60 protein-coding genes and 1 tRNA gene (2 of these 61 only partly in view) are annotated in these 53426 nt (G+C 68.7%); 40 read left to right on the top strand and 21 right to left on the bottom strand.

Going from position 1 to position 53426, the window contains the following annotated elements:
* On the top strand, positions 1–191 hold the 3' portion of the coding sequence (locus AC3WOH_RS25445) for a hypothetical protein (protein ID WP_492232120.1). The gene continues 514 nt to the left of window position 1, outside the view; 191 of the gene's 705 nt are visible here — the last part of the coding sequence; its start codon lies beyond the left edge, outside the window; it ends in the stop codon at positions 189–191.
* Positions 192–443: 252 nt separating this feature from the next.
* Here AC3WOH_RS25445 and AC3WOH_RS25450 read toward each other — a convergent pair whose 3' ends face one another.
* Entirely contained in the window at positions 444–2246 is a 1803-nt protein-coding gene (locus tag AC3WOH_RS25450) for an RCC1 domain-containing protein (RefSeq protein ID WP_492232121.1), read from the bottom strand.
* A 130-nt stretch (positions 2247–2376) separates the two neighbouring features.
* Here AC3WOH_RS25450 and AC3WOH_RS25455 point away from each other — a divergent pair, with 130 nt between their 5' ends.
* The 6 genes from AC3WOH_RS25455 (at position 2377) to AC3WOH_RS25480 (ending at position 7494) form a co-directional block, all read left to right on the top strand.
* The gene (locus AC3WOH_RS25455; RefSeq protein WP_492232122.1) at positions 2377–2709 is read left to right on the top strand and encodes a hypothetical protein; all 333 of its coding nucleotides are present in this window, start codon (positions 2377–2379) and stop codon (positions 2707–2709) included.
* A gap of 157 nt (positions 2710–2866) precedes the next feature.
* On the top strand, positions 2867–3853 hold the full coding sequence (locus tag AC3WOH_RS25460; RefSeq protein ID WP_492232123.1) for a quinone oxidoreductase family protein: 987 nt from the start codon (positions 2867–2869) through the stop codon (positions 3851–3853).
* Between the two features lie 54 nt (positions 3854–3907).
* On the top strand, positions 3908–4828 hold the full coding sequence (locus AC3WOH_RS25465; RefSeq protein WP_492232124.1) for a LysR family transcriptional regulator: 921 nt from the start codon (positions 3908–3910) through the stop codon (positions 4826–4828).
* 65 nt (positions 4829–4893) lie between these two features.
* Entirely contained in the window at positions 4894–5886 is a 993-nt protein-coding gene (locus tag AC3WOH_RS25470; protein ID WP_492232125.1) for an alpha/beta hydrolase, read from the top strand.
* 25 nt (positions 5887–5911) lie between these two features.
* The gene (locus AC3WOH_RS25475; protein WP_492232126.1) at positions 5912–6337 is read left to right on the top strand and encodes a DMP19 family protein; all 426 of its coding nucleotides are present in this window, start codon (positions 5912–5914) and stop codon (positions 6335–6337) included.
* A gap of 251 nt (positions 6338–6588) precedes the next feature.
* Complete coding sequence (locus AC3WOH_RS25480) at positions 6589–7494, top strand: alpha/beta fold hydrolase (RefSeq protein WP_492232127.1); 906 nt, start codon at positions 6589–6591, stop codon at positions 7492–7494.
* A 23-nt stretch (positions 7495–7517) separates the two neighbouring features.
* Here AC3WOH_RS25480 and AC3WOH_RS25485 read toward each other — a convergent pair whose 3' ends face one another.
* The 4 genes from AC3WOH_RS25485 to AC3WOH_RS25500 form a co-directional block, all read right to left on the bottom strand.
* Positions 7518–7886, bottom strand: a complete 369-nt coding sequence (locus tag AC3WOH_RS25485; RefSeq protein WP_492232128.1) for a DUF1428 domain-containing protein — start codon at positions 7884–7886, stop codon at positions 7518–7520.
* Positions 7887–7990: 104 nt separating this feature from the next.
* Positions 7991–8557 carry a hypothetical protein gene (locus tag AC3WOH_RS25490; protein ID WP_492232129.1) on the bottom strand — a complete coding sequence of 189 codons (567 nt, stop codon included), beginning with the start codon at positions 8555–8557 and terminating at the stop codon, positions 7991–7993.
* A 153-nt stretch (positions 8558–8710) separates the two neighbouring features.
* Positions 8711–9700 carry a hypothetical protein gene (locus AC3WOH_RS25495; RefSeq protein ID WP_492232130.1) on the bottom strand — a complete coding sequence of 330 codons (990 nt, stop codon included), beginning with the start codon at positions 9698–9700 and terminating at the stop codon, positions 8711–8713.
* Positions 9701–9989: 289 nt separating this feature from the next.
* Positions 9990–10127 (bottom strand): hypothetical protein, encoded by a 138-nt coding sequence (locus tag AC3WOH_RS25500; RefSeq protein ID WP_492232131.1) that lies wholly within the window; start codon positions 10125–10127, stop codon positions 9990–9992.
* A 196-nt stretch (positions 10128–10323) separates the two neighbouring features.
* Between AC3WOH_RS25500 and AC3WOH_RS25505 the strand changes: the two genes are divergently transcribed.
* On the top strand, positions 10324–10692 hold the full coding sequence (locus AC3WOH_RS25505; protein WP_492232132.1) for a DUF1428 domain-containing protein: 369 nt from the start codon (positions 10324–10326) through the stop codon (positions 10690–10692).
* A gap of 13 nt (positions 10693–10705) precedes the next feature.
* Here the strand turns inward: AC3WOH_RS25505 and AC3WOH_RS25510 are convergent, their stop codons facing one another.
* A complete protein-coding gene (locus AC3WOH_RS25510; RefSeq protein ID WP_492232133.1) occupies positions 10706–11860 on the bottom strand; it encodes a trans-sulfuration enzyme family protein in 1155 nt (384 codons plus the stop codon).
* A gap of 14 nt (positions 11861–11874) precedes the next feature.
* Positions 11875–12876: a tripartite tricarboxylate transporter substrate-binding protein gene (locus AC3WOH_RS25515; protein ID WP_492232134.1), complete on the bottom strand. Its 1002-nt coding sequence runs from the start codon at positions 12874–12876 to the stop codon at positions 11875–11877.
* 149 nt (positions 12877–13025) lie between these two features.
* On the opposite strand from AC3WOH_RS25515, the gene AC3WOH_RS25520 reads away from it, so the two are divergent.
* A complete protein-coding gene (locus tag AC3WOH_RS25520) occupies positions 13026–13928 on the top strand; it encodes a LysR substrate-binding domain-containing protein (RefSeq protein ID WP_492232135.1) in 903 nt (300 codons plus the stop codon).
* 311 nt (positions 13929–14239) lie between these two features.
* Positions 14240–15385: an NAD(P)/FAD-dependent oxidoreductase gene (locus AC3WOH_RS25525; protein WP_492232136.1), complete on the top strand. Its 1146-nt coding sequence runs from the start codon at positions 14240–14242 to the stop codon at positions 15383–15385.
* A gap of 124 nt (positions 15386–15509) precedes the next feature.
* Here the strand turns inward: AC3WOH_RS25525 and AC3WOH_RS25530 are convergent, their stop codons facing one another.
* Together AC3WOH_RS25530 and AC3WOH_RS25535 are read right to left on the bottom strand one after the other, a co-directional pair.
* The gene (locus tag AC3WOH_RS25530) at positions 15510–16619 is read right to left on the bottom strand and encodes an FUSC family protein (protein ID WP_492232137.1); all 1110 of its coding nucleotides are present in this window, start codon (positions 16617–16619) and stop codon (positions 15510–15512) included.
* 2 nt (positions 16620–16621) lie between these two features.
* Entirely contained in the window at positions 16622–17074 is a 453-nt protein-coding gene (locus AC3WOH_RS25535) for a MarR family winged helix-turn-helix transcriptional regulator (RefSeq protein WP_492232138.1), read from the bottom strand.
* 219 nt (positions 17075–17293) lie between these two features.
* Between AC3WOH_RS25535 and AC3WOH_RS25540 the strand changes: the two genes are divergently transcribed.
* Genes AC3WOH_RS25540 through AC3WOH_RS25550 form a run of 3 tightly spaced genes read left to right on the top strand, consistent with a single transcriptional unit; the run spans position 17294 to position 18732 of the window.
* The gene (locus tag AC3WOH_RS25540; protein WP_492232139.1) at positions 17294–18016 is read left to right on the top strand and encodes a class I SAM-dependent methyltransferase; all 723 of its coding nucleotides are present in this window, start codon (positions 17294–17296) and stop codon (positions 18014–18016) included.
* Between the two features lie 13 nt (positions 18017–18029).
* Positions 18030–18419 (top strand): VOC family protein, encoded by a 390-nt coding sequence (locus AC3WOH_RS25545; RefSeq protein WP_492232140.1) that lies wholly within the window; start codon positions 18030–18032, stop codon positions 18417–18419.
* The gene (locus tag AC3WOH_RS25550; RefSeq protein WP_492232141.1) at positions 18412–18732 is read left to right on the top strand and encodes a hypothetical protein; all 321 of its coding nucleotides are present in this window, start codon (positions 18412–18414) and stop codon (positions 18730–18732) included. The genes AC3WOH_RS25545 and AC3WOH_RS25550 overlap by 8 nt, the downstream gene beginning before the upstream one ends.
* A gap of 17 nt (positions 18733–18749) precedes the next feature.
* Here AC3WOH_RS25550 and AC3WOH_RS25555 read toward each other — a convergent pair whose 3' ends face one another.
* The 10 genes from AC3WOH_RS25555 to AC3WOH_RS25600 all read right to left on the bottom strand — a co-directional run bounded on the left by AC3WOH_RS25555 (position 18750) and on the right by AC3WOH_RS25600 (position 30025).
* Entirely contained in the window at positions 18750–19136 is a 387-nt protein-coding gene (locus AC3WOH_RS25555) for a hypothetical protein (protein WP_492232142.1), read from the bottom strand.
* A 90-nt stretch (positions 19137–19226) separates the two neighbouring features.
* The gene (locus tag AC3WOH_RS25560) at positions 19227–20243 is read right to left on the bottom strand and encodes a diguanylate cyclase domain-containing protein (RefSeq protein ID WP_492232143.1); all 1017 of its coding nucleotides are present in this window, start codon (positions 20241–20243) and stop codon (positions 19227–19229) included.
* Complete coding sequence (gene cheB / locus AC3WOH_RS25565; RefSeq protein WP_492232144.1) at positions 20240–21250, bottom strand: chemotaxis-specific protein-glutamate methyltransferase CheB; 1011 nt, start codon at positions 21248–21250, stop codon at positions 20240–20242. The genes AC3WOH_RS25560 and cheB overlap by 4 nt, the downstream gene beginning before the upstream one ends.
* Positions 21247–23475 (bottom strand): hybrid sensor histidine kinase/response regulator, encoded by a 2229-nt coding sequence (locus AC3WOH_RS25570; RefSeq protein WP_492232145.1) that lies wholly within the window; start codon positions 23473–23475, stop codon positions 21247–21249. Before AC3WOH_RS25570 ends, cheB begins: the two co-directional genes overlap by 4 nt.
* Entirely contained in the window at positions 23472–24146 is a 675-nt protein-coding gene (locus AC3WOH_RS25575; RefSeq protein WP_492232146.1) for a chemotaxis protein CheW, read from the bottom strand. The genes AC3WOH_RS25570 and AC3WOH_RS25575 overlap by 4 nt, the downstream gene beginning before the upstream one ends.
* On the bottom strand, positions 24130–25383 hold the full coding sequence (locus AC3WOH_RS25580) for a CheR family methyltransferase (RefSeq protein WP_492232147.1): 1254 nt from the start codon (positions 25381–25383) through the stop codon (positions 24130–24132). The genes AC3WOH_RS25575 and AC3WOH_RS25580 overlap by 17 nt, the downstream gene beginning before the upstream one ends.
* Complete coding sequence (locus AC3WOH_RS25585; protein WP_492232148.1) at positions 25380–25865, bottom strand: chemotaxis protein CheW; 486 nt, start codon at positions 25863–25865, stop codon at positions 25380–25382. Before AC3WOH_RS25585 ends, AC3WOH_RS25580 begins: the two co-directional genes overlap by 4 nt.
* A gap of 23 nt (positions 25866–25888) precedes the next feature.
* Complete coding sequence (locus tag AC3WOH_RS25590) at positions 25889–27529, bottom strand: methyl-accepting chemotaxis protein (RefSeq protein ID WP_492232149.1); 1641 nt, start codon at positions 27527–27529, stop codon at positions 25889–25891.
* A 159-nt stretch (positions 27530–27688) separates the two neighbouring features.
* Positions 27689–28726 (bottom strand): Bug family tripartite tricarboxylate transporter substrate binding protein, encoded by a 1038-nt coding sequence (locus AC3WOH_RS25595; RefSeq protein ID WP_492232150.1) that lies wholly within the window; start codon positions 28724–28726, stop codon positions 27689–27691.
* A gap of 60 nt (positions 28727–28786) precedes the next feature.
* Positions 28787–30025, bottom strand: coding sequence for a M20 aminoacylase family protein (locus tag AC3WOH_RS25600; protein WP_492232151.1), 1239 nt, complete (start codon positions 30023–30025; stop codon positions 28787–28789).
* Positions 30026–30233: 208 nt separating this feature from the next.
* Here AC3WOH_RS25600 and AC3WOH_RS25605 point away from each other — a divergent pair, with 208 nt between their 5' ends.
* From AC3WOH_RS25605 to AC3WOH_RS25725, 25 genes are all read left to right on the top strand, one after another.
* A complete protein-coding gene (locus AC3WOH_RS25605) occupies positions 30234–31211 on the top strand; it encodes a LysR family transcriptional regulator (protein WP_492232152.1) in 978 nt (325 codons plus the stop codon).
* Positions 31212–31335: 124 nt separating this feature from the next.
* A complete protein-coding gene (locus AC3WOH_RS25610) occupies positions 31336–32133 on the top strand; it encodes an SHOCT domain-containing protein (RefSeq protein WP_492232153.1) in 798 nt (265 codons plus the stop codon).
* 200 nt (positions 32134–32333) lie between these two features.
* The gene (locus AC3WOH_RS25615) at positions 32334–32822 is read left to right on the top strand and encodes a hypothetical protein (protein ID WP_492232154.1); all 489 of its coding nucleotides are present in this window, start codon (positions 32334–32336) and stop codon (positions 32820–32822) included.
* Between the two features lie 211 nt (positions 32823–33033).
* Positions 33034–33795 carry a beta-ketoacyl synthase chain length factor gene (locus AC3WOH_RS25620; RefSeq protein WP_492232155.1) on the top strand — a complete coding sequence of 254 codons (762 nt, stop codon included), beginning with the start codon at positions 33034–33036 and terminating at the stop codon, positions 33793–33795.
* The gene (locus AC3WOH_RS25625; protein ID WP_492232156.1) at positions 33788–34564 is read left to right on the top strand and encodes a lysophospholipid acyltransferase family protein; all 777 of its coding nucleotides are present in this window, start codon (positions 33788–33790) and stop codon (positions 34562–34564) included. The genes AC3WOH_RS25620 and AC3WOH_RS25625 overlap by 8 nt, the downstream gene beginning before the upstream one ends.
* Positions 34551–34811, top strand: a complete 261-nt coding sequence (locus AC3WOH_RS25630; RefSeq protein ID WP_492232157.1) for a phosphopantetheine-binding protein — start codon at positions 34551–34553, stop codon at positions 34809–34811. The genes AC3WOH_RS25625 and AC3WOH_RS25630 overlap by 14 nt, the downstream gene beginning before the upstream one ends.
* Before the next feature lie 35 nt (positions 34812–34846).
* Entirely contained in the window at positions 34847–35107 is a 261-nt protein-coding gene (locus AC3WOH_RS25635) for an acyl carrier protein (RefSeq protein ID WP_492232158.1), read from the top strand.
* A gap of 28 nt (positions 35108–35135) precedes the next feature.
* The gene (locus AC3WOH_RS25640) at positions 35136–35699 is read left to right on the top strand and encodes a COG4648 family protein (protein WP_492232159.1); all 564 of its coding nucleotides are present in this window, start codon (positions 35136–35138) and stop codon (positions 35697–35699) included.
* Positions 35700–35766: 67 nt separating this feature from the next.
* On the top strand, positions 35767–37482 hold the full coding sequence (locus tag AC3WOH_RS25645; RefSeq protein ID WP_492232160.1) for an ApeI family dehydratase: 1716 nt from the start codon (positions 35767–35769) through the stop codon (positions 37480–37482).
* Positions 37479–38258 (top strand): glycosyltransferase family 2 protein, encoded by a 780-nt coding sequence (locus AC3WOH_RS25650; protein ID WP_492232161.1) that lies wholly within the window; start codon positions 37479–37481, stop codon positions 38256–38258. The genes AC3WOH_RS25645 and AC3WOH_RS25650 overlap by 4 nt, the downstream gene beginning before the upstream one ends.
* On the top strand, positions 38255–39265 hold the full coding sequence (locus AC3WOH_RS25655; protein WP_492232162.1) for a lysophospholipid acyltransferase family protein: 1011 nt from the start codon (positions 38255–38257) through the stop codon (positions 39263–39265). Before AC3WOH_RS25650 ends, AC3WOH_RS25655 begins: the two co-directional genes overlap by 4 nt.
* Before the next feature lie 39 nt (positions 39266–39304).
* Complete coding sequence (locus AC3WOH_RS25660) at positions 39305–39745, top strand: acyl-CoA thioesterase (RefSeq protein ID WP_492232163.1); 441 nt, start codon at positions 39305–39307, stop codon at positions 39743–39745.
* Positions 39742–40377, top strand: a complete 636-nt coding sequence (locus AC3WOH_RS25665; protein WP_492232164.1) for an outer membrane lipoprotein carrier protein LolA — start codon at positions 39742–39744, stop codon at positions 40375–40377. Before AC3WOH_RS25660 ends, AC3WOH_RS25665 begins: the two co-directional genes overlap by 4 nt.
* Positions 40374–42725, top strand: a complete 2352-nt coding sequence (locus tag AC3WOH_RS25670) for an MMPL family transporter (protein ID WP_492232165.1) — start codon at positions 40374–40376, stop codon at positions 42723–42725. Before AC3WOH_RS25665 ends, AC3WOH_RS25670 begins: the two co-directional genes overlap by 4 nt.
* Positions 42725–43996, top strand: a complete 1272-nt coding sequence (locus tag AC3WOH_RS25675; RefSeq protein ID WP_492232166.1) for an NAD(P)/FAD-dependent oxidoreductase — start codon at positions 42725–42727, stop codon at positions 43994–43996. The genes AC3WOH_RS25670 and AC3WOH_RS25675 overlap by 1 nt, the downstream gene beginning before the upstream one ends.
* Before the next feature lie 8 nt (positions 43997–44004).
* Positions 44005–44577 carry a DUF3261 domain-containing protein gene (locus tag AC3WOH_RS25680; RefSeq protein WP_492232167.1) on the top strand — a complete coding sequence of 191 codons (573 nt, stop codon included), beginning with the start codon at positions 44005–44007 and terminating at the stop codon, positions 44575–44577.
* Positions 44577–45773: a beta-ketoacyl-ACP synthase gene (locus tag AC3WOH_RS25685; RefSeq protein WP_492232168.1), complete on the top strand. Its 1197-nt coding sequence runs from the start codon at positions 44577–44579 to the stop codon at positions 45771–45773. The genes AC3WOH_RS25680 and AC3WOH_RS25685 overlap by 1 nt, the downstream gene beginning before the upstream one ends.
* Before the next feature lie 21 nt (positions 45774–45794).
* Entirely contained in the window at positions 45795–46274 is a 480-nt protein-coding gene (locus tag AC3WOH_RS25690; RefSeq protein WP_492232169.1) for a hotdog family protein, read from the top strand.
* Positions 46275–46323: 49 nt separating this feature from the next.
* Positions 46324–47112 (top strand): 3-oxoacyl-ACP reductase FabG, encoded by a 789-nt coding sequence (fabG, locus tag AC3WOH_RS25695; RefSeq protein ID WP_492232170.1) that lies wholly within the window; start codon positions 46324–46326, stop codon positions 47110–47112.
* Entirely contained in the window at positions 47109–48374 is a 1266-nt protein-coding gene (locus AC3WOH_RS25700; protein ID WP_492232171.1) for a beta-ketoacyl-ACP synthase, read from the top strand. Before fabG ends, AC3WOH_RS25700 begins: the two co-directional genes overlap by 4 nt.
* A 5-nt stretch (positions 48375–48379) precedes the next feature.
* Positions 48380–48802 (top strand): hypothetical protein, encoded by a 423-nt coding sequence (locus tag AC3WOH_RS25705; protein ID WP_492232172.1) that lies wholly within the window; start codon positions 48380–48382, stop codon positions 48800–48802.
* Between the two features lie 102 nt (positions 48803–48904).
* A complete protein-coding gene (locus AC3WOH_RS25710; RefSeq protein WP_492232173.1) occupies positions 48905–49333 on the top strand; it encodes an excinuclease ATPase subunit in 429 nt (142 codons plus the stop codon).
* A gap of 143 nt (positions 49334–49476) precedes the next feature.
* The gene (locus AC3WOH_RS25715) at positions 49477–49929 is read left to right on the top strand and encodes an excinuclease ATPase subunit (RefSeq protein ID WP_492232174.1); all 453 of its coding nucleotides are present in this window, start codon (positions 49477–49479) and stop codon (positions 49927–49929) included.
* 89 nt (positions 49930–50018) lie between these two features.
* Entirely contained in the window at positions 50019–50468 is a 450-nt protein-coding gene (locus tag AC3WOH_RS25720; protein ID WP_492232175.1) for an excinuclease ATPase subunit, read from the top strand.
* Positions 50465–51259, top strand: a complete 795-nt coding sequence (locus AC3WOH_RS25725) for a 4'-phosphopantetheinyl transferase family protein (RefSeq protein ID WP_492232176.1) — start codon at positions 50465–50467, stop codon at positions 51257–51259. The genes AC3WOH_RS25720 and AC3WOH_RS25725 overlap by 4 nt, the downstream gene beginning before the upstream one ends.
* 51 nt (positions 51260–51310) lie before the next feature.
* Here the strand turns inward: AC3WOH_RS25725 and AC3WOH_RS25730 are convergent.
* Positions 51311–51387, bottom strand: a tRNA-Arg gene (locus AC3WOH_RS25730).
* A gap of 183 nt (positions 51388–51570) precedes the next feature.
* On the opposite strand from AC3WOH_RS25730, the gene AC3WOH_RS25735 reads away from it, so the two are divergent.
* Entirely contained in the window at positions 51571–52050 is a 480-nt protein-coding gene (locus tag AC3WOH_RS25735; RefSeq protein WP_492232177.1) for a hypothetical protein, read from the top strand.
* 13 nt (positions 52051–52063) lie between these two features.
* Here AC3WOH_RS25735 and AC3WOH_RS25740 read toward each other — a convergent pair whose 3' ends face one another.
* Positions 52064–52669, bottom strand: a complete 606-nt coding sequence (locus AC3WOH_RS25740) for a hypothetical protein (RefSeq protein ID WP_492232178.1) — start codon at positions 52667–52669, stop codon at positions 52064–52066.
* A 162-nt stretch (positions 52670–52831) separates the two neighbouring features.
* Between AC3WOH_RS25740 and AC3WOH_RS25745 the strand changes: the two genes are divergently transcribed.
* On the top strand, positions 52832–53426 hold the 5' end (the start) of the coding sequence (locus AC3WOH_RS25745; protein WP_492232179.1) for a cation:proton antiporter domain-containing protein. The gene runs 1145 nt beyond the window's last position; the window shows 595 of its 1740 coding nt (coding positions 1–595); its start codon is at positions 52832–52834; its stop codon lies beyond the right edge, outside the window.

Genomic DNA, 53426 nt, shown 5'->3' on the forward strand with positions numbered 1-53426 from the left:
CCGTCGAGCAGCGTTACTCACGCCGGGGGTGCAGCCATATTGCGGCATTCGAGCTGCGGGGTGCGACTTCTTCCGGGATCTGCCTGCACCGGCGCCTGGAGGGCACCATGCCGCCGGCTGGTGGCACGGTTGAAGTGTCTGGGAAGTTGTCCTGGCTGGGGTTGTATGTGGAGCAGGTGCATGGACGGTGAGTTCACTGCGGGTGGCTGAGCGCTCGCGCCTTTCAGCGCTCGACGGCGCTGCCAGGGCCTTGCACCATGGTTGGTGTCATCCACCCCCGTGGGCGCGCCGTCGGTGTGGCGGTGTCCTGCAAAGGCCCTGCTGGTTGCGCTCGATACTCCGTGTGTTGTGCATCCACGCCGAGCGGGCCGGCGGGGCCGCATTCGCGGATCCGCCGGACGCGGGGCCTGATCGATCCGGCGTGGCGTTGTGAGGGCAGGCCCTCAGGACGATTCCGTCACTTTCACTTTTACGTTGGCCCGCACCTGTCCTGCCTCGCCGCCGATGGTGAAGTACAGCACCACCTCCACCTCCTCGCCGCCGCGGATCAGCGTGGCGGGGCAACCCCAGGCCCTGCCCACGTAGGTGCCAGGTGCCACAGGGGATCTGCTCTCCTCGCGGAGGTTCGGTACATCGACGTAGGTGTCGCCCTTGAGCAGCCGGACCGAGGTCGGCATGAATCCCGCGGGCAGGGTGTTGCCCGCGGTGGCCTTCAACTCGTACCCGACGGACAGGTTGTTGCAGCCGGTGCGATGGGCCCCGGGAAAGAAATCCACGTTGACCTGCGTCTGCAGCAGTTGCAGCGTGGTGTTGATGGGGGGCGTCACGGGCTGCGAGGCGCGCACTTGCTGCGCCCACTGGGCCAGGCGGCCCAGGTCGCGCAACTGGCCGCCACTGTCGGGGCCCAGGTACATCAGGTGCGGCGTGCCGTGGCCATTGACCGCGAGATAAGTGTTGCCAGGGTAGGCGCGGACCAGGTAGTTGCGGATGCCGTTGAAGATGAACGGAATGTTGAACTGGGGTGGGAAGGTCCGTGGCAGGCTGGCCTCTGCCCAGTCCAGCACCTGGTTTGCATCGGCCAGCGGGCCAAGTCCCAACACAGCATAGGGCGTGGCGGACGCCCCATTGAAGCAGGCCGCGAGATTGGTGCTGGGGTAGCTGTACTGCACACCCGGGTAGTAGGCCCCCACGGTATCGCAAAGGCCATCGCCACGGCCGATGCCGATGCCCCAGCAGTTGATGTAGCCGCCATCGAGCACTGCGCAGGCATGCGTTGCGCCTGCACTGACGGAGATGGCATCGGCGACGCCCAGCACCTTGCCGGTTTCCGGTGTGGCGGATTCCCGGTGGTAGCCTATGCCCAGCTGCATGCTGGCATTGCTACCCCAGCACTTCACGGTTCCATCGGCGAGCCCGGCGCAGGTATAGCCCGGCCCCACGGCAACGGCCTTGGCCGCGCCGCCCAGGCCCGGCACATCCACCGGCGTGCTCACCGGCGTGGCACTGGCCGGCGTGCCCAGCTCTCCCTTGGCATTGCTGCCCCAGCAGGCGATGGCGCCGGTCTTGCGCAGCACGCAGGCGTGGCCGTCGAAAAGGGCCACGTCCACCGCGTCGCCGATGCCCGGCACCCGGGTGCCCGTGCCAGGGGCCGGGGCCATGCCACCCGGCGCTGTGAGCTGCGGGGTGCCGCTGCCGTAGCACCACACGCTGCCATCGCGCTTGACCCCGCAGGTGCTGCCGTTGCCGGCGGCCACGCGGGCCACTTCGTACAAGCCCTCCACGTAGGTGGCCTGCGCTGATGGCGTAGCGTTCACCGGTGCGGCGCGCTGGCCTCGGCTGCCGTCGCCCCAGCAGTACACCACTGCCTGGCTGAGCGCGCACCCATGGGTGGCGCCCACGGCCAGTTGGTTGGCCTGCCGCACCCCGGCGATGGCCTGGCCTGGTGTGTCTGCCGTGGCGGGGCCGAACGAGAGGCTGCCCATGTCGCCCCAGCAGCTCACGGTTTCGTCCTTGCGCAGTGCGCAGTTGAAGCCCTTGCCCGCGCGCAGGTCGGCAATGCCCGCGGTGCTGGTCTTGGCCAGTGGCACGGCGCCCCAGCACTGGGCCACCCAGTCGTTGGAGACGGAGCACGAAGTGTCGTACCCCGTGCTGAGCGTAGTGGCCCGGGCAGGCGCAGCGGCCAGAAGCAGCAGGCCGGCGAGCAGGACCCCAAGCCAGAGGAGGGGAGCTGGAACAGTGTTGCGCATGCGGCCGTTCTATCAGTTTCGCTGCCGTATGCACACACAAAAAACACCTGGTCACGAATGGCCTGGCGCCCGCGCGCGGCACAATGCCGACCGGAATTTCCGTCTGCAACCCCTTCAATCCAGACTGTCCATGACGACCGAGCCTGTGCGCTGCCAACTGGTCATCCAGTTCCCCGATAGCTACTTCACCTCGCTGGACGAGGTACATGCCTTTGAAGACCGCCTGATCGCCTGCATGCCCAAGACCTGCGACGTGGATGGGCACGATGTGGGTTCGGGCACCGTCAACTTCTTCATCTACACCGGCTATCCCAATGCGGCCTTTCTGACTTTCCGGAAGTATCTGGGCACGAACAAGGTGGAGAAGAAAGTGCGGGTGGCGTTCCGCGAAGCCACGGGCGAGGACTTCACCAACCTCTGGCCCAAAAGGGATCCGCGGCCCTTCCACTACTCCTACGACTGAGCTTGCACCGGCCCTTGCGCGCAGCGGATCGAGGGCGCACCCGCATCCCATTGCTGCACCCCATGCACGGTTGAACTGCAGCCAGCCTGATTGCTGGCGCGGGCGCGCATGCCTACGCTTGGCCGGGTCTCCAACCCAAAGAAGCAGGAAAGCCCGCATGGCACAGCCGCAGCAACAACAAGTCGTCCTTCACGCAATCGGTGCCCCCGAGGTGATGCACCTTGAATCAGCCGAGAGAGAGGCCCCCGGCCCCGGCGAGGTCTGGCTCGTCCAGGCTGCCATTGGCGTGAACCCGCTCGATGTGAGCCAGCGCAAGGGCGCGGTGCGCATTGCCTTGCCCTCGGGCCTGGGGCTCGAAGGGGCGGGCACGGTGGCGGCCGTTGGCGCCGGTGTGACCAACGTCGCCGTGGGCGACCGCGTGGCCTATGCCACGGGGCCGCTGGGGGCGTACGCCAGCGCGCGGCGCTTTCCGGCCGACCGGCTGGTGAAGCTGCCGCATGCGTTGTCGTTCGACGATGCGGCGGCCGTGCTGTTCAAGGGCATCACGGTGCAGTATCTGCTCAAGACGACATACGCGGTCGGGCCGGGCACGCGCATCGTGCTCTACGGGGCTGCGGGCGGGCTGGGCCAGATCATGGCCGCCTGGGCGCGGCACCTGGGGGCTGTGGTCATCGGCGTGGTGTCCAGGGCCGAGAGCGTGGAGCGCGCGCGGGCCGCAGGCTGCCACGAGGTCTTCGTGTTCGACCCGGCCACACTGGCAGCGCAGGTGAGGCAGGCCACAGAGGGGCAGGGCGCCGACGTGGTGTACGACCCCATCGGCCGCGTGTCGCTCGAGGCCTCGCTCGACAGCCTGCGCCCGCGCGGCTTGTTCGTGTCCTTCGGCGCGCTGTCGGGCGCGCCCGCGCCCATCGACATGGGCACGCTCAATGCCAAGGGCTCGCTGTTCGCCACGCGGCCCTCGCTGGCGGCCCACACCGCCACGGCGGCCGAGTACCAGGAGCGGGCGCGCGATGTGCTCGATGCGGTCGCGGCCGGCGTCATCCGGCCGCAGGTCTGGCGCCGCTACCCGCTGGCCGAGGTGGCGGCGGCGCATGCGGACCTGGAGCAAGGGCGATCCCAAGGCGCGATTGTCCTGGTGCCCTGAAAAAATGGGCAGGGCCATGGCGTACAGTCCCCCTGACTGCTTTGCGATTGCCCCATGGACCTGCTCGACAGCCAACACGCCGATGAACTTGCCACGCTGCTCGCGCTGCACGCCGAGGGCTCGTTCGCGGCCGCGGGCCGGGCGCTGAACAAGCACCCCTCGGTGCTGTCCAAGCGCCTGGCTGCACTGGAGGCGCGCCTGGGCGTGCGCCTGGTGGAGCGCACCACGCGCCAGCTGCGCTTTACCGACGATGGCCTGCGCCTGGTCGAGAAGGTGCGCCATGCCGCATTGCTCATCGCCGAGGCCGAGAAAGAGGCGGCTCAGGGCGCACGCGAGGTGCGCGGGCGGCTGCGCCTGTCCATGCCCGCCGCCATGGGCCGGCGCTGGCTCAGCCCCATGGTGGCGGGCTTTGCCATGGCCCACCCCGAGGTGGTGGTGGAGGTGGAGTACGCCGAGCGGTTCGTCGACATCGTGGCCGAGCATTTCGACGCGGCCGTGCGCATCGGCGAGCTCGAAGACAGCCGCCTGGTCGCCACACGGCTGTGCGAGCACCGGCGCATTCTGTGCGCGGCGCCGGCCTACCTGCAGCGCCATGGCACGCCGCAGGTGCCGGCCGACCTGGCGCAGCACAACTGCCTGGGCTTCACGGGGTTGCGCTCGTACCCCGAATGGCGCCTGACGCGCGATGGCGTGACCGAATCGGTGCAGATCCAGGGCACCCTCATCAGCAACGACAACGAGGCCCTGCTGGCCGCCGCGCGCCTGGGCCTGGGCATCATGGCTGCGGGCGACTGGCTGGTCAGCCCCGACATTGCCGCAGGCCACCTGCTGCCGGTGCTTGCACCCTGGGGGCTCAATGCGCATGCCGGCATCTACCTGGTGCGGCCCTCGGGGCGCTTCAGCACAGCGGCCATGGCGGCGTTCAAGGCTTGGATGGTGGGGCAGTTCGCGCAGGGCGCGCCGTGGCGGTTGTGATGAATACCCCACGGAGCAACGACTTCTCACACCCCTGCTCCGGGCCGTGGGCAATACTCGGCGGCATGAAAGCAATTCTGTTCGGCCTGGCGGTGTCGACCGCGGCGCTGGCTGCGGTGGCGCAGCCGGCGGCTGGCCCGCGCGACCAGCCCATCGAGGCGCGCGGCCCGCTGGGCCCGCTCAAGGGCAGCCTGCTGGCCCCTGCCAAGGCGGGCGCGCCTGTGGTGCTCATCGTGCCCGGCTCGGGCCCCACGGACCGCAATGGCAACAACCCCCTGGGCGTGAACGCCGCCACCTACCGGTTGCTGGCGCAGGACCTGGCGGCCAAAGGCATTGCCACCGCGCGCATCGACAAGCGCGGCATGTTCGAGAGCAGCAAGGCCGTGGCCGATGCCAACGCCGTCACCGTCCCCGACTACGTGGCCGACGTGCACAACTGGGTGGGCGCCATCCGCCGCAGCACCGGCGTGCCCTGCGTCTGGGTGCTGGGCCACAGCGAAGGCGGCCTGGTGGCGCTGGCGGCGGCGCAGGGTGGCGATGCCGCCAGTGGCCTGTGTGGCCTGGTCCTGGCGGCCGCGCCTGGCCGGCCCCTGGGCCAGGTGCTGCGCGACCAACTGCGTGCCAACCCCGCCAACGCCCCCATCCTGGACCAGGCGCTGGCCGCCATCACCCGGCTCGAAGGCGGCGCCCGCGTGGACCCGGCCAGCCTGCACCCCGCCTTGCATCCGCTGTTCAACGAGGCGGTGCAGGGCTTTCTGATCAGCGCCTTTGCGCAAGACCCTGCCAAGCTCATCGCCGCCGCCAAAGTGCCCGTGCTGGTGCTCCAGGGCGAACGGGACCTGCAGGTGCCTGCGCAGGACGCGCGCCTGCTCGCCAAAGCCCAGCCCGCCGCCCAGCTGGTGCTGCTGCCCGACACCAACCACGTGCTCAAGGCCGTGCCCACCGACGATGCGGCCGCCAACCTGGCCACCTATGCCAACCCCGGCCAGCCGCTGGCGCCGGGCGTGGTGGATGCGGTCGTGCGCTTCGTCACTGCGCCGGGCAAGGCCCGGCCTTGACGGGCCGCACCAAGGAGACCATCCCATGGGTGTAAGCAACAGCCCCACCTGGAAGCAACTCGAAGACCGCTGGGACCAGGGCTTCGACACGCTGATGCGCGAAGAACAGGAAGCGATCGCGTTGTGGTGGCTGGAGGCCGAAACCATGAACGGCACCCTCAACCAGTTCTACTGGAACAACGCCGGCGACATGGCCCTGCTGGCACGCGATGGCCTGCGCAGCCTGGGCATGCTCATCACGCTGGCGGCGCTGGAATCCACGCTGGCCCACTTCGGCGATACCTACCCGCTCGACCGTGACGCACGCATGGCCATGCTGGAGGTAATCGAGGCGCAGCATGGCACGGACGTGTTCACGCCCGCGTCGCGCGTCATCCAGGATCTGCCCGAGGATTTCGTACAGGCTGCGGTGGACCGGTTGGCTGTGCTGTATGCGAGGGGCGTGTTGTAACGATCAGGCGGGCTTGCCACGTCCTTGCGCCAAACATGATGTGCCCGGTCTGGCCAACCGGCCGCGTCCCGCGTGACGACGACGGGAGTCGTCCGCGCTCGGCATGCTGTCCGACACCGCTCGGAGCAAGGCTTTCCTAGCATGCCCTGACCGGATTGCGCCCATGACCTGCATGGGCTGCCAAGGAGCATGCCCGAAATGAACCACGCTGCAGACAACAAGCACCGCCTCCAGGGCGACGGCGGGGGGCCGTGTACACCCCCGTGCGCCACCGGCGGCTGGATCTCGATGGCCTGGAGGTCTTCTACCGCGAGTGCGGGCCGCCCGATGCGCCGCTGGTGCTGCTGCCGCATGGGTATCCGTGCTCGTCGTTCGAGTTCCGCAACCTGATGCCGCTGCTGGGAGACCGGTGGCGCCTGCTGGCGCCGGATTTTCCGGCCAGCGGATTCAGCGCCACGCCTGCGGATTTCGACTACAGCTTCGGCGGGTTCGCGAGCTTTCTGGAGCAGTTCCTGGACGGGGTGGGGGTGGCCCGGGACCAGCGCTTTGCGCTGTACCTGCACGATTTCGGCACCTGGATCGGGCTGCAGACGGCCATGCGCCGGCCCGGGCAACTGGCCGCCCTGATCGTGCAGAACGGCGACATCTACGAGGATGCGCTGGGGGACAAGTACGAGGCCCTGCTCAAGGTGCTGGCCCTGCCCGAGGCACGGGCACTGCAGTCACTGCGCAGCGGCATGACCCGAGAGGAATGGGAGCGCGAGTTCATGAACGGCGTGCCCGAGGATGGCGAGCACGCGGCGCGTATGCCGCCCGAGCTGCTGGCATTGCATTGGCAACTGGCGACCGAAGAGCGCAAGGATATCCAGGCGCGCGTGATCCTGGGGTGGAAGGAGAACTTCGCATGGTTCCCGCGCTACCAGGCCTGGCTGTGCGAACACCGGCCGCCCGCGCTGATCACCTGGGGCACGCGCGATGGCTACATGCCCGAGAAGTCCGCCCGGGCGTGGCTGCGCGATGTGCCCGATGCCGAGCTGGACTTGCATGGCGATGGGGGCCATTGGTTGCTGGAGACGCATCTGCCGCAGGTGGCTGCGCGCGTGCGGGACTTCCTGGGGCGGCACCACGCGCGCCCCGGGGAGGCGGAGGCGCGATAGGCAGCGCGGCCCGCCAGGGCGGCTCAAGCCTTCACTTCGACCACCTGTTCGAAGCCGCCGAAGATCATGCGTTTGCCATCGAAGGGCATGGGTGGGTTGTCGGGGTTGGATGGGTCCATGCGTGGGTCTTCCATCATCTTCTTCATGCCCGCGTCGCGCGTGGCCTTGTCAGGCCATTCGACCCACGAAAAGGCCACTGTCTCCTCGGCCGTGGCCTGAACCGCGCGGCGGAAATCGGTGAGCTTGCCGTCCGGGACATCATCGCCCCAGCCCTCGATCACACGGATGGCGCCCAGCTCGATGAAGATCGGGTCGAACTGGCGCGCGTGCTCGATGAACTTCTGCTTGTTGGCCGTGGGAACCGCGATCACGAAACCATCGATGTAAGACATGCTTGACTCCTGTGGGTTGACCATTCGCGTGGTTCTGGCTGCTTGCCAGCATTGCGCAGTATCGGCCCGAACCCGGCATGTACCACCGATCTACCCAGTGCCCTCTAGGGCTTTGGGCAAAGCTGCCGGTCTGCGCTGAAGTTCACGAAGTGGGGCTTGGCCTCTTCGAACTTGAGGTAGAGCTTCATGTCCCCTTGCTTTTCCGTGTTGAGCATGAATGCCAGGTAGCCATCGATGGTGGCCTGCATGCCCTTCACCAGCTCGGTCTTGCCTGCGGACAGGCAGGGCGGGACAATGAGATTTTCCGCCTCGCGCTTGATCGCCTGCATGGTGGCCACGGGCATGGACAGGGCAATTCGCGATGTCGTTCCTGCTACCGTGCTGGCGTCCTGCCAACGGACGTAAAGATCGTCAACGGCCTTGAGCGCCAGGGCCAGGGCGTCCTTTGTCTTGGCTTCTTCCTGGGCTTTTTCCAATGCGGCGCGTTCTGCATCTGCGCGCGCCTGCTGTTGCTTGAGCTCAGCCTCCTTGGCGGCAGCCGCCGCACGCTGAGCGGCTTCCAGGGCAGCAGTCTTGCGCGCCTCATTCTTGTAGATGGCGGCCCCAATCGCCAGCACCAGTACGGCCAGAACGACCAACAGCACCCTTCCCCCCTCGCGTCCACGTCCCATCTCTTTCCCTCCTTGTTGGATCTGGAAGGGATTATCTGTGCAGCTGCTTGTGTCCCGTTTGCGAAATTTGGCACTCGCAAACCATCGTGGCGGCCGAGGGCAGAAGTTCAAGGCTGTTCACAGCTGTGACCTCAACGTCGGCGGCCACAGGGTCTATTTGCGATCCCCATACGGCGCCACGATTTTTCGCCATGTGCTGCCGTCGAAGGTCGACACCGACCACAGGTCCGCCACCACCAGCAGGCCGTCGTGCGCATCCATGTGGCCGGATGCGAGCACCGTCCTGCCTTCGTGCTCCGGTGCCACCAGTTCGTGCCCGTTCCAGACGCGCAACTGGTAGTCCGACGCCAGCCACAACTGGCCGCCAAACCAGCGCGCGTCGTTCCACAACACGCTGGACCCGCGCCGCTCCAGCAGGCGCCAGGTGGAGTGCTGGCCCGCCCACAGCGAGCCCCCTTCGCCCGTGATGTAGACCGTGCCATCGCCGGCACAGGTCACCGTTTCCAGGTGCTCGTCGCTCGGAAACTGCATCTGCCGCCAGGCGCTGCCGTTGAAGTGCCACACGTCCCCGTGGCCGCCCACGGCGTACATGTCCGTTTCGGAAAACGCGTCCAGGTCATGGAAGCCTGCCGCCTGCAGCGATGCTTCGTCCAGGGACATGGGAATGCCCTCGATGCGCGACCAGCGGCCCACCGCCTCGCGCCGGTACAACTGGCGGGCGATGCCCACGGAATACGTGGTGCCGAAAAGGCACTTGAGGCGGTGTGTCGCCGGCCGTGCCCCGGGGGCGATCTGTTCCATGGGGCCGTTGTTACCGCCGCCGAAAGGCCATACGTCGCCATCGCGCCCCATGGCCGTCACCATGCCCCCCGGTCGCTCGAACGGCGCGCGGCTCACGCCCAGGCGTGGGTAGCCAAAGCCCTCCAGCTCCTGGTAGCCCACGTTGTCGTCTTCGGGGTCCGACAGAAAGATCGACGCGATGCGCGTGGGGATCTGGCCGTCCATCAGGTGGGTGGCCTCTTCGTGCGGTATGGCCTTGCGCGCCAGCGTCTGCAGCGTGTCGCGGTCGCGGATGGCCACGCCGGTGATTTCATAGCCCTGGTAGACGTCCTGCCAGGCGGACTCGTTGAGTACGGGGTTCATGCGGTGCGGCGCCCGGGCATCATGGCAGCGGGGGTGGCGAGGTGGTCCATGGTCGAGATCATCGCCGATGGCGGTGTGGCGCATGCAAAGGCGATGGGCTTCATCACCTGGGATAGACGCTGGCGCCTAGTGTTCTGTCCCGTAAATACGTGCCAAAAGTAAAACCGATGGATTTCGCGGCAGGGCGAGGCGCAAACCGCAGCGATAGCTGTAGCTATCGCGAGGATTTGCAACGCGGCCCTGGCGTGAAAGACGCGGTTTTATTGGCATTTATTTGCGGGACAGGACACTAGGCACTCCGCGCCCGCGCAGGGTGCTGCGCCAGCTGAATCCGGTCTTCCAGCGTGGAGAACACCAGGGCGAACGCCATGCCCACCAGGACACCGAGCACGGTGTCCAGCACGCGCCCCGGTGTACCAGGCAACATGTGAAGCTTCCTCCAATGGCCAGGATCGGGTAGTGGTGAGGGGCTGTTCGCGCTGCCCAGCGCAGCGTGCAGGCCCATGGCTACTACCGTGGGGAGGGCACCGGCACTCCATGATCGATGGGGCCTGCCGCCGTTCGTCGTGTGGATAGGGGTGCGCGACAGGCACGTCGCTTGTTCAACTTCACAGGAGCAAGCCATGTCTTACATCGATGGTTTTGTGATCGCAGTCCCCACCGCCAACAAGCAGAAGTTCATCGCGCACGCGCGCCAGTTCGACCCGATCTTCATCGAGCTGGGCGCCATCCGCGTGATCGAGGGCTGGGGCGATGATGTCCCTGACGGCAAACTCACCGACTTCCGCCGCGCCGTCCAGGCCACGGCCGAGGAAACCGTGGCCTTTTCGTGGGTCGAGTGGCCGGACAAGGCCACCCGCGACGCGGGCATGAAGAAGATGGTGGAAGACCCGCGCATGGACCCTGCCAACCCCGGCAACCCACCCATGCCTTTTGACGGCAAGCGCATGATCTTCGGTGGCTTCGAGCAGGTGGTCGAAGTGAAGGCTTGACCACCTTGCAGACTCAGCCCGCAGCGCTGCGCAGCGCCTGCTCCACATCCGCCGCCAGCAGCTCAGCCCCCTCGGCGCCAATGGCCAGGCGCACGATGCCCTGCGTGACCTTGCAATACGCCCGCCGGGCCTGCTCGGCCTCGGGGTAGTACCCGGCCAGGCTGTGCACGCCGCCCCAGCTGGCGCCGATGCGAAAGACCTGGAGCGCGTCGAAGAACTGGTGCACCTGCTCCATGGATTGCAGCCGGGGCACGAAGGACAGCACGCACCCGCCGGCCTGAAAGGACGCGGCCCAGCGTGCATGCCCTTCGTCGCCGGGGCGGGGCGGGAACATGACGCGCTCCACATGGGGATTGTTCGCCAGCCGCTCGGCCACGGCCAGGGCCGATGCGCACTGGTGGGCATAACGCAGTGCCAAGGTGTCCAGCCCGCGCAGCACGAGAAAGCAGTCGTCGGGACCCACGGCCTGGCCGAGCACGCTCTGGGCGGTGCGCAGCTTTTCATACAGGCCGCGGTTGTCGGTGGCGATGGCGCCCAGCAGCAGGTCCGAATGGCCGCCGAACAGCTTGGATGCCGCCTCCACTACGATGTCGATGCCCAAGGGCACGCCCTGCAAGCCTAGCGGCGAGGCCCAGCTGTTGTCGAGCACGGTGGTGATGCCGGCCGCCCGCGCGGCGCGCACGATGGCCGGCAGGTCCTGCATCTCCATGGTCAACGAGCCGGGCGATTCCAGAAAGATGAGTTTGGTGTTCGGCTTGAAGCGCTCGGCCAGCTCCGCGCCCGCGCAGGGGTCGAAGGTTTCGCACGCCACGCCAAAGCGCTGCAGGTAGTCGCTGGCAACGCTGCGCAGCGGGCCGTAGGCCGAGTCGGCGATGAGCACGTGGTCGCCGGCGCCCAGCAGCGCCAGCGCCACCTGGCACAGCGCGGACTGGCCCGAGGGCGTGACGATGCAGTGGCTGGCGCCTTCGAGCCGGGCGATGCGCTCTTCGAGCATGCGCGTGGTCGGCGTGCCCATGATGCCGTAGGTGTAGCCGTCGAACAGGCGCTCCTTGCGCGTGGTGAAGTCGGCAATGTTGTCGAACAGCACGGTGGATGCGCGCCACACGGCGGGGGAGAGGCTCTGGAAGCCTTCGGTGTGCTTGCCGGTTGCTGGATTGGTGTCTTTCATGTGTTTGTCTGTGTTCATTCAGGCTTGATGCCGAGGTCGGATACCACCTTGGCCCACTTCGCAGCCTCGGCGCGGATGAAGGCCATGGTGTCGTCCGGCGCCTTGCTGCGCAGGTTGATGGCCAGGCTGGAGATGCGGGACTGCACCTGCTTGTCCGCGAGCGCCTTGGTGGTGGAGGTGTACAGCCGGTCGACGATGGGCCGGGGCGTCCTGGCCGGCACGACCAGCGCCCACCACTGCCCGAAGTCCAGCGTGGACAGGCGCAGCTCGCTCGCGGCAGGGACCTGGGGCAGTTGCGCGATGCGCCAGCTGCCGGTGACCATGAGCGGCACGATCTTGCCCGCGCCCAGCAGGCTGCTGGCGCTGGCCAGCGTGCAGAAGTGGCCCGCGACCAGGCCGGCTGCGATGTCGGTGAGGGCCGGGGCCGAGCCCTTGTAGGGGATCAGGTCAAAGGGGACTTTGAGCTCCTTGGCGAACAGGCCTGCCGTCAGGTGGCTGATGCTGCCGTTGCCGCTGGTGGCCAGGGTGAAAGGGTCGGCGGCCTTGCGCGCGTCGGCCAGGAAGTTCTGGAACTGCCCCTCCTTGTACTTCTGCGCATTGACGAAAAGCACCAGCGGCGAATCGCCCAGCAACGAGACGGCGGCCGTGTCGTTCATGAGGTCGTAGGACACCTTCTGGAAAACCGAGGGCGCAATCGCGTGCGCCAGCTCGATCACCGAGGCCGTGTACCCGTCGGCTGCCGACTTGGCCATCGCATCCACACCCAGGCGGCCCGATGCGCCGGGCCGGTTGTCCACCACCACGGGCTTGCCCAGCAGATCGCCCAGGTTCTGCCCGACCGCGCGGGCCAGCACATCGGTGCTGCCGCCGGCCGACCAGGGCACGATCAGCTTGACAGGTTTGTCGGGATAAACCGGGTCTGCCCAGGATTTGGTCAGTGGGGCCAGGGAGCCCACGGCGGCACCGGCCATACCCAGCAAGGTGCTGCGCCGATTCAAGGATTGAATATTATTCATGGGATACACCACGCCTATTGGATTGCATTTCAATAACCAGATCAATGATCGATATTCATCTGGGGCTTCGGTGCTGACTCTAAAATCAGAGGTAATTACAATCAATGACTGAAATGCAGTCATTCATGTGCAAACCTGATAGGTGACCCATGAACTTTCGCCAAGTAGAAGCCTTTCGCGCCGTGATGGTCACCGGCTCGGCCTCGCGCGCGGCCGACCTGCTGCAGATCACCCAGCCGGCCATCAGCCGCAGCATCCTGGAGCTGGAGAAGCTTACGGGCTTTCCACTGTTCGACCGCATCCGCGGCCGGCTGGTGCCCACGGCCGAGGGGCAGCTGTTCTTTCGCGACGTGGAGAGCAGCTTCCAGGGGCTGGACCGGCTGCGCGTGAGCGCGGCGCGCATCCGCGACTTCGGCACGGGCGACATCCGCATGGCCAGCCTGGCGGCCATGGGCTCGACCCTGGTGCCGCATGCGCTGCGGCTGTTCCGCGAGCGGCATCCCTCGATGGCGGTGACCTTGCAGGTAGCGGCGTCGTCCTCCGTGCGCGAGCTGGTGATGGCCAGCCGCTTCGACGTGGGCCTGGCCGCTGACGAGATCGATGTCACGGGCCTGGAGCACCAGCTCTTTGCCACGCCCAAGGCGGTGTGCGCCATGCCGGCCGGGCACCCGCTGGCAGAGCGCGCGGTGGTCACCCCCGAAGACCTGGCCGGCGAGCCCTTCATTGCCCTGGCACCCGAGGACACTGTGCGCCGCAAGCTCGACAAGGTGTTCGAATCCAAGGGCGTGCGCCCCAAGGTGGTGGCTGAGACGCCCAATTCGTCCACCGTCTGCGCGCTGGCCATGGAGGGGCTGGGCGTGGGGCTGGTCAACCCCTATGCGGCCGACGGCTACGCCGCGCGCGGGGTGGTGTTCCGTCCGTTCTCGGCGGCGGTGCACTTTCGCACCCTGCTGATCTTTCGGCCGGATCTGCCCAAGTCGCGCATCGTGCGCGACTTGGCGGCCTGCCTGTTTGAGGCGCGCAACCTGCGGGCGGATCGGTTGGTGAACTGAAGCGCCTGCGCCGTCAGGCGCGGGCTGGGTATCAGGTTTGGTAATGGCAGATGCCATCGGCGTCATTGTTTTCATGGGGTTGCCGGCCGTACAGTGCCTGCACCCCTGATCGATACCTGTTTTTAAACACCTGGCGGCCTTTCAACGGCCGTGCTGCCGCATATTCGGGTGATTTTGTTTTTCGGCGCAATGGGTAATCGCATGGGGTGATTTTTGGATAACCCAGTTCCACAACGCATTATTTTCCCCTCATGATTCAACGACGCAATTTTCTCCAGGCCGCCGCATGGGGCGCAGGCTCCGTTTCCGCGATGGCGTTCGCCAAGGGCAACCGGCCCCGGGTCGGCGTGGTGGGCGCGGGCATCATCGGTGCCTCGGTTGCCGCCTACCTGGCCGATGCAGGGGCTGAGGTCATCGTCTTCGAGAAGGAGGCGCCGGCCTCGGGCGCCACCCGGGCGTCCCTGGCGTGGATCAACCCGAGTACCGTGAATGCCGACTACCGCGACCTGCGCCTGGCCAGCATGGTGGAGTGGCATCGCTTTCAGGAGCGCTTGCAGCTGGAGGTGACCTGGGGCGGCTCCATCAGCTGGAGCGACGATGCCCAGAAGGCCAAGAATCTGGACCAGCGCGAAGAGGTGCTGCGCACCGCCAGCGCCAACCCGCAGCATGTCACCGAGGCCGGCATCAAGGCGCTGAGCCCTTACCTCGAACCCGGCGAAACGAAAGCCGGCTTCTATCTGCCACAGGACGGGCACATCGACCCCGTGGCCACCACCCAAAAGATCCTGGCCTATGCCGTGGCCAAGGGTGCCCAGGTGCTCCACCCTTGCTCGGTGGAGGAGATCCGGCTCGACCGGGGCCAGGTCACCGGTGTGCGCACCAGCAAGGGTGATGTCCACCCGCTCGACTACCTGGTGTCGGCCTGCGGCACCGACACCTCGGCGCTGCTGGCGAAGGTGGGTGTGAAGATCGGCATGAACGCCGTGCCAGGGCTCAAAATTCACACGCACCCCATCGCCGCGACGACGCGCAAGGTGTACGACTTTTCCAGCGCGCTGGAATGGAAGCAGATGCCCAATGGCGAGGCTGTGGCCATCTACGTGGGCGGTCCGCCCAAGACGCCCACGCACGAACCGGTGTACGCGGGCGCGCTGCGCAGCCACCCTACGCAGGAACTGGCCACCATGCATGGCGAGAGCCTCAAGGCCAAGGTGGCCAGGTACTGGCCGACCCTCAAGGAGGCACGCGTCAAGGACGTGATCGTGGGCTACCGCCCCATGCCGCTGGACGGCCTGCCCATAGTCGGCAAGGTGCCGGGCGTCGCCGGCATGTACATGGTGGCCACCCACAGCGGCGTGACGCTGGCGCCCCTGCTGGGCAAATTCGCAGCGCAGGAGGTCCTCACCAGCGAGCGGCTGGCTGTGCTGGCCAAGTACCGGCCGGAACGGTTTCTGTGACCGTTGTGCTCAGAGCGGCTAACAAAACTCTTCTGGCGTTGTTGCCGCGTCTTGTCGTACTACCCGTACTGCCTGCGACGCAGTGCCTAGCCAGAACCGCTTCGCTGAGTTTTGTTATCCGCTCTCAGGTGCCATGCGCCCGCTCATGGTGGGCGGCGAGATGCAGGCGGTCTTCCAGCGTAGAGAACACCAGGGCGAACACCATGCCCACCAGGGCGCCGAGCCCGGTGTCCAGCACGCGCGCCAGGGGCATGCCGGCTGCGGCGCCGGGCGTGGCCAGCGAGGTCATGAGCAGGGCCATGGGTGTCACGAAGACCTGGCCCAGCGCGTAGTTGGCGCCGATCACCACCTCGGTGGCCAGCTGCAGCACGATCACGGCCGCCAGCAGGGGCCAGAAGCCGGGCTGCTGCGCCAGCACCAGCCAGGCCAGTGCCGCACCGGCCACGGTGCCCAGGGTGCGCTGCACGGCGCGGTGCATGGCGGTGTGCAAATGGCTGCCCTGCAGCACGGCCATGGCGCCGATGGCGGCCCAGGCCGGGTGCTGCCAGCCGGCGGCCAGGGCCAGCAGGCCGGCGCAGGCGGTGCACAGGGCAATGCGGGCAAATTGCAGCCACGGTGCCTGCACCAGGGGCGCTTGCGGTGGGGCTGCGGGCGCGGTGCGCAGCCAGTCGCTGGCGCGGCACACCGCAGCGGCTGCCGCCACGCCGGCCAGGGTGAAGAGCAGGCGTCCGGCCACCGCATGCCCACCATCCACCGGGCCCAGGGCGGCGCAGCCGGCAAACACAAAGATCACCGCGCCGGGCGGGCCCAGCTGCCAGCGCCCGGCCAGCCACGAGACCGTGCCCGCCAGCAGGCCCAGGCACAGCAGCAGCGCAACCGGGCTGGCGCCCGCCATGCCGGCCAGCGACATCACTGCGACCGCGCCAATCAGCAGCGCCCCCGCCCGCAGCACGGCGGGCAGGCGCTGGCCGGCCGGCGCAAAGCGCCCCAGCAGTGCCGCCAGCGCGCCCAGTGCCGCATAGCCCACCAGGTGCGCCCAGGGCGACAGGTGGGTGGCCCCCGCAGCGATCAGCACAGCCAGGCCGGTCTGCAGGCCCACCACGACGGCATTGCGCAGCGAGGGCAGGGGGCTGATGGCGCAGGCCTCGCGCAGGCGCGCCGGGGCCAACAGGCGCGGCAGGCTGGCCATGTGCGAGCTGTGGGCGGTGGAGGAAGTGGCGGTGGTGGTCTGCATGCTCATGCCTGCATTGCTATGCGCGCCTCGATGCGCTCGAAGGCGCGCAGCAGCGTCAATGCCTCTTGTTCGCCAATGTCGGCCAGCAGCTCCGACTCGATAGCCTGCAACTGCTTGCGCAAGGCGGCCACGGTGCGGCGGCCGGCGGCGGTCAGGTGCACCAGCTTCACGCGGCGGTCCTCGGGGTGGGGGCGGCGCTCGATCAGGCCGCGCTCCACCAAGATGTCGAGCAGCCGCACCAGGCTGGAGCCATCGAGCCCCACAGCCGCAGCCAGCGCGCTTTGCGAGACGCCGCTGTCGCTGCCCAGCTCGTGCAGGTGCATCAGCGGCGCCCAGGTGGCATCGCTCAGGCCGCTGGCCGACAGGCGCGCATCCAGCGCCTGGCGCCAGCGCCGGGCCAGGCCCACCAGGCGGATGCCGATGCGGTGGCGGGGATCGGAGAGGGCTTCTTTCATGGAGGTCGATTTTATCACAATCATTTGAATTCAAATAATTGTGATGCAATCAGAGTGGCCGGGCGAGGGCTGTTACCGTTGCATGCACTGGGGGATAGGGGGTGGGGCCTTCTCTTGGCCTATCATGTGATGAAGAGCAAGCCGCCCGGTGCCCCATCGGTCCTCGGCCCGCCAACCAGAACATTGAACCGGCGGCCTTCCGCCCAAGCCCGTCCATCCATGCCCTCTCTTTCGTCCCCTCCGGCCGCAACACCCTCCCACGCCTTTGTCCCCGAGACCCGCTTCGGCCTGTGGTTCCTGTCCACCGAGACCTGGCGCGTGCATGTGCTGCAGCGCGCCCTCAACGACCTGCAGGCCCTGGCGCCTGACCTGCCCAAGGGCGGGTCGGTGCTCGATATCGGCACCGGGCAAGGCCATTCGCTGCCCGAGCTGGCGCAGCGCTTTCGCCCCACGCAGATCCACGCCCTGGACCCCGAGCCCGACTTTGCCGAGCGCTGCGACGCCATGCGCCAGGCGGCCGGCGCCCCCGTCACCCTGCACCATGCGCATGCCGAGAAGATCCCGCTGCCCGATGCCTCGGTGGACCTGGTGCTGTGCCACCAGACCCTGCACCACATCGTGGACCAGCAGAGCGCGCTGGCCGAGGTCTTTCGCGTGCTCAAGCCCGGCGGCCACCTGCTGCTGGCCGAGAGCACGCGCGCCTACATCCACAGCTGGGTCATCCGCCTGCTGTTTCGCCACCCCATGCATGTGCAGCGCAGCGCGCCCGAGTTCCTGGCCATGCTGGGCGAGGCCGGCTTCGAGGTGAAGCCCGAGCAGGTGAGCACGCCCTACCTGTGGTGGAGCCGCAAGGACCTGGGCGCCTTCGAATGGCTGGGCTTTGGCGTGCCCAAGGTGCGCGAGGAAACCCTGCTCAACGCCGTCGCACGCAAGCCACTTTGAGGAGCCAAGCACCATGCAGATCAAACTCGCCAGCGTCCTGGTGGACGACCAGGAAAAGGCCCTGAAGTTCTACACCGAGCAACTGGGCTTTGTGAAGGACAAGGACATCCCCATGGGCACGTTCCGCTGGCTCACCGTCAACTCGCCCGACGGGGCCGAGGGCGTGGAGCTGGTGCTCGAACCCATGGCGTTTCCGCCTTCTGCCGTATACCAGCGCGCGCTGTTCGAGGCGGGCATTCCGGCCACGGCCTTCATCACCAAGGACCTGGCGGGCGACTACGCGCGCCTCAAGGCCAATGGGGTGCAGTTCCGGGGTGAGCCCATGCGCGCAGGGCCGATCACCATGGTGCTGTTCGAGGACACCTGCGGCAATCTGATCAATCTGGTGCAACCGGATGACTGAGCCCCGCGGGGCGCCAGCGGCCGATCCCGGGATCGACGCAGTGCTGGCCCTCTGCGACGCCGCTTACGACGAGGTGCGCCGCCTCGGCGCGGTGCACGACGAGGCGCGCATGCAGGACATCATCGACCGGCTGCATGTGCTGGCGCGGGTGTACGCCGATACGCCCATGGTGCCCAAGGCGCTGGCGGGCGTGCTATTCGACCTGTCCACGGCCTTGTACTCGGCGGCGGACACGACGGACGAGGCACGCTGCAAGGCCGCGTTTGCGTGGTTCGACGAATTTTGCGATGCCGCGCGGGGCGTGCTGAACTAGCTTGCCATCCGATGGGCTCAACCCAGCGCCCGGATCACCGCCGCATGCGCCATCGCCAGTTCGGGCGAGGTGTGGAAGTGGCGCTGGTAGTGGCTTGAAAAATCCGCCTCGGCCGATGCTTCCAGCTTGAGCATCTCGCGCACCCGGCCGGCCACCACCTCAGGGGCATCGCTGGCATCGGTGTTGCCGGGTTCCATGGCCTCATCGAGCATCACGATCAGGCGGCTCAGCGGTTCCAGCCAGCGCATCGACTCGGCGTAGGCCATGACCTGCAGGAACTCGCCGGCCGACTGGCGGCCGTGCAGCTTCTCGTAGTCGCGCCGCTCCAGCTCGATCAGGTGGCGGTGCAGGCCGAGCAGGGCAGTGCGCAGGGCGGCGCATCGTTCGGGGGTGGCGGTGGTCATTGCAAGTCTTTCAGTTGGGGCGTGGCGGTGCGGGGCATCTGCGCGCACGGTGCTGCGCATGATCGCATGCGCCGCATGGTCTGGCGCCGTTCAGATGGTGCCTACGCAGTTGCGGCCGTTCTCCTTGGCCTCGTACAGGGCCGCGTCCGCGCGCTGTATCAGCGCGACGGGCTGCATTTCGCGGTCGGGCACCACGGTGGCCACACCGATCGAGACGGTGAGCGGCGCATCGGCCATGGGCGCCACATGCGCGATGGCCATCTTTTCCACCGCGCGCCGCGCCTCGTCGGCCAGTGACCGGGCTCCGTCCGCCGAGGTGTTGGGCAGTATGACGGCGAATTCTTCGCCGCCGTAGCGTGCGGCCAGATCGCCGGGGCGCGAGAAGGACTGGGCGATGACCTGGGCCACGCTGCGCAGGGCGTCGTCGCCCATCACATGGCCGAAGTTGTCGTTGTAGAGCTTGAAGTAGTCGACGTCGATCATCAGGAGCGACAGGTCTTGCTGCTCGCGCCGCGCGCGCTTCCATTCGATGTCCAGGTACTCGTCGAAATGGCGGCGGTTGGACAGGCCGGTCAGGCCATCCATCTTCATGGCCTGTTGCAGCGCGAGGTTGCTCTCCAGCAGCTGTTGCTGGCTCAGGCGCAGGGCGCGGTAGGCCTCGTCGCGTTGCCGCAGCGCCTGGTAGGCGCGCGAGTGGTAGCGGATGCGGGCGATCAGCTCGATGGTGTCGGGCAGCTTGACCAGGTAGTCGTTGGCCCCCGTCGCAAACGCCTGGCTCTTCACCTTGGGGTCTTCCTTGGAGGACAGCACAATGATGGGCAGGTCGCGCAGGGCCTCGGTCTGGCGGTACTCGCGCACCAGCTCCAGCCCATCGATGCCGGGCATCACCAGGTCCTGCAGGATCACCGTGGGCCGGATGCGCAAGGCCATGGCCACAGCCTCGGCCGGGTCGCTGCAGTAGTGGAAGTCGACCCCCGCCTCGCTGGCCAGCATGCGCCGCACGGCCTCGCCGATCATGGCCTGGTCGTCCACCAGCAGCACCATGACATCGAAATCGCCGGGTGCCTGGGGCCGCATGGTGTCGTCAAACATGCGGGTATCTGTCATGGGGTTCTCCTTGTCGGTGCCCGGCTGCACAATTCGGCCAGGCGTTTGGCGATGCGTTCCAGCGGCAGCACTTCGGCCGCCGCGCCAATGGCCGCTGCGGCCTTGGGCATGCCCCACACCGCGCTGCTGGCCTGGTCCTGGGTGATGGTGGGAAAGCCACGCTCGCGCATGGCCTTGAGCCCTTCTGCGCCGTCGCGTCCCATGCCCGTCAACAGCACGCCGATGGCGTCTCCCTGCCATTGCGCGGCCAGGCTGTGGAAGAACACGTCGATGGACGGGCGGTAGATCTGTTCAGTGGGCTCGGGGGTGTAGCGCAGTTCGCCGTGGCGACCCAGGCACAGGTGCTCATTGCGCCCGGCCAGCAGCACCGTGCCAGGCTGTGGCGCCTCGCCCGCCTGGACCAGGCGCACCGGCAGTGGCGATTCCCGCGCCAGCCATTCGGCCATGCCGGCCGAGAACTGGTCGTCCAGGTGCTGCACCAGCACCAGGGCGGCGTCCAGGTCGGGCGGCAGCGCGTGCAGCAGCAGGCTCAGGGCGGCCGGCCCGCCAGCCGAAGCGCCGATGGCGACCAGGCGGGTGCGTTGCGCGCCCTGCGTGGCGGTGGCGCGGTGCGGTGCGGGCTGGGGGGAGGCGGTGAGCCGCTGGATGTTCTGGATCTTGCGCAGCAGCAGCGCCGGATCGAGCGTCGCGGCGTTGACCAGTCCCGGCAGGTGGACGACGTCCAGGGCGCCATGGCCCAGGGCATTGAAGACCCATTCGGTGCTCAGTTCGGCCGCCAGGTCCACCAGCAGCACGGGGCAGGGCGCCTCGTCCATGATGCGCTGGGTGAGCGCCACCCGGTCCGCAGAGTCCAACTGCAACAACAGCAACTCGGGCGGGTCTTCGTGGCACAGGCCCAGGGCGGCCACATCCTCCATGGCCAGCCAACGCACGTCATGTACGGGCTCCAGCAGGTGGCGCAGGCCCAGTGCCAGCGACGGGGAGGTGAGCAGCAGGCCGAGCTTCATTCGAGTGCCTCTCCAATCAGCATCTGCACGGCTTCCAGCAAGGTTTCATCGTGGAAGCTGGACTTGGCCAGGTAGTGGTCGGCGCCGGCATCCAGGCCACGCCGGCGGTCTTCCTCGCGGTCCTTGTACGACACCACCACCACCGGCAGCGACTGCAGGCGTGCGTCGCGCCGCACCAGGCCGACCAGTTCGATGCCGTCCATGCGCGGCATGTCGATGTCGGTCACCAGCAGGTCGAAATCCTCGGCGCGCAGGGCGTTCCACCCGTCCATGCCGTCCACGGCCACGCTCACTTCGTAGCCGCGCCCGGCGAGCAGCTTGCGCTCCAGCTCGCGCACGGTCAGCGAATCGTCGACCACCAGCACGCGCTTGCGCCGCAGGGTCGGGCCCCCGGCGAACCGCGCCACCCGTTCCACCTGGCCTGCGCCCAGCAGCTTGTCGGCCGCGTTCATGAGCTCGTCCACGTCGAGGATGAGCACGGGGCTGCCATCGTCGAGCAGCGCGCCGGCCTCCACGCCGCGCAGCAGGCCCAGGCGCGGGTCCACCGGTATCACCACCAGGCTTTGCTCGCCCATGAAGCGGTCCACGGCAATGGCGTGGCTGCGCTCGTGGTGGGGTATCAGCACCACTGGCAGGCCCTGTGCATCGGGCTTGCCCAGGGGCAGCTGCAGCAGCTGGTGGGCCGCCACCAGGCCCACGGGGCGCCCCCGGTGCCACAGGTGCTGTTGCCCCTCGACCAGGGTGATGGCGTCGGGCGGCACGCGCAGGGTCTGCTCCACCCGCGCCAGGGGCAGCGCATAGGCCTCGCCGCCGATCTCCACCACCAGGCTGCGCAGCACCGACAGGGTGAGCGGCAGTTCCAGCTGGAACAGCGTGCCGCGCCCCTGCTGCTGGCGCACACGCACGGTACCGCGCAGTTGCCGCAGCGCGTGCTGCACCACGTCCAGGCCCACGCCGCGCCCCGAGATCTCGCTGACCTGCTCGCTCATGCTGAAGCCCGGCAGGAACAGAAAGGCCAGCAGCTCTTCCTCGTGCATTCGCTGCGCCATGGCTTCGGTGGCCAGCCGGCGCGCGATCACGGTGGCGCGCAGGCGCGCCAAGTCCACCCCGGCGCCGTCGTCCTGCAACTCCAGCAGCAGGCGCCCGGCCGCGTGGCGGGCGCGCAGCACCAGGTGGCCCTGGGCTGGCTTGCCGCTGGCCAGGCGCTGTTCGGGACTCTCGATGCCATGGTCCACGGCATTGCGCAGCAGCTGGATGAGCGGGGCCTCCAGCCGCTCCAGCACATCGCGGTCGCCCTGGATGTCTTCGCCCTCCAGCGCCAGCCAGACCTCCTTGCCCAGGCTGTGGCCGAGGTCGCGCACCATGCGCGCCTTGCCCGCCATCAGGTCGGCACAGGGGCGCATGCGCGAGGCCAGCGCGGCGTCGTACAGGCGCTGGCTGCGCTGGCCAAAGGCCCAGGCAAAGCTGTCGAAGGCCTCGGTGTGCTGCTGCAGCTGGGTCTGTGCCTCCAGCACCCAGTTGTTGGCATCGGCCAGCAGGGCCTTGGCCTGCGGGGGCAGCTCCTGCCCCGGCATGGCGTCGCGCAGGCCGCGCAGGGACCGGCCGATCTGCTGCTGCAGGCGCTTGAGCCGCTCCAGGCCCTGGCCCAGGGGCTTGGTGCGCTGCGCCGCCACCAGGGAGCGGCCCGCCAGGTCGAGCAGATCGTCCAGCCGGTCGGCCGACACGCGCAGGATGCGGTCCTGCGGCTCGGCAGGCGGTGGCGGGGGCTCGGGCGCCTGCGCGGGGGGCGTTGCCTGCTCAGGGGCTTCGAAGGCAGGGGTGGGAGGAGGTGTGGGCTCCCCGTCACCCCGCTGTGAGCCGGCGGCCAGGCGCTTGAGCAGGGCCGCCAGCCCGTCCACCGTGGTGCCTTCGCTCAGTTGCAGCAGTGCGTCGGAGCCTTGCAGCAGGGCATCGATGTGGGGCTTGGCCAGGCGCAGCTCGCCACGCTGGGCGGCCACCAGCAGGTCTTCCATCACATGGGCCAAGTCCACCGCAGCATCCAGCCCAATGATGCGCGCCGCGCCCTTGAGCGAGTGCGCAGCGCGCATGCAGGCGTCGAGCTGGGCCGGGTCGGTGGGTTCGCGCTCCAGCACCAGCAGGCCGCTGTTCATCACCTCGGTCTGGGCTTGCGCCTCCAGGCGGAAGAGCTCCTGCAGCGAGCGGTCCTTGTACGCATCGAGGTTCATGCCAGGCTCCTGAGCATGGCCTGGGTCAGGCGTTCGGCATCGAGCAGGGTGATGCTGCGCTGCTGCCATTGCAGCACGGCGGCGGCCAACTGGCTGGCAGCCAGACCGCTGGCGTGGCGGGGTTCCTGCAGCAGGGCGCGGGGCAGGGCATGCACGGCATCCACCGCGTGCACCTGCACCACCAGGGCACCGCCGGGGGCGTCCAGGATCAGCATGCGCGGCCGGTCCTGCGGCGTGGCTTCCGGGGCCAGGCCCAGCAGCAGGTCCAGCGACAGGCAGGGCACCAGGGTGCCGCGCACGTTGCACAGGCCGCGCAGGGAGCGGCTGCGCGGGTAGGGGATGCCGTGCACGGGCACCAGCACCGAGACCTCCTGCAGCAGCGTGGTGGGCAGGGCCAGCCAGTCCTGCCCCAGGCGAAAGACCAGGGCCGAGAGTGTGGCGCCGCCGGCCTGCGGGGCGTCCGCCTGCGGAGTGCTGTCGGCTACTGCCAGGTCCGGCCGGTGCCGGTCCAGCAGCGCCATGGCGGCTTCGGCATGGCGCTCGCAGTGGTGGCAGTGCACGTGCTGCGCCAGCCGCTCGCAGGAGCGGTCGCCCTGCACACCGATGCGCCGCCAGCAGGCGTCGAAGGCGGCGGCCTCGGGCGCCAGCAGGGATTCAGGGCTTGCCGGCATCGTGGGTTCCCTGCTGCTTCAGTCGCTGCTGCAACCGGGCCGCACCGCTGCGGTCGCCGTGCGCCGCCAGCAGGGCGGCCAGGTGGGCCAGGGCCTGGGCATGGTGGGGCTCCAGGTACAGGGCCTTGCGGTAGTGGCGCTGTGCGGTATCGGTCTGGCCTGCGCCGTCGCACAGCAGGCCCCACCAGAAATACAGCTCGGCCGAGGGGCCGTGCCGCTCCAGCTGCTCTGCACAGGCGCTGAGCGCTTCGGCGTTGCGCCCGGCGTTGGCGAGTGCCGCAATCCGGGCCAGTCCGGTTGCCGTGTCGGCGGGCGCCACGGGCGTGGCGGTCTGCGGGGGCGGCACGGGGCGCACGGTTGTCGCTGTTGCTGCCGGGGGATTCCACGGGGAGGCCGGTCTGGGCGTTGCGGGTGCTGCAGATGGGAGTGCCGCCGGAGCCGCGGGCGCCGCGCGGCGGCGAAAGGCAAAGCTGTGCGCCGTGTCCAGCGCTTGCAGGCCGCGCTGGGTCAGCAGACCAGCCTCTGCCGGGCCCACGAAGAGCAGGCCGTCGGCCAGCAGCACGCGTTCCAGCTGCGCCAGCGCCTGCAACTGGGTGGGGCGGTCAAAATAGATCAGCAGGTTGCGGCAAAACACAAAGTCGTAGGGCGCGCGCGCGGACAGCACGGCCGCGTCCAGCAGGTTGCCGGCTTGCCAGTTCACCATGCCGCGCAGCCTCTCGTGGATGCGGTGGGTGCCTTCGGCCTCGCGCTGGAAGTGGCGCTCCCGAAAATCCAGCGCGTCGCCGCGGAAGGCATTGCCGCTGTAGCGGCCCCGGGCCGCATGGTCCAGGGCATGCTGGCTGATGTCCAGGGCATCGATGTGCAGTCCGTGCGGCGCGAAGCCGGCGTCCAGCAGGGCCATGGCGATGGAGTAGGGCTCTTCACCGGTGGAGCAGGGCAGGCTGAGCAGGCGCAGGGGCTGCCCTGCCGTGCGGCGGCCTTGCAGCGCACGGGCCTGCCCGGTCAGCAAGGCAAATGATTCGGGGTAGCGGAAGAACCAGGTCTCGGGCACCACCACGGCTTCGATCAGGGCGCGCTGCTCGGCGGGCGATGCGCTGGCCAGGGCCCAGTAGGCCTCTTCGTCCAGGGCGCAGGCCGCCAGGCGCTGGCGCAGCGCGCGCTCGATGGCGCCTTGACCCAGGGTGCGCGCATCCAGCCCGATCAGGGTCTTGAGAAGCTGTTCCAGCCGCGCAATCATGGGGCGGTGCCTGCGGCGGGGAACAGCAGACTGGCCACATCGGGTGGCAGCAGGCCGTCGATGGCGATGTGCTGGATGGTGCCCGCAGCGCCTTGCTGGGCCTGCACGGCGCCCAGGTAGGCGCCGCCTGCAGCCAGGCCCATGGGGCGCTGCGCCTGCACGGGCAGGCGTTGCACCTGGTTGGCCTGCTCCAGCACCAGGCCCAGGGTGCGGGTTGGCGAATACTGCAGCAGCACCAGGCGGGTGTTGATGCTGGGCCGGGCCGCACGCCCGAGCACGCGCTGGCACAGGTCCAGCACGGGAATCGCCTCGCCGCGGTGGGTCAGCAGGCCGGCCACCCAAGGGGGTGCCTCGGGCACCTGCTTGAGCCGTTGTAGCGGCAGGACCTCGCGCACGGCGCTGGCCGCCAGGGCGTAGCGGTCCGCGCCCAGGCTGAACAGAAGGTGCAGCGGGTCGCGTTCCTGCGCCGCAATGGAGTCCATGGATTCTTGCCCCGTCTGGCGCTTCAGACCTTGAAGCGGCTGACCCCGCTGCGCAGGTTGTTGGCCACGTCGCTCATGTCCTCGATGGCCATGCCGGTCTGGCGCAGGGACTCGACGGTCTGGCCGCTGGCCTCGGTCAGTTGGCTCAGCGCCTGCTCGATCTGCTCGGCACCGCCGGACTGGGCCTGCATGCCCTCGCTGGCGAGCAGCACCTGTGGCGCCAGGGCCTGCACCTGGTGGATGATCTGCGAGAGCTGGTCGCCGACCTGGGCCATTTCGGCATTGCCGCGGCGCACCTCTTCGGAGAACTTGTCCATGCCCATCACGCCGGCCGATACGGCAGACTGGATTTCGCGCACCATCTGCTCGATGTCGTAGGTGGCGATGGCGGTCTGGTCGGCCAGGCGGCGCACCTCGGTGGCCACCACGCCGAAGCCGCGCCCGTATTCGCCGGCTTTTTCGGCCTCGATCGCGGCATTGAGCGACAGCAGGTTGGTCTGGTCGGCCACCTTGACGATGGTGGTGACCACCTGGTTGATGCCGCCGGCCTTTTCATTGAGCAGGGCCAGCTTGGCGTTGACCATTTCGGCGGCGCTGGTCAGTTGCTGCATCACCTCGGCCATGCGCAGCACGCCGCTGTGGCCCGAGCCGGCCAGGGTGGCCGTCTGCTCGGAGCGGGCCGAGACCTCGCCCATGGTGCGCACGAGCTCGCGCGAGGTCGCCGAGATCTGGCGCGAGGTGGCACCGATCTCGCTGGTGGTGGCGGCTGTTTCCGTCACCGTGGCCTGTTGCTGCTTGGCCGTGGCGGCGACCTCGGTGATGGAGGTGGTCAGTTGCACGGACGAGCGCTGGGCCTGCACGACCAGTTCGCGCAGCGAGGCGGCCATGCCGTTGAAGCCCTGCTCGATGGCGTTGAACTCATCGCTGCGGCCCAGGTTGAGCCGGCTGGACAGGTCGCCGTTGCCCAGGGTCTTCATGGCGGCCAGCGTGCCTTCGATGGGGCGCAGGATGGAGCGGTGCAGCAGCAGGCCGGATACCGCGGCGAGTACCAGCGCCAGCGCCAGCGCGCCCACCGACAGGCGCTTGTTGGAGGTGGCGGTCTCCTGCATCTCCTGCATGGCCTGCGTCACCTGGCGCTGGTTCAGCTCGATGATGAGGCTGAGCTGTTCGCGGTTCTTGTTCCACAGCGGCGCCACCTGTTCGTTGGTCAACTGCTCCGCCCGGGTTGCCTGACCCTGGGCCAGCAGGTCCAGCACCTGGCGGGCTTTCTGCTGGTATTCCTCCCGCGTGCGCGCGAACTCGGCGGTGGCCTCGCGGTCTGCCGGGGTGTAGACGGTGGGCTGGTACTCGGCATAGCTCTTGTCGACGCCGCTTTCAAGGGCGGCCAGCCGGGCCTTGGCTTCCGCAGGCAGCTCCGCCTTGCGGCCTTCGTTGGCCCGGGCGCTCTTCACCAGCTCCTGGACCTGCAGGAGGTGGTCCGTCATCTTCAGCCGCATGGCGGCGGCGATGGACATGCCGGCCAGATCCGAGGAGAGCACCTCGGTGGCCTGCGCGTGGTTGGCCACTGCACGCAGGTAGAAGGTGGCGGACATGCCGAGCATGACGGCAATGACCAGTGCAAAACTGGCGGCGATCCGTTGGCTGACCGTTAGTCCTCTCATCATGCGTCTTTCTGTGCAGGGGCTGGGGAGCATGGAGCCAGGGAAATGGGCTCTCAATCTGCCGCGAGCATGCCACAGGCACAGGCCGCTTTGGACAATTCGCCGAAATCAAGTCCCCGCGCGCGGCGCTTGCGGGGTGGGGCAGTACCGCGCCGGGTCGGTTTAGTCTTTCATCTTCGCAAAATCGACCAGCTTGGCGTACTGCGCCATGTCGCTGCGCATCAGCGCGGCCAGGTCGGCGTTGGCGGCGGTGGGCAGCACCATGCCGGCGTCTTCCAGGCGGCGGCGCACGGCCGGGTCCTGCAGGGTGGCCTTCAGGCCCTGGCTGAGCTGCTGGGCCAGGGCGGGCGGCAGGTTTTTGGGGGCGGCCATGGCGAACCAGCCGACCAGGTCGTAGCCCTTGAGCAGCGGGTGCTCGCCCAGCGCGGGCACATTGGGCAGGGCCGGGCTGCGCGTGGCGCTGGTGATGCCCAGGGGCACGACGCGGCCGCTCTGGATGAAGGGCAGGGCCGCGGTGGGCGAAAGCATGGCGAAGTCCAGCGTGCCGCCGGCCAGGTCGCTGGTGAGCGAGGCGGTGCCGCGGTAGGGGATGTGCGTCATGAAGATGCCGGCGCGCTGCTTGACCAGCTCGCCCGCAAAGTGCAGCGTCGAGCCCACGCCCGAGCTGCCGTAGCTGAACTTGCCGGGGTTGCGCCGGGCCAGGTCGACGAACTCGGCCAGGTTCTTCACCCCCGTCTTGGGGCCGGCCACCAGCAGCACGGGTGCGGTGGCGATGAGGCCGATGGGCGTCATGTCCTTGAGCGGGTCGTACTTTTGTGCGGGGTTCACCAGGCCCGTGGCCGCCATCTCGTTGCTGGAGCCCACGAGCAGGGTGTAGCCGTCGGCCGGGCTGCTGACCACGCGCTGCGCGGCAATGGCGCCGGCCGCGCCGCCCTGGTTGTCCATGACCAGCGTGGCGCCGAGTTTGGGGCCCAGCGCGTCGCCGACGATGCGTGCGGCCTGGTCGACCGAGCCGCCCGGTGGGTAGCCGATGACGATCTTGACCGGCTTGGTGGGCCAGGCCGCGCCCTGGGCGAAGGCGGTGGGAGCGCCGCCGCCCGCCAGTGCGGCCACGGTGGCAGCCGCCGCCAGCAAGGCGCCCCGGCGCGTCGGCCGGGCGGGCAGGGAGGGTATCAGTCGGGAGGAAAGCGGCGTGTGCATGGGGTGAAGCGGTGGTTTGGGGTTGCGGGAGGAAGGTAAGCAGGTCGCGTGCCGTGGGGCTCAGCCTTCGCGTGCGAGGAAGCGCTCGGTCAGCTTGACCCAGTAGGTCGAGGCCAGGGGCAGGCAGGCGTCGTTGAAGTCGTAGCCGGGGTTGTGCACCATGCAGCCGCCCGTGCCATGCGTGTCGCCCACGCCGTTGCCCACGATGAGGTAGCTGCCGGGGCACTGCTCCAGCATGAAAGAGAAGTCCTCGCTGCCGGTCAGCGGCTGCAGGTTGGGCATGAGGCCGTCTTCACCCAGCCAGTCGAGCGCGACCTGGCGCGCAAAGTCGGTGCTGGCCACGTCGTTCACCAGGGCCGGGTAGCGCCAGTGGTAGTCCACCTCGGCCTGCACACCGAGCGTGGCGGCCTGGGCCTGCACCAGGGCGGTGATGCGCTCGCGCAGCAGGGCGCGGATCTCGGGGCGGTAGGCGCGCACCGTGAGGCGCATGAGCACGCTGCCGGGGATGACGTTGGGCGCATCGCCGCCGTGGATGGCGCCCACGGAGATGACGGCCATCTCGCGCGGGTCCACATTGCGCGAGACGATGGTCTGCAGCGCCAGCACGATGTGCGCGGCCGCCACCACCGGGTCGGCCGCCAGGTGCGGCGCCGAGCCGTGGCCGCCGCGGCCCTTGACGGTGATGGTGACCGAGTCGGACGAGGCCATGAACGGCCCGCCCATGAAGCCGAAGGTACCCACCGGGTGGCCGGGCATGTTGTGCAGGGCGAAGATGGCTTCGCAGGGGAACTGCTCGAACAGGCCGTCCTCGATCATCTTGCGGCCGCCGCCCAGGCCTTCTTCGGCGGGCTGGAAGATTAGGTGCAAGGTGCCGTCGAAGTTGCGCTCCTTTGCCAGGTGGCGCGCCGCCGCCAGCAGGATGGCGGTGTGGCCGTCGTGCCCGCAGGCGTGCATCTTGCCCGCGTGGGTGCTGGCATAGGGCAGGCCCGTCTCTTCGTGGATGGGCAGGGCGTCCATGTCGGCGCGCAGGCCCAGCACGCGTGGGTTGCTGCCCAGGCGCAAGGTGCCCACCACGCCCGTGCCGCCCAGGCCGCGGTGCACGGCATAGCCCCATTCGGCCAGGCGCGCGGCCACCAGGTCGGCGGTGGCGAATTCCTCGAACGCCAGCTCGGGGTGGGCATGGATGTGGCGGCGCAGGGCGACCATCTCGGCCTCGATGGCACGGATGCCGGGCAGCACAGGGTCGGTGCCCGTGGTGTGCTGGTGTTGTTCGTTGTCTCGTTCGATGGCCTGGCTCATGGTGGCGTTTTCTGGTGGGTGAGGGAGGTTCATGCACGGCAGACATGGCGCCATGCACATGGAGCAAAGTCTAGAAACCAGGCCTGCACAGCGGCAGACAGGGGCTGCCTTGCGCCGCATGGCAGTGCTTGTCTTGCTGTTGTTACGGGCTTGTGCTGCGGCGGGCCGCGAGGGTGGCCTGCGGTGGCACGCACCGATAATGGCCGCCATGAAACTGCACCAGATGCGCTATATCGCCGCGGTGGCCGCGCACGGCAGCATCCGCGCTGCGGCGCGGGCCCTCCATGTGACGCAGGCGGCCGTCACCCAGGGCATGCGCGAGCTGGAGGCCGATTGCCAGCTGGCCCTGTTCACGCGGCACAGCGGCGGCATCGGCCTCACGCCTGCGGGGCGCGACCTGGTGCAGCATGCCCAGCGCATCCTGGAGCAGATGCACCAGGCCGAGCAGGACCTGGCGCGCCACCGCGATGCGGGCGCGCCGCAGCGCCTGTCCATCGGCATCACGCCCTGGGTCGCGCAGACCTTGCTGGCGCGCGTGCTGCCGCCGTTTCGCGCCGAGATGCCGCATGTGCAGCTGGAGCTGTACGACGGCTTCTCGGCCTTGGCCTACCCCAAACTGCGCGAGGGCAGCCTGGATCTGATGATCGGCCGCATCGCCGCGCCCGACGAGATGCTGGGCCTTCAGTCCACCCCGCTGTTCACCTACGAGGCCACGGTGATGGCGCGGGCTGGCCATGCCCGGGCGGGGGCCACGTCCATCCACGAGCTGTTGGACCAGGACTGGGTGCTCAACTTCGGCCCCGGTGGTGAGAAGGAGCTGATGGACCAATTGTTCACCTGCCACGGCGCCGCCGTGCCGCGCCACCACATCCACCTGGCGCAGTCGGCCTCGCTGATGCTGACCCTGGTGCAGAAGACCGACATGCTGACCTTCTGCCCCTGGCCGCTGGCCGAGACGGCCTCGCTGCGCGGCAGCATGGTGGCGCTGCAGCTGCGCGAGCAGTTCGCGCCGCGCACCGTGGGCATCATCCGCCGCAGCAACGAAACGCCCTCTCTGGCCGCGCAGCGTTTTCTGGCCCATTTTGCCGCGCAGGTGCAGGCCAGCGTGGAGTCGGACGACGCGGAGCTGCGCCGGGTGTTCTATTCGGTGGAGATGGCGCCGGGCGTGCAAGCCGCGGGAGCATGACGGCAGGCCACGCAAGCGGTCGGGGTCAGCGGCATTGTCCCTTTGCTGTCGATGTCATCTCCCGTGGCGCTTGCCGCGTTGTCTAAGATCACGCACAACGATGCCAAGAGGGAGAAGACGATCCATGCAGACCATTGCAAGAAATCTGGCCGTGGCCACCATGGCGCTGTGTGCCGCCGCGGCAGCATCGGCCCAGCAGTCCCAGAACATGGAGGCCATGAACCGCGGCGTGTTCACCGATGTGCCTGGGCCGCCGCTGGGCGGCAGCGTCAAGGACGCGACCGCCAAGAGGCGCGGCAGCCTGCAGCCGGGCACTGGTGACTTCTACCGCTTCGCCAAGATCGAGGCCGCGCCGCTCAGCCAGGAGACCAGCCCCATGGACCTGCGGCGCTGGACCCTGTCTGCCCTGGTGAACAAGGCCACGGGCGAGGTTGACTTTTACGTGCACTACTACGAGATCTACCGCGCCAGCTCCTGGAAGGCCTTCTCCGCGGCACAGACGGACGCAGGCGAAGCCCTCAAGCTCGGCCGCCTCGCCGCACGGGTGGTGTCCTGCCGCAGCGGCTGCTCCTACTCGGAGGAGCTTTTCATCGATCTTGCGCCGGGCACCGTGGAACGGGCGCGCATGCAGCCCCTGCGCATACAGCTGTCGGGCCTGGGTGCCAACGCAACGCTGGTCGAGGTCGGGGCGCAGGCGGTGAACGACCTGGTGGCCAAGGCCGAGCAGGAAGCAGCGAAGTACCGCAAGGTGGGTGCTTCGACCGGGGCAGTTCCTGCGTCCGCGCCGGTACCTGCCGCGTCGGCTGCGGCAACCCCGGCCCTCGTGGCCGATGAGCTGCAAAAGCTCGCCAGGCTCCGGGCCGATGGCATCATCACCGAGCAGGAATTCCTGAGCCTCAAGGGCAGGTTGCTGGCAAAGTGAGTCCGGGCGGGTGCGCCCTGCGGGCCATTGTTTGATTGCACCAGCCCCACCTGCCCCTATGATCCAGGCATGGCAGACGTTTGCATTTTCCCTTCCCCAGGCGGTCGCACAGTACCTTCGAAAGGCGCTGTGGATGGAATGTTGCCAGTGCAAGAGAAGAGGGCGGACACCTAGCCATGCCGTCCCCGGTGCCCTCTGTGGTGCCCAAGCGTCTCAGTACCTTCCCGACGTTGTGGGCGTTTCTGTTCAGCCGCAAGCGCTTTGCCGACATGGCGGCCGCCCACGACCTGGCCATCATCATCCAGCCTGCAGACCAGCTCGCACGTTACAAGGCGGGCGCCTGGAGTGTGGGTACCGAGCTGGAGGCGATGCGACAGGCATCGCTGGAGCGTCTGATGCGCACCCGCGCACAGTTCTGGCGTTCTGGCCTGGCCATCGTGGGTGTTTTTGCGCTGCTGCTCATCATGTACTCGGGTCTGGGGCGGCCGTTGGAGCTGATCTTTCCGGACGACATGGGCAAGGCTTTGGCTGCCTTGGGCGCCATCTTCGCCACCTGGGGATCGGTCATCCAGCTCACGGGGGTGGAGTCTTGGTCTGGCGAAAGCGCCGACGAGAAACTGCGCAGCATGCTGTTCCAGTCCATGTTCGTGCTCGGCGGGGCGTTTGCCTTGGTGGGAGTGCTGTGGTGACAGACCCTGTCGCCAGGATGCAACGCTAGATCGCACCCCCCATTTGGGTGAATTCGATGTAACCCTTTGTGTGGGCTTGTGCGCGCGCGACAGGGGGTGTGTTTGTGTAAATTTGTAACGGTAAAAGTGTGGCCGCGAGAGGGCTTTCTGAGATAATTGCCCTGTGTGTACCGTACACACGCTAATCAACCAAAGTGATCGGGAGAGGGCTGTGCGCGCTGCGTTCGCCGTTCGGGCGTGGGCTGCGATAGCACCAGGCCTGCAAAGTCAGGAGCAATGGCTGCAGTGGGCCCAGGCGCCGGTGTGCCCCGTCGGCGATACCGCGGTCGATCTGCCCCAGGTGCCCGCCATGGCGCGGCGCCGACTGGGCCACCTGGCGAAGATGGCCGTCTCCGTGGCCGACAGCGTGCTGCCGCCTGAAGAGGGGGTTGATATTCCCGTGGTCTGGGCCTCGCGCTACGGCGATGCCGACAAGGCGCTGGCGCTGCTGCGCTCGCAGGCCCAGGACGAACCCTTGTCGCCCACGGCCTTCGGCCTGTCGGTGCACAACGCCGTAGGCGCCCAGCACTCCATTTTGCGCGGTATGCGTGCGAACGCGGTCTGCGTCGCGTCCTCGCACTGTGTGCCCGAAGCCGGCATCGTCGAGGCCGTTGGTCTGCTGCACGACGCCGAGGCCGCCCCTGAGGTGCTGCTGGTCTGCTACGACGAGCCGCTGCCGCCCGACTACACCGCCTTCCATGATGAGCCCGTGGCCGAATACGCCTGGGCTGTGCGGCTGGCGCCCCTGCAGCCTGGTGAAGCGGGTTTTGCGCTGCAGGCCCTCGATGCGCCGGGTGGGGCCGAGGGGTGGGGCGAGACGGCGGCCTTGCCGCATGGGCTCGATGCGCTGCATTTTCTGCTGCAGGGCGAGCGCAAGAACCTGGTACACGGCCATGCATCGGGCCAATGGATGTGGGAGCGCGTGCATGCTTGAAGTCATCAACCGGGCCTGGCGCATCGTGGCCACGGGTTTCTGCTTTTCCGTGTTCGGCCTGGGCGGCATCCTGCTGGGCATTCTGGTGTGCCCCGTGGCCATGCTCTTCGTGCGCGGGGCCGCGCGCCAAAAGCAGCTGTGCCAGACCATCATTCACCACAGCTTTCGCTGCTTCGTGGGGCTCATGAACTTCGTGGGCGTGATCTCGTACGAGGTGCATGGACGCGAACGCCTGCAGCGCCGGGGCCTGCTCATTCTGGCCAACCACCCCTCGCTGATCGACGTGGTGTTCCTGATTTCCTTCGTGCGCCATGCAGACTGCATCGTCAAGGAGGCGCTGGCGCGCAACCCGTTCACGCGCGGCCCGATCCGGGCTGCGGGCTTCATCACCAACGGCGACGGCGCGGGCCTGCTGGAGGACTGCGTGCGCTCGCTCAAGAGCGGCAACAACCTGGTCATCTTCCCCGAGGGCACGCGCACGCCGCTGCACGGCCAGGTCAAGCTGCAGCGCGGCGCGGCCCATGTGGCCGTGAAAGGGCGCATCGACATCACGCCCGTGCACATCCACAGCAGCCTGCCCATGCTGACCAAGGGCACGCCGTGGTGGAAGGTGCCCGTGCGCAAGCCGCACTTCACCATCGAGGTGCGGCCCGACATCGCGGTGGAAGAATTCTGTGACTCGGCTGCCAGCGATTCCCTGGCTGCGCGCCATGTGACCGAGCACCTGTCCGTACAACTTTTCAAGGGACCTGCCTGTGCTTCAACTTGAGCAAGAAATCAAGGAAATCATCATCGCGAGCCTGGCGCTCGAAGACATCGCGCCCGAGGACATCGACCCCGCCGCGCCGCTGTTCGTCGAGGGCCTGGGCCTTGATTCCATCGACGCGCTGGAGCTTGGTCTGGCCCTGCAAAAGCGCTACGGCCTGAGCATGTCGGCCGACTCGGAGCAGACGCGAAAGCACTTTGGCAGCGTGCAGGCGCTGGCTGCCTTCGTGGCCGTCAGTCGCACGCACTGACTGACGAAGCGAGCGGCATTCACGGAAAATATGACATGAACAAAGAAGCCATCTACGAACGCATCGCCGCGATCCTGCAGGACACGTTCGAAATCGACGCCGACCGCATCACGCCCGAGGCCCGCCTGTACGACGACCTGGACATCGACAGCATCGATGCCGTGGACCTGATCGTGCAGCTCAAGCCCTGGGTGGGCAAGCGCCTGAACGCCGACGCCTTCAAGTCCGTGCGCACCGTGCAGGACGTGGTCGACGCCCTGCACCGCCTGGTGAACGACGCTGCCTCGACGGCCTGAGCGCGCGGGCAAACGGCCGGCCATCATCATGCACAAGCTTGTGACCGCCGTGCTGGTGGTGCTGACGGTGCTGTACCCGCTGGGCGTGTACCTGGCCATGGGCCGCGTGGCGCCGCAGTGGCTGGCCGTGCTGCTGGTGCTGCTGGCCGTGCTGCGTGCCGTGGCCACGCGCCAGCGCTTCTGGTGGGCCGTGGCTTCGGGCGCGGCCGTGCTGGCGCTGGCCTCCTGGTGGCGCGCCGATGCCCTGGCCGTCAAGCTCTACCCGGTGCTGGTCAACGCCGTGCTGCTGGTGGTGTTCGCGGTGAGCCTGCGCTACCCGCCCACGGTGATCGAGCGCGTGGCCCGAATCACCCAGCCCGATCTGCCCGAGTCCGGCGTGCGCTACACGCGCAAGGTGACCACCGTGTGGTGCGCGTTCTTCGTGGCCAACGGCGCTGCCGCGGCCTATACCGCCGCCTGGTGCAGCGATGCCACCTGGGCGCTGTACAACGGGCTTGTTGCCTATGTGCTCATGGGCTGCCTGATGGGTGGCGAGTGGCTGGTGCGCCAGTGGGTGCGCCGGCGCGGTGCGCTGACCCTGGGGCCGCAGTAGAGCACTGAGCCGATAGATCGTTTTTTCCGTCCCTGTCCAACAACTCCAAGAATCAGGAATCGAGCAAGTGAACACGTTTACAGCCTTGTCCGAGGTGGCCCTGCCGCAGGCGCGTGCCGCAGGGCACGAGGTCGCGGCCACGGGCGGCCACACGGTGCTGCACGCGGACTGGGTGCTGTCCGTCAAGGCCTGGTGCGCCGCCTTCCAGCAGGTGCAGGGCTCCGAGGTGGGCCTGTATTTCGAGGAGCCGCTGCAGTTTGCGGCCGCCCTCTGGGGGGCCTGGCATGCGGGCAAGACACCGGTGCTGGCCAGCGACCTGCAGCCCCATACCCTCGCGCATCTGCTGCCCCAGATGCAGGCCTGTGCGGGCCAGTTGCCGGATGCCATCGTGCCCGATGCAACTGGCGCTGCGGCGGTGCAGCTGCAGCCGCTTTCGCTGCGCGCGGCGCAGGTGGTGCTGTTCACCTCGGGCTCCACGGGCGTTCCCGAGCGCATCGTCAAATACCTTTCGCAGCTCGATGCCGAGGTGCATGCGCTGCAGGTGGTGTTCGGCCCCATGGCCAACGCACCGGGCCTGCGCACCCTGGCCACCGTCTCGCACCAGCACATCTACGGCCTGCTGTTCCGTGTGCTGTGGCCGCTGGCCACGGGGCGGCTGTTGGGCACTGGGTTTGCGCGCTACCCCGAGGAACTGGTGGCCCAGCTGTCCCCGCCCGGCCCCACGCTGCTCATTTCCAGCCCCGCCATGCTCGGCCGCCTGCCGCAGCAGCTCGACTGGGCGGCCGCCTCCCGCGGCCTGTGCGGCATCTTCTCATCGGGCGGCCCGCTGCCGCCCGAGGCCTCGGCCCATGCGCTGGCGCTGCTCGGCCATTCCACCACCGAAGTCTTCGGCAGCTCGGAAACCGGCGGCATCGCCTGGCGCCGCCGGGCCGAGCAGGGCGATGCCTGGCAGCCCCTGCCGGGTGTGCAGGTGCGCCTGGCCGACAGCGGCTGCCTGTCGGTGCGTTCGGGCCACCTGCCCGATGCCGATGCCTGGTGGGAGACGGCCGACCGCGCCCTGCCGCAGGACGGCGGCGCCGGCTTCGTGCTGCAGGGCCGGGCTGACCGCATCGCCAAGATCGCCGAAAAGCGCATCTCCCTGACCGCCATGGAAAACGCGCTGCTGGCCAGCGGCTGGGTGGGCGCAGCCCGGGCCGTGGTGCTCGAATCGCCGCCCGCTGCCGCGCGCGTGGGCATGGTGCTGGCGCTCAGCGATGCCGGCTGGCAGGCGCTGGAGCAGCAGGGGCGCAAGCAGGTGGGCGCCGCGCTGCGCGCCCTGCTCGAACCTGTGGTGGACCGCGTGGCCCTGCCGCGCAGCTGGCGCTACGTGGCCGCCCTGCCGCAGAACGCACAGGGCAAGACCACGCAGCACGACCTGCTGGCCCTGTTCCGCCCCCTCATGCCCCTGCCCGAATGGACCGAGCGCAGCGCGCACCAGGCCACGGCCAACCTGCTGGTCGACCCCGGGCTGCGCGTGCTCGATGGCCACTTCCCCGGCGCGCCCATCGTGCCCGGCGTGGCGCAGCTGCACTGGGTGGTCACCTTGGGGCAGCAGGCCTTCGGCATTTCGGCGGCCTTCCTGCGCGCCGAGGTGGTCAAGTTCCAGCAGCCCATCCTGCCCGGCGACCGGGTCCAGGTGCAGCTGCAGTGGGTGCCCGACAAGGGCCAGCTGCAGTTCGCGCTGACCTCCAGCCGCGGGCCACATGCCAGCGGGCGCCTGGTGCAGGGGGAGGGGGCCGCATGAGTACCGCCATCTCGTTCAACCCCGTCGCCATCATCCCGGTCTATAACCACCCGACGACCATCGGCGCCATGGTGCAGGGCGTGCTCGCCGCGGGACTGCACTGCATTCTGGTGGATGACGGCTCCGAACCCGGCTGTGCCGCCGTGCTCGATGCCCTGGCGCAGCAGCATGGCGCAGAGCTCACGCTGCTGCGCTTGCCGCAGAACCAGGGCAAGGGCGGCGCCGTGATGACCGGCATGCGCCATGCGCTGGCCGCGGGCCACAGCCACGCGCTGCAGATCGACGCCGACGGCCAGCACGCCGTGGCCGACATCCCGGCCTTCATCGCGCTGGCCCGGGCCCGGCCCCAGGCCATGGTCTGCGGCGCACCGCGCTACGACGCCAGCGTGCCCAAAGCGCGCCTGTACGGCCGCTATGCCACCCATGTGTGGGTGTGGATCAACACCTTGTCGCTGGACATCGAGGACTCGATGTGCGGCTTTCGCGTCTACCCGCTGCGCGACGCCATCGGCGTGATGGACGGTGCGCGCATCGGCAAGCACATGGAGTTCGACACCGAGATCCTCGTGCGCATGCACTGGAAGGGCGTGCCCTTCATCACCCAGCGCACGGCCGTCACCTACCCGCAGGACGGGCTCTCGCACTTTCGCGTGTGGCGGGACAACGTGCTCATCTCGGGCATGCACACACGCCTGTTCGGCGGCATGCTGCTGCGCAGCCCCGTGCTGCTGGCGCGCAAGCTGCTGGGCCGGCGCGGGACGGGGCAGGCGGCATGACGGCGTCTGCGCCCGAGCCGCAGGCACAGGCTGCTGCTGCGCCCGCTGCACCCGTTGCGCCCGCCGCCCCGCACTGGGCGCAGCTGGGCGAGAACACCTTTGTTGCGGGCATGTGGCTGCTCTACCAGGTGCACCGCTTCCTCGGGCGCTGGCCCTTTCTGCTGTGCCTGTACCCCATCGTCGGCTACTACTGGCTGGTGAGCCCGGTGGCGCGCCGCGCTTCGCTGCAGTACCTGCAGCGCATGCAGGCCGCCCATGGCCTGTGGCCCGCCATGTCGGGCTGGCGCCAGAGCCAGCGCCACTTTCGCATGTTTGCCCAGGTGATTCTGGACAAGCTGCTCGCGCTCAGCGGGCGCTACCGCTTCGACAGCGTGGCCGTCACCGGGCGCGAGGCCCTGGATGGCCTGGCGCAGTGTGGCCAGGGCGCTGTGGTGGTCACCGCGCACATGGGCTGCATCGAGCTGTGCCGTGCCTTGGCCGAGCGGCGCGCGGGCCTGCGCCTGAACATCCTGGTGCACACGGCCCACGCCGAGCGCTTCAACCGCGTGTTGCAGCGCCTGGCGCCCGACAGCGGCGTGCAGCTGCTGCAGGTGACCGATTTCAATGCCGCCACCGCCATGATGCTGGCCGAGCGCGTCGCGCGCGGCGAGCTCATCGCCATTGCCGGCGACCGTGTGCCCGTGCGCGAAAGCCGCACCACGCATGCCCCGTTCCTCGGCCACCAGGCGCCATTCCCCTGCGGGCCCTACATCCTGGCCTCGGTGCTCGAATGCCCGCTGTTCTTCATGGGCTGCGTGCACGAGGGCGCGGGCTATGCCGTCGAGTTCGTGCCGCTGGCCGAACGCGTGCTGTTGCCACGCGCCCGGCGCGACCAGGCCATGGCCGAGTACGCCACCCTGTTCGCCCAGCAGCTCGAGCGCATGCTGCGCAAGGCGCCTTACGACTGGTTCAACTTCTTCCCCTTCTGGGACCAGGGCGCGCCCGCGCGCCCCGGTCACGCTGCATGATTCACCTTTCCGCCACCCCCATGACCCGGAGGCCCGCGCATGTCCACTGAGAAAGAGCTGGCCTCGCGCGATCGGCTGACCCACGAGATCGAGATCACGCCTGCGTTCTACGACATCGACGTGATGGAGATCGTCTACCACGGCCACTACGTGCGCTTTCTCGAACTGGCGCGCAGCGCACTCCTGGCCCAATTCGACTACGACTACCCGCGCATGCGCGAGTCGGGCTACGGCTGGCCTGTGGTGGACATGCGCCTCAAATACGTGCGCCCGGCCACCTTCGGCCAGATGCTCAAGGTGCGCGCCACCATCACCGAGTGGGAGAACCGCCTGCGCATCGACTACCTGATCACCGACGCGGCCACGGGCCAGAAGGTCAACAGCGCCCACACCATCCAGGTGGCGGTGGACATGCAGACCCGCGCCATGTGCTTCGTCTGCCCGCCCGTGCTGTGGGAACGGCTGGGGGTGGCGCCATGAAGCCCGCCCTGTGGTTGCGGGCCGCCGTGCTGGCCCTGTGTGCGCTGGCGCTACTGCCCGCCCAGGCGGCCGAACCCGGTGCCCAGGAGCTGCTGGCCCAGGTGCGCCAGCGCGTGCAGGATGCCCCCGTGGTGCGTGGCGAGTTCGAGCAGCTGAAAACCGTCAAGGGCTTCAAGCAGCCGCTGCGCTCGGGCGGCGACTTCATCGTGGCGCGCGGCAAGGGCATCGTCTGGCATGTGCTCAAACCCTTCGAATCCACCCTGGTGGTGCGGCCCGACAGCCTGCAGTCGCGTGGCAGCGACGGCAAGCTCACCACCCAGATGCGCGCGCAGGACGAGCCCGTGCTGCGCACCGTCAACGCCATGCTGTTCGCCGTGATGTCGGCCAACCTGGCCGAGCTGGCCCAGCATTTCGAGGTGACGGGGCAGGTGGCCGCCAAGGGCTGGTCGCTGCGCCTGGTGCCGCGCGACCCCACGCTGGCCCAATGGCTCAGCGCGGTGGACCTGCAGGGCAACCAGTTCGTGCAGGAGGTCAAGCTGCAGGAGGCGCGCGGTGACGCCAGCGTGATCCGCATCCTCGCGCCCGTGGCCGAAAGCGCCCTGCGCCCGCAGGACGCGGCCCAGTTCGAATGACAAGCGCGACCCCCGCGCACGACGCCGCCCCCGGCGGGCTGTGGCGCATGGCCGCCCTGGCCTGGCTGCTGGTGGTGCTGGCCGTGGGCCTGCACCAGTGGCAGTTCTGGACGCACGACGGCATCGACACCGACGTGATGGCCCTCTTGCCCGTGAACGAGCAGGCCCCCGACGTGGCCCTGGCCACCGAGCAACTGGTGGGCCAGATGTCGCGCCAGGTGGTGGTGCTGATCGGTGCCGCCGAGTGGGCCGACGCGCGCGCTGCCGTGCAGGTGCTGCGCCAGTCGCTGGCCAGCGGCGCCGGCGCGCGCCTGCGCGAAGACGCCGTGGCGCAAAAGACCTCCATGGACGCCGCGCTCGGCTTCTACCAGCCCTGGCGCGAACGCCTGCTCACCCCGCAGCAGCGCGCCATGCTGGCCGGCACGCCCGATGCCGCCCTGGTGCAAAAGGCACTGCAGGACCTGTACCAGCCCGCCGTGCAGGCGCGCCTGTCCGACTGGGTGGGCGACCCGCTGGGCCTGTGGACCCAGTGGTGGGCTGCGCGCGGCGCGCAAAGCCAGGCCCGCCCGCGCGATGGCGAGCTGTGGGTGGCTGCCGGCGGCTTGCACTGGGCCGTGCTGCAGTACACGCTGGAGGGCTCGGCCTTCCGCCTCTCGGGCGAGCCCGTGCTCGACGGCGCGCTGCAGAGCGCGCTGGGCCAGGTGCACACGAAGTGGCCCGGCGCCCGCATGGTCACGGCCGGGGTGCCCCTGCATGCCGAGGCGGCCGCCGTGCAGGCCAACTGGGAGATCAACACCATCGGCTGGGGCTCGCTCGCGGGCGTGCTGCTGCTGGCCTGGCTGGCCTTTCGCTCGCTGCGGCCGGTGGCGCTGGTGGGCGTGTCGCTGCTGGTGGGCTGCGCGGTGGCGCTGTCGGCCACGGCGCTGCTCTTCGGGCAGGTGCACCTGTTGACCCTGGTGTTCGGCGCCAGCCTGGTGGGCGTGGCCGAAGACTATGGCATCCACTACTTCGCCAGCCGCCAGGGCGCGCCCGGGCGCACGCCGCACGGCCTCATGCGCGGGCTCATGCCGGCGCTGTGGCTGGCCCTGGGCACCAGCGCCATCGCCTACCTGGCGCTGGGGGCCGCGGCCTTTCCGGGCCTGCGCCAGATGGCGGTGTTCTCGGTGGTGGGGCTCACGGCCGCCATGCTCACCGTGGTCTGCTGGTTTCCCTGGCTGGACCGGGGCACCATGCCGCACAGCCGCGTGGCCGACCGCATCGGCCAGACCCTGATGGCCTGGCCGCGCTGGCGCCAGGCGCTGCCCGGCTCGCTGGCCGTGTGCGCGGCCATGGCGCTGGCGCTGTGGCTGCTGGGCGGCCTGCGCGCGCAGGACGATGTGCGCCAGCTGCAAAACGGCTCGGCCACTCTGGTGGCCCAGCAGCGCCAGGTGGGCGAGATCCTGGGCCTGCCCAGCCCCGCGCAGTTCTACCTGGTGCAGGGCGACACGCCCGAGCAGGTGCTGCAACGCGAGGAAGAGCTCAAGGACAAGCTCGACGCCCTGGTCGCGCGCCAGCTGCTGGCGGGCTACAGCGCCGTGTCCGACTGGGTGCCCTCGGCGCGGCGCCAGGACAGCGATGCGCAACTGGTGGCCCGCGCGCACGAGGCCGTCTACCAAGGCGTGAACGCCGCGCTCGGCGAAAGCTTTGCCCGCGCCGATGCCCCTGCGCCCGAGCCGCTCACCGTGCAGGCCTGGCTGGCCCAGCCCATCTCGACCGCCGCGCGCCCGCTGTGGCTGGGCGAGCGCGAGGGCCGCTACCGCAGCCTGGTCATGCTGCGCGGCGTGGCCGACCTGCAGTCGCTGCCCGCGCTGGCCGGTGCGGCCCAGGGGCTCGAAGGCGTGGCCTGGGTCGACAAGCCGGCCGAGATCTCGGCCCTGCTGCAGCGCTACCGCATCTCCATGACCGAACTGCTGCTGCTGGGCCATGTGATGGTGCTGGCCGCCCTGTGGCTGCGCTTTGGCCGCAAGGCCTGGCGCGCCTGGATGCCCACCGTGCTGGCCAGCCTGGTGGTGGTGGCCGCGCTCACGGCCTTGGGTGCACCCTGGCAGCTGTTCAACGTGCTGGCGCTCATGCTGCTGCTGGGTGTGGGCATCGACTACGGCATCTTTCTGCAGGAGCACGAGGACGACCCCCACGCCTGGCTGGCCGTGGTCATCGGCGCGGGCAGCACCTGGCTGTCGTTCGGGCTGCTGGGCCTGTCGGCCACGCCCGCGCTCAAGGCCTTCGGCCTCACGCTGATGCTGGGCCTGCCGCTGGTGCTGGTGCTGGCGCCGCTGTTTCGCAGCCCCACCGTCTCCAAGGAACATTGATGCAACATCGCCAAGTGGAACAGACCGAGGTGCTGATCGTGGGTGCCGGCCCCTCGGGCGCCGTGGCCGCCGGCCTGCTGCGCAAGCAGGGCCGCCAGGTGCTGGTGATCGAGAAAGAAAGCTTTCCGCGCTTTTCCATCGGCGAAAGCCTGCTGCCCCAGAGCATGGCCTACATCGAAGAGGCCGGCATGCTGCAGGACGTGGTGGAGGCGGGCTTCCAGTACAAGAACGGCGCGGCCTTCGCCAAGGGCGAGCTGCGCACCGAGTTCGACTTTCGCGACAAGTTCTCGCCCGGCTGGGGCACCACCTACCAGGTGCAGCGCGGCGACTTCGACAAGGTGCTGGCCGATGCCGCCGCCAAGGCCGGTGCCGAGGTGCGCTACCGCCACACGGTGACGGCGGTGGATGTGTCGGGCGAGCGGCCCGAGGTGGCGGTCACCTCGCCCGAGGGCGAGGAGTACACCGTGCGCGCGCGCTTCCTGCTCGACGCCAGCGGCTTCGCGCGCATCCTGCCGCGCCTGCTGCAGCTCGAACGCCCCTCGGACTTCCCGGTGCGCGGCGCGCTGTTCACGCACATCGAGGATGGCATCGCCCATGGCGACATGGACCGCAGCAAGATCCTGATCTCGGTGCACCCGGTGCACCACGAGGTCTGGTTCTGGACCATTCCGTTCTCCAACGGCCGCTGCTCGCAGGGCGTGGTGGCCACGCCCGAGTTCCTGGCGCGCTACCAGGGCAGCGAGGTCGAGCGCCTGCGCGCCATCGTCGCCGAGACGCCGAGCCTGGCCCATGTGCTGCACAACGCCGTGTGGGACACGCCGGGCCGCTCCATCACCGGCTATGCGGCCAACGTCACCGCGCTGTGGGGCCGGGGCTATGCCCTGCTGGGCAATGCGGGCGAGTTTCTGGATCCGGTGTTCTCCAGCGGGGTGACCATTGCCGTCACCTCGGCCAGCCTGGCTGCGCGCTGCATCGAGCGCGCCTGGCGCGGTGAGGCGGTGGACTGGCAGCAGGACTATGCCGCGCCGCTGCAGGCCGGGGTGAATACCTTCCGCGCCTTCGTGCAGGGCTGGTACGACGGCAGCTTCCAGGACGTGATCTTCCACGCGCAGCACAGCCCCGAGATCCGCCGCATGATCGCCTCCATCCTGGCCGGCTACGCCTGGGATGCGAAGAACCCCTATGTCGCCGAGCCGCAGCGCCGCCTGCAGGTGCTGGGCGAGCTGTGCCGCGGGCAGCAGCCGTTGCAGCGGGGAGGGGCGCCCGCATGAGATCCGCCATGGCAGGTCGCTGGGCGGCCACCGCGTTGCTGCTGTCGCTGCTGGCAGGCTGTGCGTCCCTGGGCGTACCGCAGGCCGCGCGCACCCCGCCGCTGGCCCTGGCGCCTGCGGCCCTGCGCTGCGAGGCAGCGGTGCAGCAGCGCATCACGGTGGAGCTGCCCGGCCGCCCCGCGCAGCAGCTCGAAGCCCTGCTCGAAGTCGATGCCGAGGCCGTGCGCCTGGCCTTCTTTGTGGTGGGGCAGGGCGTGGGCAGCATGGTGTGGGACGGCTGGCAGTGGCACAAGGAGCTGTCGCGCCACTGGCCCGCGCAGCTCACGCCCGAGCAGGTGCTCAGCGACCTGCAGCTGGCCTTCTGGCCCGCGCGCGCCGTGCAGCGCGCCGTGCAGCCACCCTGGAGCGTGGAGGCATCCGCCACCGGGCGCCGCCTGCTGCGCGATGGCCGGGAGCAGGTGCGCGTGCAGTTCGTCGGCAACACCGCCGTCGAGATCATCTACCCCGAGGGGGCCTTCACCTTGCGCGTCGAATCGCCCGGGGGCTCCCGACTGTGCGCCCCGGCGCAGGAGCCTGTGTGATGGCACGCCCGCATGTCTATCTGAACGCCGCATCGGCCCACAGCGCGCTGGGGCTCAGCGCCGCCGCCATGCGCGCGCACCTGTTCGCCGCCACCGACCCCGCCACACTGCAGTGGACCGAGCGCTACTCCCCCGGCCGCCTGCTGCCCCTGGGCTGCCTGCCGGCGGACGCCGTGCTGCCCGCGCTGGACTTCGCACCCGTGCACCAGCGCTCGCGCAACAACGCGCTGGCCTGGGGCGCCGTGCAGGCGCTGCAGGCCGATGTGGCGCAGGCCATTGCCCGCTTCGGCGCCGCGCGCGTGGCCCTGGTGGTGGGCACCAGCACGGGCGGCATCGAAGAAGGCGAGGTGGCCGCGCGCCACCTGTTGCACCAGGGCGGCTTTCCGCCCGGGTTTGCCTATGCCGTGCAGGAGATGGGCAACGTGGCCCAGTTCCTGGCGCAGCACCTCCTGATCCGCGGGCCGGCGCACACCATCTCCACCGCCTGCTCCTCGGGCGCCAAGGCACTGGCCTCGGCCGCGCGGCTGCTGCAGTCGGGAATGGCCGACGTGGTGCTGGCTGGCGGCGTGGATGCGCTGGCGCGCTTCACCGTGGGCGGCTTCAGCGCGCTGGAGGCGGTCTCTGCCGAGCGCTGCAACCCCTTGTCAGCCAACCGCCGGGGCATCAATCTGGGCGAGGCGGCGGCCTTTTTTGTGCTGAGCCGCGAAGCCGGCCCCGTGCGCCTGGCCGGCTGGGGCGAGTCGCAGGACGCGCACCACATGTCGGCCCCCGACCCCACGGGCCAGGGTGCGGCTGCGGCCATGCAGCAGGCCCTGGCACGCGCCTGCATGCAGCCGGCGGCCGTGGACTATGTGAACCTGCACGGCACGGCCACGCCGCACAACGATGCCATGGAGAGCCGGGCGGTGCAGGCGGTGCTGGGCAGCGATGTCGCGGTCAGCTCCACCAAGCCGCTCACCGGCCACGCGCTGGCCGCTGCGGGCGCGCTGGAGGCGGCGGTGGCCTGGCATGTGTTGCACGACAATCCACAGGGCATACTGCCCGTGCACTGGTGGGACGGCTCGGCCGACCCCGCCATGCCGGCGCTGGCCGCCGTGGCGCCGGGCACGCAATTGGGCCGCGCGGCCCGGGCCGTGCTGAGCAACTCCTTTGCCTTTGGCGGCAGCAACAGCAGCCTGCTGTTCGAGGCCGCCTGACGAATGACGACAAGCCGATCGATGAGCACCACCACCACCGAACTGTTACCCATAGAGAACTATGTGCCCCATCGGGGCGCCATGCTGCTGCTGGACCGGCTTGTGGCCGCCGGCGTGGACAGCGCGGTGGCCGAGGTCCGGGTGCCGCGCGGCGGCCTGTTCCTGCACGATGCCGGCATGCCCTCCTGGGTGGGCATGGAGTACATGGCGCAGACGGTGGCCGCCTGGGCCGGCTGGAACGCGCTGCGCAGGGGCCAGGCCGTGAAGATCGGCTTTCTGCTCGGTTCGCGCAAGTACGAGACGGCCCAGGCCTACTTTGCCCCGGGCGCGCTGCTCAAGGTCAGCGTGGACTGCGACATGATGGGCGACAACGGCCTGGGCATGTTCGACTGCCGCATCCATGCCGAAGATGCGACGGAATTGGCAAGTGCGCGCATTTCCGTCTTTGAGCCCGAGGACGGTAGCGCCTATATTTCCCCATTGCCCGCATCGGGCCCGTGATGGCGGGCAAAAAAATAGACACAACAACAGGTTACAACCGACACCGAGAATGAATGAGCTGACGACGAAGACGACGACCGGCGCCGCGCCCGCAGCAGCACCAGCGGCTGCCGCCTCCACCGTGCTGGTGACCGGCTCCAGCCGGGGCATAGGCCGGGCCATCGCAATGCGCCTGGCGCGGGACGGCCACGACATCGTGGTGCATTGCCGAAGCGGCATCGAGCAGGCGCACAGCGCCGCGGCCGAAATAGAGGCAATGGGCCGCAGCGCGCGCGTGCTGCAGTTCGACGTGGCCGACCGTGCCGCCTGCGCCGCCGCGCTGGAGGCCGACATGGAGGCCCATGGCGCCTACTACGGCGTTGTCTGCAACGCCGGCATCGCCATGGACAATGCCTTCCCTGCCATGACCGGCGAGGAGTGGGACCGCGTGGTGCACACCAACCTCGACGCCTTCTACAACGTGTTGCACCCCGTGGTGATGCCCATGGTGCGCCGGCGCAAGCCCGGGCGCATCGTCACGCTGGCCTCGGTCTCGGCCCTTATGGGCAACCGCGGCCAGGCCAACTACAGCGCGGCCAAGGCCGGCGTGATCGCCGCCACCAAGTCGCTGGCCATCGAGCTGGCCAAGCGCAACATCACCGTCAACTGCGTGGCGCCGGGCCTGATCGACACCGAGATGGTGAGCGAAGAGGTGCTGGAGCACGCGCTCGAGATGATTCCCATGCGCCGCATGGGCACGGTGGACGAGGTGGCCGGCGCGGTCGCCTTCCTGCTGGGGGCCGAGGCCTCGTACATCACGCGCCAGGTGATCTCGGTCAACGGGGGGATGGTCGGATGAGCGCTTCCACCACCGCCCACAGCAACGGCGGCAAGCGCCGCGTGGTCATCACCGGCGTCGGCGCCTTCAGCCCCCTGGGCAACGACTGGGCCACGGTGCGCAGCCAGCTGCTCAGCGGGCGCAATGTGATCCGCCGCATGCACGAATGGGAGATCTACGAAGGCCTGAGCACCCAACTGGCCTGCAATGTGGCGCCCTTCGAGCTGCCCGCGCACTACAACCGCAAGACCATGCGCAGCATGGGCCGCGTGGCCGTGATGGCCACGCGCGCCACCGAGATTGCGCTGGCGAGCGCAGGCCTGCTGGGCGACCCCTTCGTCAAGAGCGGGCAGATGGGCATCTCGTACGGTTCGTCGGCGGGCACGCCCTCGGCCATCGGCGACTTCGGCCGCATGATCGCCGAAAAGAACACCGAGGGCATCAACGCCAACACCTACATCAAGATGATGTCGCACACGGCGGCGGTCAACATCGGCGTGTTCTTCGGCGCCACGGGGCGCATGATCACCACCTCCAGCGCCTGCACCTCGGGCAGCCAGGGCCTGGGCTACGCCTACGAGACCATCCAGAGCGGCAAGCAGCTGGCCATGCTGGCCGGCGGCGCCGAAGAGCTCGACGCCATCCAGGCGGCGGTGTTCGACACCCTGTTTGCCACCAGCACCAGGAACGACACGCCCGAGCTCACGCCCCGGCCCTTCGACGCGGCGCGCGACGGCCTGGTGCTGGGCGAGGGCGCCTGCACCTTCGTGCTCGAAGAACTCGGCCACGCAAAGGCGCGCGGCGCACAGATCCTGGGCGAGATCATCGGTTTTGCCACCAACTCCGATGGCACCCACGTCACCCACCCCAACTCCGCCACCATGGCCCAGGCCATGCGCATGGCACTCGACGATGCCGGCCTGGCACCGGGCGACATCGGCTACGTCAACGCCCACGGCACGGCCACGGAGCAGGGCGACATCGCCGAGAGCCATGCCACGCATGCGGTGTTCGGCAGCAGCGTGCCCGTGAGCACGCTCAAGAGCTACATGGGCCACACCCTGGGCGCCTGCGGCGCGCTGGAAGCCTGGATGACGCTGGAGATGATGCGCGAGGGCTGGTTCGCCCAGAACGCCAACCTCACCGAGCCCGACCCGCGCTGCGGCGCGCTGGACTACATCATGGGCCAGGCGCGCCAGCTCGACACCGACATCGTGATGAGCAACAACTTCGCGTTCGGCGGGGTCAACACATCCTTGATTTTCAAACGTTGGAGGGAGTAGTAAACATGGCAATTCTTCACACATCCATCGGCCGCGCCAGCGCGCTGGCCACCGCGGCCGTGCTGGCCTTGGCCCTGCACAGCGGTGCGGCCCACGCGCGCGCCGAAGCGCTCTACGACGCGCCGCAGGTCGTCTTCTCGGGCGGTTACACGCCCACGGCGGCGCAGGTGCGCGACCGCATCATCCAGGCCGGCCTGTCGCTGGGCTGGGCCGTGACCCGCGAAAGCCCGGGCGTGGTGGAGCTGCAGTACGACAAGCAGGGCAAGCACATGGCGGCCATCGCCGTGCGCTACGACCATGCCGGTTACAAGATCGACTACGTCAACAGCTACAACCTCAACTATGCCGACGCGGGCGCGGGCCGCCGCATCCACCCCAACTACAACCGCTGGATCCGCAACCTCATGCAGCGCATCAGCGGCGGCTGAAGCCCGGCGGGCAGTGCCGGAATAAGCTGGGCGGGCATGCGGTCCGCTCAGAGCATCTGAAACCGCCCCTCATGCGGAGGGGCATATCGCAGGAGAATTCGCATGAAAAAGTGGGTCCTGGCGCTGGCCGCCCTGTCGGCCATGGGTGCAGTGCATGCACGCAACACGGTTCTGACGCTGCCTCTGGATGAGGTGGTGCGCATGGGCGTGGAGCAGGGCAAGCTCGACGGCAGTGTCAAGTTCTACCTCTCAGGCGCCAAGACGCCCAAGGTCAGTGCCCGCCTGGGCGAAGACATCGCCAACAAGAAGACCAACGGCGTCGGCAAGGACGATGCCTATGGCTGCCGGTGGGCGGCGCTGTCGGCACTGATCGCCTTCCAGGAGTCGGCCAAGCAAAAGGGTGCCAACGCCGTGGTCGACCTGCACAGCTACTACAAGCGTGCCACCTACAAGAACCCCGCCAACTACGAGTGCCATGCCGGCGCTGTGGTGATCGGGGTGACGCTCAAGGGTACTTTCGCAAGGGTGTAAGCCCCCCTGAGCCGCTTCGCCTCTTCCCCCCCGAGGGGGGACCCCCCGGTGCGGCGGGGCGGCCCTTGCACGGGGGCGCTGGCCTCGGGCGCGCCGGTTTTTCAGGCCGGTGCGTGGCGTGAATTGCCTTGGGAGTAACAACGATGACGGATAAAACGAAACAAATGCTGCTGGTGCTGGCCGTGCTGTCGGCTGCCAGCGTGGCGCAGGCGCGCGAGGTCAAGGCCTCGATGCTGTCGCTCGAAGACACGGTGCAGATGGGCATCCGCGAGGGCAAGCTCGACGGCAGCGTGCGCTTCTACCTTTCGGGCGCCCCGGTGCCGCAGCTGGCGGACCAGCCCCTGGGTGAGGAGTACCTGCACCGGCGCACCAGCAACATCGGCAAGGAGCTGGTGTTCGCCTGCCACTGGGCCGCGCTGGCCGGCCTGATGGCGCTGCAGGAGAGCGCCAAGAAGCGGGGCGCCAACGCCGTGGTTGACCTGCACAGCTTCTACAACGAAAAGGCCGTCAAGGACCCGGCCCGTTTCGAATGCAACCAGACCAGCTACCAGACCATCGTGGCCTTCAAGGGCACCTACGCACGCACCGCGCCTTGAGCCGGGCACGCGAACCGTCCATCCATTCGATCATCTTTCCAACAATGCGGATCCAGACGACCGCACCAGACCAAAGAGGGAACACCGACATGCGCATGAAGAAGACCGCAAGCATCCTGGCGCTGGCCGTTCTGGCCGCTGCAGGCACCACCGCCGCCCATGCCGAAAAAGTGCTGATGCTGCCCCTGGAGGAGGCCGTGCAGCTGGGCCTGGCGCAAAAGAAGCTCGACGGCAGCGTCAAGTTCTACCTCTCGGGTGCGCCCACACCCGAAGGCGGCACCGCCATCGGCGAGGAAACCGCCAACCGCCGCACGGCATCGGGCGGCCGCAGCAAGGAAGAGGCCTGCCACTGGGTGGCCCTGTCCACACTGATCTCGCTGGAAGAGTTCGCCAAGAAGCGCGGCGCCAACGCCGTGGTGGACCTGCACAGCGTCTTCAAGGGCAAGGTCTACAAGGACCCCGTCAACTACGAATGCCACGCGGGCAACATGCTCACCGGCGTGACCTTCAAGGGCACCTACGTCCGCCTTGGGCAGTGAGGTCGCCTTCCCCCTCGGCACCACCGCTGCAACTGCTGCTCGCCGCGCAGGCCCCCCTGGCGGCGCGGGCGCAGCAGGCGGTGCCCGGGTGGCTGACGGCGGATGAACAAACCCGCCTGGCCGGCATGCAGCATGCGGCGCGGCGCCAGGAGTTCCTGGCTTGCCGCTGGGCCCTGCGCCAGTTGCTGGCTGAGGGCAAGCGCACGCCGGCCGGCGACTGGCGCCTGGACGCGCCCGAGGGCAGGGCGCCCCATCTCAACGCACAGCGCCACGGCGCCGCGGCGGCTGCCGCCACCCACCTGTCGCTGTCGCACAGCGGCGCCTGGCTGGCCTGCGCCGTGGCCTCGCAGCCCGTGGGCATTGACCTGGAGGTCCAGGACATCCAGAGCCCAGGCCGGCGCGACGTGCTCGCCCTGGCCGCCATGGCCTGCTCGCCGGGCGAGCAGGCACAGCTGCAGGCGCTGGACGACGGCCCCGCACGCCAGCGCCACTTTCTGCAGATCTGGAGCCTCAAGGAGGCGTATTTCAAGTGCACGGGCACGGGCGTGGATTTTGCGGCGATCCGGCGCATCGAGTGCCGCCCAGCAGGCCCGGCTGATCCGGCGCAGGTACCGGTGGCGCATGCCAGGTCATGGCACGGCGCTACGGCCGAAGGCCATGCCGTGCTGCTCTCTGTGTGCGTGCTGCAGGAGGCTGCCGGGGCCATGCCGCCATGCGCGCTCCGCCAGCCCGATGCGGACATCGCATGGCAGGGCGAGGGGCGATGGCACCTGGTGGCATTGCCGGGCTGACCGGCCGGTGCGTGTGCGAACGGTGCGCGTGGGCGCAGGAGGGGAAGAAGATGGCCTGCCTGGAGGGACTCGAACCCCCGACCTATAGCTTAGAAGGCTATTGCTCTATCCAGTTGAGCTACAGGCAGACAGCGCCAACACAGGGTTTGGCGCTATTATTTTGTTGAAGTGCGCGGAGCACTCCGCACACTGTGGATGTGCAGGTAGCGAATGATACCTGTTCGGGCAGGCACGATTGGCCAAATCGCAGGCCCTGCCGCTCGGTGCAGTTCACAGGAACATTGATTGATTGAATGAATGAGGGAGTTGGAATGCAGGGATCGGAAGACAGCTGGGCAGCAGCCATGAGGGAGGCCGAATCTCCCGCGGACCGAGACCCGGCGCTGTGGGCCAAGTGCTTTGCCGAAAGCGATGGCGACGAGCAGCGCGCCAAGGCGGCCTACATGCGGGCCAAGGTCGCGGGCAGCACGCCGGCGTCCGCCGTGCCTGTTGCTGCTGCCGCGACGACAGAAGATCCGCCCGCCGCCAAACCCCGAAAGAAGCGGTTGCTGCCCTGGTGGGGCTGGGTTCTGCTCACGCCGGTGATCGCCATCGGGGGCCTCATGCTGATCGGCGCCCTGATGCCCGACAACCCGGACCGCGATGCGCGCTGGCGGGCGCAGGACGCCATCAAGCTGTGCTGGAGCGAGCAGGGCCGCAAATCCCTGGACGCATCGACGGCCCGGTTTGTCGCCGGCGCCTGCGAGAAGATGGAGCGCGACTACGAAGCCCGTTGGGGACGCAAGCCCTGAGCGGTCCTCCGCGCTACCATCCGCCCCGCACACTCAGGCAGCTCACCTCGTTCTTGGTGTGCAGCAACTCGCTCGGCGGTACCACCACCACCGCTTGGGTGTTCTTGCGCAGGGGCTTTCTGAGCTGCACGTGCACGGTGTTGGGCGGCTTCGCCTTTTGGGAGCAGCTGTCGACCCAGAAATCCAGTACCAGACCCGTGATGGTGCGGCCGGTGCCGTTCTCGATGTGGACGAAGGTGGTGTCGTCCTCGTACTGCCACCAGGTCTGCGAGTCGTTCACATCGTCCACGTCAAAGATCTTGCGCTGGGTCCCGGGGACGATGCGAGCGCGGATTTCGGCAAGCTTGCCTTCGTTCACCTGGTCCTGTAGCTCCTCCACGCGATCGTGGTAGCTCTGGGGGAGCACGGGCTCCGCTTGGGCTGCAGGGGCAGTGCTTGCTGCAGCCGCCGCCTGCTGGGCCCTGGACGGTGCGGGTGATGCCAACGCCAGCGCCAGCGCCAGCACGAGGCCGACCCGTGTGAAGAACCCGTGCCGGCTTGCGGGGGCCGCGGAGGCTCGGCGGAGGAGGGCGGCGCGCGTTGGCGTCAAAGACAGCGGGGATGGAGGCAGGTTGGTCATGGGGTGCAAAGGCCAAGTATTGCCCTGGATTTTTGCGTGCTGGCCGCTTCAGGTTATAAGATATTCAACAGCTTCCGTGAACATTGGCACGCAATGCGCTTGCGTGTTTTCTGCACAGGTTCTTCGCGCACTCTCCTGCCCCTTTACCGACTTTTTGCCACCATGCCCCACAGCGTCAACCTCATCAACACCATCGCCGCCGCCCTGGGGCTGGCGCTGGCGCTGGGTTTTGTCGCCTCGCGGCTGCGCCTGCCGGCGCTGGTGGGCTACCTGCTGGCGGGGGTGGTGATCGGGCCCTTCACGCCCGGCTTCGTGGCCGATGCGGCCATGGCCAGCCAACTGGCCGAGATCGGGGTGATGCTCTTGATGTTCGGCGTGGGTCTGCATTTCTCGCTCGGTGACCTGCTGGCGGTGCGCAAGATCGCCGTGCCCGGGGCCATCGTGCAGATCATGGTGGCCACGCTCATGGGCATGGGCCTGGCGTACTGGTGGGGCTGGGGGCTCGGTGGGGCGCTGGTGTTCGGGCTGGCGCTGTCGGTGGCCAGCACCGTGGTGCTGCTGCGCGCGCTCGAAACCCTGGGCATTCTGGAAACCTATACCGGCCGCATCGCGGTCGGCTGGCTGGTGGTCGAAGACCTGGTCATGGTGCTGGTGCTGGTGCTGCTGCCGCCGCTGGCCGGGGTGTTGGGCGGCAACGGGGCCGGTGCCGATGCCTCGGATCTGGCCAAGACCCTGGGGCTCACGCTCCTGCAGGTGG

The sequence above is a fragment of the Acidovorax sp. FW305-C-20-28 genome (assembly GCF_058783375.1).

What these genes read in the sequence shown, in the direction of transcription:
- AC3WOH_RS25450 (WP_492232121.1), bottom strand. Translation starts at nt 2,246, where the DNA reads ATGCGCAACACTGTTCCAGCTCCCCTCCTCTGGCTTGGGGTCCTGCTC.
- AC3WOH_RS25455 (WP_492232122.1), top strand. Translation starts at nt 2,377, where the DNA reads ATGACGACCGAGCCTGTGCGCTGCCAACTGGTCATCCAGTTCCCCGAT.
- AC3WOH_RS25460 (WP_492232123.1), top strand. Translation starts at nt 2,867, where the DNA reads ATGGCACAGCCGCAGCAACAACAAGTCGTCCTTCACGCAATCGGTGCC.
- AC3WOH_RS25465 (WP_492232124.1), top strand. Translation starts at nt 3,908, where the DNA reads ATGGACCTGCTCGACAGCCAACACGCCGATGAACTTGCCACGCTGCTC.
- AC3WOH_RS25470 (WP_492232125.1), top strand. Translation starts at nt 4,894, where the DNA reads ATGAAAGCAATTCTGTTCGGCCTGGCGGTGTCGACCGCGGCGCTGGCT.
- AC3WOH_RS25475 (WP_492232126.1), top strand. Translation starts at nt 5,912, where the DNA reads ATGGGTGTAAGCAACAGCCCCACCTGGAAGCAACTCGAAGACCGCTGG.
- AC3WOH_RS25485 (WP_492232128.1), bottom strand. Translation starts at nt 7,886, where the DNA reads ATGTCTTACATCGATGGTTTCGTGATCGCGGTTCCCACGGCCAACAAG.
- AC3WOH_RS25490 (WP_492232129.1), bottom strand. Translation starts at nt 8,557, where the DNA reads ATGGGACGTGGACGCGAGGGGGGAAGGGTGCTGTTGGTCGTTCTGGCC.
- AC3WOH_RS25495 (WP_492232130.1), bottom strand. Translation starts at nt 9,700, where the DNA reads ATGAACCCCGTACTCAACGAGTCCGCCTGGCAGGACGTCTACCAGGGC.
- AC3WOH_RS25500 (WP_492232131.1), bottom strand. Translation starts at nt 10,127, where the DNA reads ATGTTGCCTGGTACACCGGGGCGCGTGCTGGACACCGTGCTCGGTGTC.
- AC3WOH_RS25505 (WP_492232132.1), top strand. Translation starts at nt 10,324, where the DNA reads ATGTCTTACATCGATGGTTTTGTGATCGCAGTCCCCACCGCCAACAAG.
- AC3WOH_RS25510 (WP_492232133.1), bottom strand. Translation starts at nt 11,860, where the DNA reads ATGAAAGACACCAATCCAGCAACCGGCAAGCACACCGAAGGCTTCCAG.
- AC3WOH_RS25515 (WP_492232134.1), bottom strand. Translation starts at nt 12,876, where the DNA reads ATGAATAATATTCAATCCTTGAATCGGCGCAGCACCTTGCTGGGTATG.
- AC3WOH_RS25520 (WP_492232135.1), top strand. Translation starts at nt 13,026, where the DNA reads ATGAACTTTCGCCAAGTAGAAGCCTTTCGCGCCGTGATGGTCACCGGC.
- AC3WOH_RS25525 (WP_492232136.1), top strand. Translation starts at nt 14,240, where the DNA reads ATGGCGTTCGCCAAGGGCAACCGGCCCCGGGTCGGCGTGGTGGGCGCG.
- AC3WOH_RS25530 (WP_492232137.1), bottom strand. Translation starts at nt 16,619, where the DNA reads ATGCAGACCACCACCGCCACTTCCTCCACCGCCCACAGCTCGCACATG.
- AC3WOH_RS25535 (WP_492232138.1), bottom strand. Translation starts at nt 17,074, where the DNA reads ATGAAAGAAGCCCTCTCCGATCCCCGCCACCGCATCGGCATCCGCCTG.
- AC3WOH_RS25540 (WP_492232139.1), top strand. Translation starts at nt 17,294, where the DNA reads ATGCCCTCTCTTTCGTCCCCTCCGGCCGCAACACCCTCCCACGCCTTT.
- AC3WOH_RS25545 (WP_492232140.1), top strand. Translation starts at nt 18,030, where the DNA reads ATGCAGATCAAACTCGCCAGCGTCCTGGTGGACGACCAGGAAAAGGCC.
- AC3WOH_RS25550 (WP_492232141.1), top strand. Translation starts at nt 18,412, where the DNA reads ATGACTGAGCCCCGCGGGGCGCCAGCGGCCGATCCCGGGATCGACGCA.
- AC3WOH_RS25555 (WP_492232142.1), bottom strand. Translation starts at nt 19,136, where the DNA reads ATGACCACCGCCACCCCCGAACGATGCGCCGCCCTGCGCACTGCCCTG.
- AC3WOH_RS25560 (WP_492232143.1), bottom strand. Translation starts at nt 20,243, where the DNA reads ATGACAGATACCCGCATGTTTGACGACACCATGCGGCCCCAGGCACCC.
- cheB (WP_492232144.1), bottom strand. Translation starts at nt 21,250, where the DNA reads ATGAAGCTCGGCCTGCTGCTCACCTCCCCGTCGCTGGCACTGGGCCTG.
- AC3WOH_RS25570 (WP_492232145.1), bottom strand. Translation starts at nt 23,475, where the DNA reads ATGAACCTCGATGCGTACAAGGACCGCTCGCTGCAGGAGCTCTTCCGC.
- AC3WOH_RS25575 (WP_492232146.1), bottom strand. Translation starts at nt 24,146, where the DNA reads ATGCCGGCAAGCCCTGAATCCCTGCTGGCGCCCGAGGCCGCCGCCTTC.
- AC3WOH_RS25580 (WP_492232147.1), bottom strand. Translation starts at nt 25,383, where the DNA reads ATGATTGCGCGGCTGGAACAGCTTCTCAAGACCCTGATCGGGCTGGAT.
- AC3WOH_RS25585 (WP_492232148.1), bottom strand. Translation starts at nt 25,865, where the DNA reads ATGGACTCCATTGCGGCGCAGGAACGCGACCCGCTGCACCTTCTGTTC.
- AC3WOH_RS25590 (WP_492232149.1), bottom strand. Translation starts at nt 27,529, where the DNA reads ATGATGAGAGGACTAACGGTCAGCCAACGGATCGCCGCCAGTTTTGCA.
- AC3WOH_RS25595 (WP_492232150.1), bottom strand. Translation starts at nt 28,726, where the DNA reads ATGCACACGCCGCTTTCCTCCCGACTGATACCCTCCCTGCCCGCCCGG.
- AC3WOH_RS25600 (WP_492232151.1), bottom strand. Translation starts at nt 30,025, where the DNA reads ATGAGCCAGGCCATCGAACGAGACAACGAACAACACCAGCACACCACG.
- AC3WOH_RS25605 (WP_492232152.1), top strand. Translation starts at nt 30,234, where the DNA reads ATGAAACTGCACCAGATGCGCTATATCGCCGCGGTGGCCGCGCACGGC.
- AC3WOH_RS25610 (WP_492232153.1), top strand. Translation starts at nt 31,336, where the DNA reads ATGCAGACCATTGCAAGAAATCTGGCCGTGGCCACCATGGCGCTGTGT.
- AC3WOH_RS25625 (WP_492232156.1), top strand. Translation starts at nt 33,788, where the DNA reads ATGCTTGAAGTCATCAACCGGGCCTGGCGCATCGTGGCCACGGGTTTC.
- AC3WOH_RS25635 (WP_492232158.1), top strand. Translation starts at nt 34,847, where the DNA reads ATGAACAAAGAAGCCATCTACGAACGCATCGCCGCGATCCTGCAGGAC.
- AC3WOH_RS25640 (WP_492232159.1), top strand. Translation starts at nt 35,136, where the DNA reads ATGCACAAGCTTGTGACCGCCGTGCTGGTGGTGCTGACGGTGCTGTAC.
- AC3WOH_RS25650 (WP_492232161.1), top strand. Translation starts at nt 37,479, where the DNA reads ATGAGTACCGCCATCTCGTTCAACCCCGTCGCCATCATCCCGGTCTAT.
- AC3WOH_RS25655 (WP_492232162.1), top strand. Translation starts at nt 38,255, where the DNA reads ATGACGGCGTCTGCGCCCGAGCCGCAGGCACAGGCTGCTGCTGCGCCC.
- AC3WOH_RS25660 (WP_492232163.1), top strand. Translation starts at nt 39,305, where the DNA reads ATGTCCACTGAGAAAGAGCTGGCCTCGCGCGATCGGCTGACCCACGAG.
- AC3WOH_RS25665 (WP_492232164.1), top strand. Translation starts at nt 39,742, where the DNA reads ATGAAGCCCGCCCTGTGGTTGCGGGCCGCCGTGCTGGCCCTGTGTGCG.
- AC3WOH_RS25670 (WP_492232165.1), top strand. Translation starts at nt 40,374, where the DNA reads ATGACAAGCGCGACCCCCGCGCACGACGCCGCCCCCGGCGGGCTGTGG.
- AC3WOH_RS25675 (WP_492232166.1), top strand. Translation starts at nt 42,725, where the DNA reads ATGCAACATCGCCAAGTGGAACAGACCGAGGTGCTGATCGTGGGTGCC.
- AC3WOH_RS25680 (WP_492232167.1), top strand. Translation starts at nt 44,005, where the DNA reads ATGGCAGGTCGCTGGGCGGCCACCGCGTTGCTGCTGTCGCTGCTGGCA.
- AC3WOH_RS25685 (WP_492232168.1), top strand. Translation starts at nt 44,577, where the DNA reads ATGGCACGCCCGCATGTCTATCTGAACGCCGCATCGGCCCACAGCGCG.
- AC3WOH_RS25690 (WP_492232169.1), top strand. Translation starts at nt 45,795, where the DNA reads ATGAGCACCACCACCACCGAACTGTTACCCATAGAGAACTATGTGCCC.
- fabG (WP_492232170.1), top strand. Translation starts at nt 46,324, where the DNA reads ATGAATGAGCTGACGACGAAGACGACGACCGGCGCCGCGCCCGCAGCA.
- AC3WOH_RS25700 (WP_492232171.1), top strand. Translation starts at nt 47,109, where the DNA reads ATGAGCGCTTCCACCACCGCCCACAGCAACGGCGGCAAGCGCCGCGTG.
- AC3WOH_RS25705 (WP_492232172.1), top strand. Translation starts at nt 48,380, where the DNA reads ATGGCAATTCTTCACACATCCATCGGCCGCGCCAGCGCGCTGGCCACC.
- AC3WOH_RS25710 (WP_492232173.1), top strand. Translation starts at nt 48,905, where the DNA reads ATGAAAAAGTGGGTCCTGGCGCTGGCCGCCCTGTCGGCCATGGGTGCA.
- AC3WOH_RS25715 (WP_492232174.1), top strand. Translation starts at nt 49,477, where the DNA reads ATGACGGATAAAACGAAACAAATGCTGCTGGTGCTGGCCGTGCTGTCG.
- AC3WOH_RS25720 (WP_492232175.1), top strand. Translation starts at nt 50,019, where the DNA reads ATGCGCATGAAGAAGACCGCAAGCATCCTGGCGCTGGCCGTTCTGGCC.
- AC3WOH_RS25735 (WP_492232177.1), top strand. Translation starts at nt 51,571, where the DNA reads ATGCAGGGATCGGAAGACAGCTGGGCAGCAGCCATGAGGGAGGCCGAA.
- AC3WOH_RS25740 (WP_492232178.1), bottom strand. Translation starts at nt 52,669, where the DNA reads ATGACCAACCTGCCTCCATCCCCGCTGTCTTTGACGCCAACGCGCGCC.